Origin of the sequence: Amycolatopsis iheyensis (assembly GCF_024703995.1) — a bacterium.
GTDB lineage: Bacteria > Actinomycetota > Actinomycetes > Mycobacteriales > Pseudonocardiaceae > Amycolatopsis > Amycolatopsis iheyensis.
Genome location: NZ_JAMXQV010000041.1, coordinates 1 through 56,142, shown reverse-complemented (window position 1 = coordinate 56,142; position 56,142 = coordinate 1). Strand labels below are relative to the sequence as shown.

Genomic DNA, 56,142 nt, shown 5'->3' with positions numbered 1-56,142 from the left:
GAGCTCGCCGGTGGTGCTGGGGCTGGCGTCGTCGGTGGTGCAGCGGCTCGGCTGGGCCGGCAAGCCGGTGAGCTGGGGCGAGATCGCCGCGCAGGCCGGGAAGAAGGCGTTCAGCTACGGCATGACGGACCCGTCGGCGTCGAACTCGGGGTTCTCGGCGCTGGTCGGCGTCGCCTCGGCGCTTGCGGGCGCGGGCAACGCGATCGACGCCCGGCAGATCGCCGCCGTCACGCCGCAGCTGACGCAGTTCTTCAGCGCGCAAGCGCTTTCGTCGGGTTCCTCGGGCTGGCTGTCCGACGCGTACACGCGGCGTGCCACCGGCCAGGATCCCGGGCAGAAGGTCGACGGGCTGATCAACTACGAGTCCGTGCTGCTGTCGGCGAACGCGTCCGGGAAGCTGCCGGAACCGCTGACGCTGGTCTACCCGAGCGACGGCGTCGTCACGGCCGACTACCCGCTTTCCCTGCTGGCTTCCGCCGGCGACGACGCGCGGTCGGCGCACCAGCGGCTTTCGGACTACCTGCGCACGCCGGACGTCCAGAAGAAGATCATGGACACCACCCAGCGGCGCCCGGTCGTCCCTGGGGTCGCGCTGGGGCCGCAGTTCACGGCGCGCGACCTCGTCGAGCTGCCGTTCCCGGCCACCCAGCAGGCGGTCGACGCCCTGCTCCAAGCCTACTTCGACAAGATCCGCCGCCCGTCGCGGACGCTGTACGTGCTCGACACGTCCGGGTCGATGGCGGGCGACCGGATCGACTCGCTGAAGACCGCGCTGGCCGGGCTGACCGGCGCGGACGACTCGCTGACCGGCCGGTTCCGGCGGTTCCGCAGCCGCGAGGAGGTCACGATGCTGCCGTTCAGCACGTCGCCGGGGCGGCCGCAGACCTTCACCGTGCCGGAGCAGAACCCCGCGGCGGTGCTGGGACAGCTCAAGGCGTTCGCCGAGGGGCTGACCGCGCGCGGCGGCACGGCGATCTACGACAGCCTTTCCGAGGCCTACCGCGTGCTGGAACCCCTGGCCGCGCGCGATCCGGACCGGTTCACCTCGATCGTGCTGATGACCGACGGCGAGAACGCGAACGGCTCGTCGCTGGCCGGCTTCCAGGCGTCGTTCGGCTCGGTGCCGCCCGCGATGAAGCAGGTGCCGGTGTTCACCGTGCTGTTCGGGGAGGGCAGCAGCGACGAGCTGACCCAGGTGGCCACCATGACCGGCGGGAAGGTGTTCGACGCGCGGAAGGTCCAGCTGTCCGACGTGTTCCAGGAGATCCGCGGGTACCAATGATGCTGCATTATCTGGGGTCCACCAAGAACCTCGCCGGCTGCGTCGGCGGCCTGATCGGCGTCGTGCTGTACCTGACCGGGGTGGTCGGGTGGTTCTGGCCGTTCGTCGTCGTGGCGTTGTACCTGGTGGGCGCGCTGCTCGCGCCGTCGGAGAAGGTCCGGCTGGTGCCGGACACCTCGGCCGAGCTGCGCACCTCGCTGGAGACGCTGGTGCGGAGGGTCTATTCGCAGGCCTCGCGGATGCCGGCGTCCACTGTGGACACCGTGGGGCGCGTCGCTCAGGTGTTGCGGGACCTGCTGGCGCAGCCCGCGCGTCTTGCTGCCGACGCCGATCTTCAGCACGCCGTTGTGCGCCTGGTGCGCACGGATCTGCCGCTGTCGCTGGAAACCTACCTGAACCTGCCGTGGTGGTTCGCCTCGCGGCGGGCCGGGGCGGGGGAGGAACTGGTGGCGCAGCTGGGTTTGCTGGAGGCGGAGGCGCACCGGGTGGCCGAGCGGTTCTACGCCACTGAAGTCGACCGGCAGGCCGATCACACGCGGTATCTGCGGGACCGGGAAGCGTGAGTCTTCGGTCTTACCCTTGTGAGTGATGCTACTCGAACGCGCGTTCGAGTAGCTTGAATCTCATGGACGTGTACCGAGTTTCGGCAAAGTCAGGGTCACCGCGGCGGTGGTCAACCAGCTCAGCAGATCGGCGAGGGGGATGCGGGAGAGTCGTTCCGGCCATTCCTCGGCCACCGTGTGCAGCACCAGTTCGTCGTGCCGTGGCTCGACCTTGGTCAGCTTTACCCCCGGCGGGAGCTCCGGCAGGGGGAGCACGATGGGCTGGAAGCGTTTCGGCGGGCGGAGTGTCCGCTGTCCGATGTGGAGGGTGCGCGGCACGAGCACCACGGCGTCGTCTTCGACCTGAGCCTCGAGGGTCAGGTGGCCCCAGTGCGGCTTCTTGGCCCAGTGGATCTGCAGCAGCCCGCTTTCCGCGGGCGCGGCGACGATCCCGGGGCGGACTTTCGCCACCCGCTCCCGCAGCACGTCCGCCGACACGGCGATCCGCAGTTCGACGCGGGCGGGCTTGGCGGACGGCGTGGGCAGCGAGCGGAGGCGGACGTCTTCGGCGAGCACGGTGACGCGGCGCAGCGGAATGCGGTCGCCTTCGGGCTCGGGCCAGTCGACGTCCTCGGCGACGATCCGGACGTCGCCGATCCGGCCGGTGGCCAGCCGGAGGCTGTCGGCGGGGTAGTCGAGCTCGGTGAGGGTGAGGCCGACGTCACGACCGTCGACCTTGGCGGTCAGCCGGCGGCCGACGAGCTGTTCGGTGACGGTGCGCACGAGGGCGCCGGGCGTGACCGGGACGTTCGGCAACAGGGAACGCCCGGCCGCGGCCAGCCCGGCCAGCTCGGGCCAGGGCGACCAGCCGTCGAACCACCTGCCGTCACTCATCCCTCCAGTGTCGCCGAAGGCGGCGGCCGGTGCCGAGGCCGGGGTGGTGACGCCGCTGGCGCGTACCAGCGGCGGCACCACAGCTCTCGGTGACAGTCTTTCAGTGACGCTACTGCTCACCGGCCGGCGAAGCGGGCGATGATGCCGGTGACGACCAACCAGAAGACCGCGGCCAGACCGAAGTCGAGAATCACGGCCAGGCTGGGGTTGCTCACCGGGAACAGACCCGGGAAGAACAAAGCGAGAGGAACGGCCAGTGACTTGATGAAGACGAAGAAGGCGTTGCCGGCGTTGGCACCGGCCAGCACCATGATCATGTAGAGAACTTCGATCCCCGCGAAGATCGCGCCGATCGCCGTGATGACCCGCACGGCCGTGTTCCGTCTGGTGGTGGTTCGCCAAGGAGACATGCCCGCGAAATTCCCGGATCGGGTGACAGATCAAACGCGCCAACCCCAAGATTGCGCCGTTCGGCGGCTCCCGTTACTCTCCGCCGCCCCGCTGATGCCCCTCAGATCACGCTCAATACCCGCCCAATCACACGTGATGCCCCTCCAGACACACGCGAGTCCCGCCCAATCACGCGAGTCACGTCCTCGATCACGCGAGTCCCGCCATCAGCCACGCGAGTCCGTCCCCGGTTACGCGAGTTCCGCCTTCAATCACGCGAGTCCCGTCCTGAATCACGCGAGTCCGGCTCCCGATCACGCGAGTTCGGTCCCGCGCCCACCTCGGTCAGCGCGGTCCGGCGTCACCCAGCAACCGCGCGATGGCCCAGTCCTGCACCGCCAGCCCCACGGACTTGAACACCGTCCGCCCACCGACCACAGGAGGTGTCCGCAGCGCAGCACCAAGCTCGACCAGCGACGTCCGTTCGAGCAATCCACTCTCCACAGCGTGGATCACCTCGCCGGCCTCCTCGAGCACAGCCTCGACCTGATCCACGACCACACACTCGGCCGTGGCGAGCAGCTCGGCCGGAAGCTCCCGCATGGAAGGCAGGTAAGACCCGATCGCGTTGACGTGAACCCGCTCCGGCAGGTCGTCCACATCGAACAGAGGAGTCGAAGACGAGGTAGCACAACAGACGATCTCCGCATCCGAAACCGCGTCGGCGGCGGACGTCGCGACCCGGGTCGCGATGCCCGGGAACTCGGCGCCCACCCGCTCCGCGAACGCGAGCGCGCGCGACGAGTCGCGGCCGAACACCGCCAGGGCGGTCACCGGGCGCACCGCGGCCACCGCGCGCACCTGGTCGGCAGCCTGCGCTCCGGTGCCGAGCAGGGCGAGCCGGCTCGCGGACGGTGGTGCCAGGAGGTCCGTCGCGACGCCGGAAGCGGCGCCCGTGCGCAGCGTGGTCACCTCGATCGCGTCCGCGACCACCTGGCCCGCCTCGGTGTTCCACATCAGCGTCCCGACGATCATCGGCGTCCGGCCGGCGACGAGGCTGAGCGTCTTCACGACCGTCGTCGACGTCGGTGTGTGGCAGGCGCTCATCACCAGCGTCGTGCCGCCGCCGAAGGACAACCGTTGCGGCACCTGGAAACGACCCGCGGCGAGCTCGGCGAACGCCTCCCGCACCGCGTCCACCGCGGCAGTCATCGGCACGGCGGCCCGGACGGCGTGCGCGTCAAGCATGTGTGGCCCCTTCGGCGTCGGCAACTGCCGCTAGCCTGACGGGGTGCCCGATGCCACGCAAGATCCACCCGTCGAAGAACAGCGGTTCCGCGGTGACGACTGGTACGGCGAAGAGCTCACCGGACGGCACTACGTGCGTTGCGAGTTCCTCGAGGTCGACTTCTCGGAGGCGGTCACGCGGAACTCGGTCTTCACCGACTGCGTGTTCGGCAACGTGCGCTTCAACGCGTCGCGGCACGAGGACTCGGCCTTCACCGGCTGCTCCTTCAAACGGTGCAACTTCTTCGACGCCGAGTTCACCGGGTGCAAGCTCGTCGGCGCCACGTTCACCGAGTGCGAGCTTCGCCCGCTCCGGGTCACCGGCGGCGACTGGTCGTTCGCCGGGCTGGCGGGCGCCGACCTGCGGTCGGTGGGGTTCCACCAGGTGCGGATGCGCGAGGCCGACCTCACCGGGGCGAACTGCGCCGACGCCGTGTTCGCCGACGTCGACCTGTCGGCGGCGATGCTGCACGCCGTCAAGCTGCCGCGCGCGGACCTGCGGGGCAGTGACCTCTCGGCGCTCGACGTGGCGAACGCCGACCTGGCCGGCGCGATCGTGTCACCCGAACAGGCTGCGGTGCTCGTCACGTCGCTCGGACTGCGCGTGCGGGCGTAGGCTCGGCGCGAGGTGGGAAGGAGAGCCGCATGGGTGTCGTGACCCCGGGTTTCCGCGGCCGGGCTCGCAGCGGGAACCCGCGCCTGCCACCCGGGCAGTACCTGGCCGAAGACTTCCCGGTGCTGTCGGCGGGACCGACGCCGCGCGTGCGCACCGAGACGTGGGAGTTCACGGTCACCGCCGAGACCGGCGAGAAGCACACCTGGAACTGGGCCGAGCTGATGGCCCTGCCGAGCGAGAAGCCCACTGTGGACATCCACTGCGTCACCCAGTGGTCCAAACTGGACACTCGCTGGCGCGGCGTCTCGCTGGACACCCTGATCGGCGGCCTCACCACCGAGGCCGACTACGTCATGGTGCACTCCTACGGCGGCTACACCACGAACCTGCCGCTGGCCGACCTGCTCGACGGCCAGGCCTGGATCGCCCACGAGTACGGCGGCAAGCCCCTGACCCCCGAACACGGCGGTCCCGCGCGGCTGCTCGTGCCGCACCTCTACTTCTGGAAGTCCGCGAAGTGGGTGCGGGGGCTGGAACTGAAGACCCGGGACGAGCCGGGGTTCTGGGAGAACGTCGGCTACCACGACTACGGGGATCCATGGCGCGAACAGCGTTATCAGGGCGACTAGCCTGGCGGGTCGCCCGCCTGGCCGAGATCCGCGAAGAGACCCCGACGGCCCGCACGCTGGTCTTCGACATCCCGGGTTGGCCGGGGCACCTGGCGGGCCAGCACGTCGACGTCCGCCTCACGGCCGCGGACGGTTACCGGGCCCAACGCAGCTACTCACTGGCGGCCCCGGCCGACGGCGACCGGGTGGAGCTGACGATCCAGCGCGTCCCGGACGGTGAGGTGTCGGAGCACCTGACGGGCCCGTACGCGATCGGCGACCCGGTGGAGATCCGCGGCCCGGTGGGCGGCTGGTTCGTCTGGCGCCCGACGGCCCCGGAGCCGGTGCTGCTGGTCGCGGGCGGCTCGGGCATCGTGCCGTTGATGGCGATGATCCGCGCCCGCCGCGCGGCGGGCGTCCGCACGCCGTTCAAGCTGATCTACTCGCTGCGCACGCCGGCCGAGCAGTACTACGCGGACGAGCTGCGGACGCCGGTGGCGGGCCTGGACATCACGTACGTCCACACGCGCGAGCTCCCGGAGGGCCGCCCGGGAATCCCCCGCCGAATAGACGTGGCAACGCTGAACACCGCGGCCTGGCCGCCGGAGTTCGGCCCGGCGTGCTTCGTGTGCGGCCCGACGGGCTTCGTCGAGACGGTGGCGGACATCCTGGTGGCCTTGGGCCACGATCCGCACCGGATCCGAACGGAGCGGTTCGGCCCCAGCCGAGACTGAGTCCCGGCGCTACCCGCGGTGAGCCTCGAGCTGCACATCCGCGACTCGCCGCAGCTCCCGCGCCCGCGCCTCCACCTCGTCCAACGACTCCGCCGCGGCCAGCGCCGCGTCGACGGCGCCGTTCATCCACCACGCCGGCCCGGCGCGCAGCACTTCCTCGCCCAAGTCGAACGCCGCCCGAGCGACCTCGACCGGCAGCAGGGGGACGACCGAGAAGCACTCCCGCGCGACCTGGCACCAAAGCCCCGGCATGCTGTTCTCCCGGCCCGCGGGCAACCCGGCCGCCGCCGCGCGCAGGGACTCCCAGGCCGCCACCGGATCCCCGGCCTCGCGCTGCAGCGACGCCAGCTCCCACAGCGCGTAACTGCGGCCGTCCGGCTCCGCGAGAGCCGCCGCTTCCCGCTGCACCGCGATCGCCTCGGTCAGGAACCCCTGCTCCGCCAGGAAAAACCGCACCGTGTTGAGCGTGTCCGCCGTCCGGGGCTCGTCGTCCGCCCAGGCCAGCAGGAAACGGCGGGACGCCGCCGGGTCGCGCAGGGCGCTCGCGTGGTGGGACCACGTCTTCAGGCTCTCCGCCGCCGGATCGTCCGGGAACCGGCGGCGCTAGTCGGCCAGCCACGCGTCCACGTCCGCGTCCGTCCAGCGGACGCGGGCCAGGTGCGCGGACAGCCGATCGTCCGACGCCGTCGCTTCGCGCACCGCCGCGATCCCCGGCGTCAGCAGCAGCTGGTCGCGGTAGCCGAGCGCCGCGTCGAAGCTCAGCTCCTTCGCCTCCCAATGCAGCCAGACGTCCTCGACGCGCCGGTGCTCCGCCACCAGCAACCCGGCCAGGAAGAACACCGTCGGGAAGTAGTTGGCGACCAGCTCGCGGTACCAGTCGATCTGCTGCCGCAGCACGAAGCGCAGCAACGGCAGGTCACCCGGGCGGCGGTCGTACTGCAGGGCCAGCAGCAAGCCGTAACGTGCCGAGGCGTTGCGGTCTCCGGCCGGTCCGGCGTCGAACGCGAACTCCGGCCACGTCGACGAGTCGCGCCGCGCGCGGTATAGCGCACGGCGAGGCCCTTCGAGCAAGCTGTCCACGCCACCAGTGTCCCAGGCGGGACCGACGACTACTGCGCTTCCGGGCGGGACAACAGCTCCCGCAGCGTCGCCAGCAGCTCACGGCGGTCCGCCGCGCCCAGCTTCCCGCGGATCCGGGCCATGTGGTGCTCCACCGTCTTGCCCGAGATGAACAGCTTGCTGCCCGCCTGCTTGTACGTCAGCCCCTCGACGACCAGGCGCGCCACCTCGAGTTCACGCTCACTCAGCGCCGCCAGGCCGGTGCCGGCCGCCGCCGGCTCCGTCGTTCCCGGGTCGCGGCGGGCGGCCGTGCCCTGGAACTGGCGGGCCGCCTCCAACAGCTGGACCATCGCCTTGCGGTCGGACGTCCGGATCGCCGCCTGGCCGGCCAGCCGCGCCGCGTCCCAGCGCAGGCCCAGATCGTGCAGCTCGGCCGCCGCCGCGGCGATCGGGTCCGGGTCGAACCGGCCGCCCAGCACCGCCAGCCAGCCCTGGGCCGCCGTGGCCAGGGCGCTCGGGTGACGGCCGCAGTGGGCGTGGGTCGTCAACGTCGCCAGGTGGGCCTTCGCCGCGTCCGCGTCCTCCAGCGTGATTGCCGCGTGGAGCTCGTGCCAGACCAACGAGACCGTCCACAACGGAGGCTCGCCGAGCCGGGCCAGCAGGTTGTGCGCGCGTTCCAGCTGACCGGACAGCTTCGCGTACGCGCCGGTGCGGGCCGCGGCGATCGCCAGCTCACCCAGCGGCAGCAGCGTGAACAGGTCGGTCTGCTGCCGCATCGACGCCTGGTACGCCCGGTTCCACGACCGCTGCAGCCCGACGAGGTCGCTGGCCCGCCGCGCGAGCCCGAGCTCCAGCGTCGCGAAGAACAGCTCGTCGCGAGCCTCCAACGTCCGCCCGGCGACGGCGTCGCGGTGCTCGGTGGCCGTGGCGAGGTCGCCCGCGGTCATCGCGACCCAGCCCAGCAACAGCCGGTGCCGGGCCTCGAGGAGGTCCCCGCCGGTCCGGCCGGCCAGGGCCCGGGTCAGCACGGACTCCGCCAGCGCCAGCTCCCCGGTGTGCAACGCGGTGAGTGCGGCGAGCGCGGCCGGGCTGTCGGGCAGCAGGGTGCCGCCGAGTGCGGGCTCGAGCATCGCGGCGGCGCCGAGCAGCGTGGACAACGTCTCGGTCGCGCACCCGGCGACCGAATCGGCGATCCCGCTGGCCATCCGGGTCGCCGCCCCGGCGAACAACGTCGGCGCGAGGCCGGGCGAGGGGGAGTCGAGGAGACGGCGGGCGCCCTCGCGGTCGCCGGTGCCGACGAGCGCGATCGCCGCGAAGGCGTCGGCGCCCGCCCAGTCCGCGCCGCCGATTCGCGGGGCGGCGGGCCGGTCGTCGCCAACGGCCCGGCGGGTGCCGAACCAGCCGCCGGACTCGCCGAGGCTCGCGCCGTCAGCGCCGCCGACGGAGGAAGCCGCGCCGGTCCCGGCGTGAGAACCGGCCCGGCCGACGCCGGTCCCGTCGGCGGCGAAAGCAGCCGCGCTCCCTTGAGGCTCCGCACTACGCGACGCCCAGTGGTACAGCTCCGCACTCCGCGCCAGCTCGCCGCGATGCGCCAGCACCGTGGCCGCGATCGCCGCGCCGGCGGCGCGGGTTCCCGGGTCGGCCGCGCCGAGCATGCCGTCGCCCAGCCGCAACGCCGTGTCCAGGTCCCCGGACAACGCCGCCGCGCGAGCCCAGCCCGCGGTGACCGCGGCGGACCGGTCGCCCGCCTCGGCCGCCGCCTCGAACAACTTGGTCGCCAGCCGGGCGTCGGTCGGCAGCGCTTCGCCCGCCGCCGCCGCGAACGCCGCCGCCGCGGACGCGCCGGAGCTGCCCGTACCCAGCAGGGACCGGGCCAGCTCCAGCACCGGGAGGCCGTTGGCCAGCTGCAGCTCCACCAGCCGCTGCACCGTCGTCAGGCGACGCGCCGGCGGGCCGAAGTCGCGGATCGCGGCCGCCGCCAGGGGGAGCAGGGTGTCGTCCGGGCCGAGCAGGCCCGTCGCGCGGGCCGCGTCCACGACCGGCGGGAGCTGCTCGGGGCCGCGGTCCAGCAGCGCGCACAGCAGGTCGAGGTTGCGCCCCGCACCGGCTTCGGCGGCGATCAGGTAGCGCAGGACGTCGTCGTCGAGCTCGTCGAGCTCCGGGCGGAACTCCTCCAGCCGGCCGAGCAACGCGCGCTCGGCCAGCCTCGGCACCCCGCCGCTGCGGGCGTGCAGCTCCGCCGCGGCCGCCGGGTCGGCCGGTGAGCCGGTCACGGCCGACATCAGCCGCGTGACGTCTTCGACGCCCAGGGGGCCGAGCTGCAGCACCGTCCAACCGGACGCGACCGCGGCCGGCCGGTGCGCCACGACGATCGGGCCGTCGGCGCCGGTGAGCAGCTCTTCGAGCTGGTCGGGGCCGAGGCGGTCGGCGTCGTCGACGAGCAGTGCCTCGACGCCGGCGTCCCGGAAGCAGCGGTCGAGCGCGGCGAGCAGCACGCTCTTGCCGTACCCGCCGGGGGCGACGACGGCGAGCCGCAGCGGCGCGGCCGGCTCGGCCGTGACCTGGTCGAGCAGCTGCCGCACCGCGGGGTGCACGGGGACGGCGTGAAGCGGGGGAACCTGCGTCAGCAGTGTGTTCAACAGTGACCTTCACCGGTGGGGGAGCCGGAGTGGGCGCAGTGGCTCGGGGCGGGGGACGGGGCGGGGCCGGCGGTGGCTTCGCGGGCGGTGACGGTGATCGCCACGGCCGAGATCGCCGCGGCGAGCACCAGGATCGCGGCGGCGAGGGGGCGCCGCCGCCGGAACAGGTTCAGCGGGTTCGGGCGTTCGGGTAGCTCGAACGGCGTGATCTCGACCGGCGGCCGGGGTGGCCGCTCGCCGAGCTCACCGAGCGTGTCCACCCGGGGGAGCAGGGTCGTCTCGATGGCGGGGGGTTCCATCGGGGTGGCGCGGTGGTCCGCGCGCAACGCGGCGAGCGCGGCCGCGCCCAGTGCGGTGGTGGCCGGCGGAACCGGTCCCGCGAACACCGGGCACGGCGGCCGGGCCGGCAGCGCGTGCGGTGGGACGTCCCCGCAGAACACCACGCCGGCGAGTCCCTTGGGGGACGTCGACGCCGCGCCGGCGAGCGCGAACAGCGTGCCGAGCGCCGCGGCCGGCGCGACACCTTCGGCGCTGGTGGCCGGCTGCCACCCGCTCGCGCCGGTCGCGGTGGCCAGCGTGACGTGCACGCCGTCGGCGCCGAACTCGCACACGCCGGCCGCCGTCGCGCCCGGGCCGGGGACCGGCAGGTGCGCGCCGAGGGCGGCGATCGAGCCGGGGACCAGCGTGACCGCGGTGAACCCGGCGTTGGCCAGCGCCCGCCGCAGCACGTCACGGCGGTAGGCGCCCCAGTCGCCGGGGTGGGTCAGCACCAGGTGGCGCGGGTCACCGCCGAACAGGTTCGCGGCGTGCTCGGCAATGCCTTCGACGAGCACGGTCGTGAGCACCTCGGGCGGGAACGCCTCGCCTTCGACGAGCATCGGCACGTCGTCGCCGATGCGCCGGTGGAAGCCGGTGAGCAGCCGGGACGGCACCCGGGCGCCCGCCTGCGCGGCCGCGTCGCCGGTGAGCAGGTACCCCTCGTCGTCCAGGAACAACGCGGACGCGGCGGCGGGGGAGCGCTCGCCGAGCCAGAGGGGTTCGGGGTCTTCCCAGCCGGGGCCCAGCCGCCGGCAGGTCGCGGCGTGCGTACGCCCTTGTGCCACATCGATCCCGAGGACGTAGGACAACGGCGCTTCCTCCTCACCTCGCGGGGCCGATCAGGGGATCGAAATCCCCCTAGGGCTCGGGGCATCCTCACCCAAACGGGTTAGTCAAGCAAGTGGTTGGAGGGATTTAACCCAACTGAGTGCGTCTCGGATGAGCCCCTAACTCCCTAACGATGACATATCGATCCCCTATCGGCTGATCGGCCCGCGACTCGGAGTGATCCCCGATGTGCGCTGGGGGGCCGTCTCCCTACCTTGATCACGGAGCACCGGTCCTTGCGGCCGATGCTGTCCCCCGATCACCGGACCAGGAGAAAACCCCATGGACTCCGTGCAGACGTTGCACGACTTCGCCCTGAACCTGCTCAACGACCCGACCGCGCTCGCGGCCTTCGGGACGGACCCGCAGGGCGCCCTCGCCGCCGCCGGGCTCGGTGACGTCAGCGCCGCCGACGTGCACGAGGTCATCCCGCTGGTGCTCGACTTCGTGCCGGTCGACAGCCTCCCGGCCGTCGACTCGCTGCCGCAGCTCGGTGGCCTGTCCTCGTTCGGCACCGACGCCCCGCAGGCGGGCATCCAGGGCGCGATCGACCAGCTCACCGCCCTCACCGCGGGCCTCGGCCTGCCGGCCACCCCGGAGCTGCCGGGTGTCGGCGACCTCGGCGTCGGCGAGCTGCCCGCCGTGGGCCAGCTGCCCGCCGTCGGCGCGCTCCCCGGTGTGAACGACGTCACCAACGCCGCCAACGCGACCGCGCTGGCCGGCAACGTGACCGGCGCCATCCTCGGTGGCGACCTGGCGAGCGGCCTCGACTCGGCCGCCCTCACCAACCTGACCGCGGCCCCGGCCTACCTGACCGACCCGGCTTCGGGCGTCAGCGCCGGCGCGGTCGACCAGGCCACGCACGTCGCCGCCTTCGGCACCGCCGAGACCCAGCAGGTCCTCGCCATCTCCAACGCCGAGGTCCACGACGTCACCAGCAACGTGACCGACGTGACCGACGGCCTCGGCGTGAGCGACGCGGTGAACAACCTCACCGGCCACATCGGCGACTTCTCGGGTGTCCTCCAGGGCGCCGGCGAGTCCGCCCACTCCGCGGGTGGCCACGGCCACAACCCGCTGCACGAGGTCACCAACGTCGTGACCAACGCCACCGGCCTCGACGTCGACCACAACGCCGTGGGCCAGGTCACCGGTGCTGTCGGCGACATCGCCAGCGGCAACGGCTCGGCCGTGCACGACGTCGTCTCCGACGTGTCGGACGTCAGCCACAACGCGCTGGGCAACCTGCACATCGGTGACATCGCGTCGAACGACATCCACCTCGGGCACTGATCCCCGAACCGGTCACCGGTGCCCGTCCCGCGGTCTGGGTGCAGCCGCGGGACGGGCACCCGGTGTGCGCACGGGGAGTAAACCGTGGACACTCGTCCGCTGTGACCGCACCGGCTTGGCTCGAAGTGCTCAACGAGACGCTGGACGCGTGCCGCACGCACGGCCGCGCCGATCTCGCCGAGCGCCTCCGCAGACGTCGTGACGCGCCGACCGGGCAGACCCGGCTCGGCGTCCTCGGCTTCCCCAAACAGGGCAAGGGATACCTGCTCAACGCGGTGCTGAACGCGCCTGTGTGCGCGGTCGGCGACGCCGCGACGCCCGCTGTCCCCACCGAAATCGGCTACGCCGCCGAACCCGCCGCCACCCTGGTCGGCCGCTCCCGGGAACGGATCCCCGTCCCGGTCGACCGCCTCACCGGGGAGCTCGGCGCCCGGCCCGCCGCCACGCTCAGCCGCGTCGAGGTCGGCGTGCCGCGAGAGCTGCTTTCGGCCGGTCTCGTGCTGATCGACACCCCGGCCGTGGGGGACCCGCAGTCCCCGCGCACCGCCGCCGCGCTCGACCTGCTCGCCGAAGCCGACGCGGTGATCCTCGTCTCCGACGCGACCGCGCCGCTGAGCGCCGCCGAGCTCGCGCTGGCCCGGCACGTGCGCACCTGGTGCCCGCACGTCGTGCTGGCGCTCACCAAGATCGACGCCTCCCCGGGGTGGCGCGCGGTCGCCGAACGCAACCGCGGGATGCTCGCCGAGGCGGGGATCGACGCGCCCGTTCTGCCGGTTTCGGCCGTGGTGCGCCAAGCCGCCGCGAAGGCGGGTGACGCGGATCTCAACGCCCGCTCGGGTTTTCCCGAACTGCTCACCTGGATCGCCGAGCAGGCCGCGCGACCCGTGGACCAGTCGCGGGCGCTGCTCGCCGCGGTGGGTGTCCGGGCCGCGGCGACCGAGCTCGTGGAGTCGCTGCGCGACCGCGTCGACACCGCCGCCCAAGACGCCGGGCTCGGCCAGGCGGCGCTGCTGCAGCGCGCGCAACGGCGGGCGGACGACCTGCGGCGGCAGAACACCCGGTGGCAGAACCTGCTTTCCGACGAGATCACCGACCTGATGGGTGACGTCGAATACGACCTGCGCGAGCGGACGCGCAAGATCGTCAACACGATCGACCAGACCTTCGACGAAGGTGACCCGGCGAAGGTCTGGGACGAGTTCGCGCCGTGGCTCGACGGCGCGCTCGCCGAAGCCGTCGAGATCAACTACGCGTGGCTGACCGAACGGGCGCAGTGGACCGCGCAGGCGGTCGCGGCCTGCTTCGGCGCCCAGTACGACCGCGCGCTGCCCGAACTGCCGCTCGACGGCTCGGGGGTGGACAGCCTCGACGACGTCCGGCGGCCGAAGATCGAGAAGTTCAAGATCGGCCAGCAGGCGTTCACGGGCCTGCGGGGCTCGTACGGCGGTGTGCTGATGTTCGGCCTGGTCACCAGCCTGCCCTGGCTGGGCCTGCCGTTGATCAACCCGGTCTCGATCAGCGCCGGCGCGGCGTTCGCCGTCAAGACGATCCGCGACGAGGGCGGGATGCGGCTGCAGCGCCGCCAAGCCGTCGCCAAGCAGGCGGCGCAGCGGCACGTCGACGACGTCTTCCTGCGGTTCAGCAAGGAAACCCGCGACGCGATCCGCGTCGTCCAGCGGCGGCTGCGCGACCACTTCACCGGGCTGGCCGAGGACCTGACCGACGAGCTGACGCGCGAGCGGGAGACGATCCTGGCCGGCTCGGCCGAGCGCGAGCGGCGGACCGGGCACATCCGCAAGGAGATCGACCGGCTGGCCGGCCTGCACCAGCGGGCCGGCGAGCTCGGCACGATCGCCGGGCGGAAGCGGCGGGAGCTTTCGGCGTGACGCAGGACGTCCGCGACCTGCTGCACGCCGCGGCCGGGCTCTACCGCGACGACCCGCGTGCTTCGGCGCTCCTGAACGACTGCCTGAACCGGCTCGAGCAGCCGCTGCGCGTCGCGTTCGCCGGCGCGCCGTCGTCGGGCAAGACGACGCTCGCCGCCGCGCTCGGCGAATGGCCGACGCGCGCGCTGCGGGACCTCGTGCTGCTGGACGACCCCGGCCCGGCCGACGACTTCCCGGACGCGACGGTGCGGCTGGTACGCCACCTCGAGCCGGACGAGCTCGCCGCGGCGCACCCGCCGGGCGGCTCGCCGTTCGCGCGGCAGAGCGCGGTCAACTCGGTGCTGGTGCTGTCCCGGGCCGACGAGGTCGGCGCGGGCCGGATCGACGCGTTGCTCACCGCGAAGCAGCTGGCGCGCCGCGCCTGGCGTGAAGACCCGCTGTGCACGGGGTTCCTGGGCGTCATCGCGGTCGCCGGCCAGCTGGCCTACGGCGGCCGCTCGCTGCGTGAAGACGAGTTCGACCTCCTGGCGGCGTTCGCCGCGGTGCCGCGCGAAGAGCTGGAACGGCACGTGCTTTCGGTGGATTCGTTCACCGATCCGGCGTTCCCTGGCCCGATCACCGTGGAGACGCGCCGGTCGCTGGTGGTGCGGTTCGGGATGTTCGGCGTCCGGCTGGCGCTGACGCTGATCCGCACCGGCTGCGACGAGCCGCTCAAGCTGTCGACCGAGCTGGTCCGCCGCAGTGGTCTCGGCGAGCTGCGCGACACCCTGGCCGGTTGTTTCGTCGCGCGGGCCGAGGCGCTGAAGGCCCGCACGGCGATCATCCGGCTGGAAGCGCTGCTGGCCGCGCACCCCCGCCCGGGCGGCGACCGCCTGGTGTCCCGGGTGGAACGCTTCGCCGCGGCCGCCCACGACTTCCGCGAACTGCGCCTGATCGCCGACATCACCGGCGGCCGCACGGCGTTGTCCGGTGAGCCGGCGGAAGAGGCGATCCGCTTGCTGGGCGCGCAGGGCACGGCCCCGGCGGACCGGCTCGGCCTCGAGCCGGACGCGGACCCGGGCGACATCTACGACGCGGGCCTGGACGCGCTGCGGCGGTGGCGGCACGAGGCGGAGCGCCCGGACCGGCCGCACGCCGAGCGGACGGCCGCGCACGTCGTGGTGCGCTCGACCGAGGGCCTGCTGTCGTTGTTCGCCTAGGCGGGTCCTGTAGGCGGCGCTACGGACCGTGGAAAACAGCGCATGAGCGACTGCGGTTGTGGACCAAGGACGGCACCTGGAACAAGATCCTCGACCGGGTGATCGTTAAAGACGACGTGTTCGCATCCCTCGACCCGGGAGGCGATGCGGGACCGGCGGATCAGCTTCGTCGGCCCGGAGCGGGACGATCAGATCGCCCGCCGCGTCGCCAAGGGTTCTCGCGGCGATCATGCTCTGGCTCCGATGACTTACCGGACACCGCCTAAAGCACCGCGGTGGCTTCGACCTCGACGAGGTGCTCGGGAACGTCGAGCGCGGCGACGCCGATCAGGGTGGCCGGCGGTTTCGCGGTGGTGCCCAGCTTCTCCGTGGCACGCGCGATCCCGGCGAGGAGCTCGGGCATCTTGTCCGGCGTCCAGCCGACGACGTAGCAGGTCAGTTTCGCTACGTCGTCGAACGAACCGCCGGCCGCGGCCACGGCGGCGGCGACGTTGAGGTAGCACTGCTCGACCTGTGCGGCGAGGCCGCTTCCGGCCGCCCAGTCGACCTGTCCCGCGACGAAGACGAGCTTCGTCCCCGAGGCGATCGAGACCTGGTGGTAGACCTCGATTTCCGTGAGCTTCGCGGGATTCAGCAGGGTGACAGCCACTTTTCCTCCGTGGTCTCTTGTGGTTACCCAGGAACCGTAGGAGAGTGTCGGACGGTGCGGAAGAAGGCACTTTCCGGTGACGGGGGAACCAGATGGTGACCAAGCAGGACGCGGACCTTTCCCGCGCGGATTCGCTGGCGCGCGAGATCTTCTCCGACGTCGCCAACAAGTGGGCGTTCCTGATCATCGAGACCCTCGGCGACCGCACGCTGCGCTTCAGCGAACTGCGCGACGCGGTCGAGGGCATCAGCCACAAGATGCTCACCCAGAACCTGCGCATGCTGGAGCGCAACGGGCTGGTCGAGCGCGAGGTGCACCCGACCGTGCCGCCGCGGGTCGAGTACACCCTCACCGAGCCGGGGCAGGGGCTGCGCGCGACCGTCGACGCCATGTGCGGGTGGACGCAGCGGTTCCTCGGCGACATCGAGGCGGCCCGGCGCCGGTTCGAAGCTTGACGCTCGGCGGGCCGCGGCGCACCATAGGCCGGTCTATGGTCCAGCGCCGGCCCGAGGAGCACCCGATGCCCGAAGACGTCCGCCCCCGTGTCCGGCTGTTCGGCGACCTCCTGGCGCACTGGGCGCGCGAACGCCCCGGTGACACCGCGCTGATCTTCGGCGACCGGAAGTGGACCTGGGCGGAGTTCGACGAGCGCGTCCGGCGGCTGTCCGGCGCCCTCGCGGCGGCCGGTGTGGGGCGCGGCGACCGCGTCGCGTTCGTCGACAAGAATCACCCCGCCTGCCTGGAGACGACGTTCGCGGCGGCCGGGATCGGCGCGGCCAACGCCGTGGTGAACTGGCGGCTTTCCGGCGACGAACTGGCGTACGTCCTCAACGATTCGGGGGCGAAGGTCGTGTTCGTCGGCGCCGAACTGCGCGCCGCGCTCGACGCGATCCGCGACCGGCTGCCTGCCCTCGAGCGCGTGGTGGTCCTCGACGAGTACGAGTCCTTCCTCGCCGGCGGGGAGTCGCACACCGCGTCCGGGCTCGACGAGGACGACGGCGTCCTGATCATGTACACCAGCGGCACCACGGGCTTCCCCAAGGGCGCGGTGCTGACCCACCGCAGCGTCATCGCGCACGGCCTCGCCGCGGGCACCGCCTTCCCGATCGGCCCGGGTGACGTCAACCTCGTCGCGATGCCGCTGTTCCACGTCGGCGGCAGCTGCTACGCCGTTTCCGGTTTCCTCTACGGCGAACCGTCCTACCTGACCCGCGAGGCGGACGCGGCGTCGCTGTTCGCGGCGGTGCGGGCCGGGATCACGCACGCCTTCCTGGTGCCCGCCGTGGTCGCCGGGATCGCGCAGGCCGGCGAGGCCGCGCTCACGGCGTTCTCGCGGCTGAAGTACCTCTGCTACGGCGCTTCGCCGATGCCGCTCCCGTTGCTGCGCACGGTGCTGGCCGCCTGGCCGGACGTCCGGTTCGCCCAGGTCTACGGCATGACCGAGCTGTCCGGCGCGGTCACGGCCCTGGACCCGGCGGCGCACCGGGACACCACACGCCCGGAACGGCTGGCCTCGGCGGGGACCGCACTGTCCGGTGTGGACATCCGGATCGTCGACCCGGTGACGGCCGAAGACGCGGCGGCCGGCGAGGTGTGGGTGCGCACCGAGCAGCGGATGGCGGGCTACCTCGGCAAGCCCGAGGCGACCGCGGAGACCATTGTGGACGGCTGGGTGCGCACCGGCGATGTCGGGCGCCTCGACGACGGCGGGTTCCTGTTCCTCGAGGACCGCGTCAAGGACATGATCATCACCGGCGGCGAGAACGTGTACTCGCCGGAGGTCGAGCGGGTGGTCGCCGAGTTCCCGGGCGTCGTCGAGGTGGCCGTGATCGGCGTGCCGGACGAGCGCTGGGGCGAGCAGGTCAAGGCCGTCGTCGCCGGCGAGCAGCTCGACGCCGACAAGCTGATGGAGTTCTGCCGCGAGCGCCTGGCCCACTACAAGTGCCCGCGCAGCGTCGACGTCGTGGATGCCTTGCCGCGCAACGCGACGGGAAAGATCCTCAAGCGGTCACTGCGTGCACCCTACTGGCGGGACCGGGACCGGAACGTCTGATGCCTTCGGTGACGCGGCAGGCGTACTTCGACGCCGCGCTGAAGACGTTGGCGGAGCACGGGTTCACCGAGCTGAACGTCGGCCGGCTGTGCCGGTGCCTCGGCGTCACGAGCGGGTCGTTCTACCACCACTTCGGCGGCTGGCCGGGTTTCGTGGACCAGCTGCTGGACCACTGGGAGAACCGGCAGGTGCTGATCCTGCGCGAGCGCGACTTCGGCTCCGTCGGCCCGGCGGCGGACTTCGCCGCGTTGATGGACCTCACGCTCGAGCTGCCGCACGAGGCCGAAGCGGCGATCCGCGCGTGGGCGGCGAACGACGAAACCGTGCGGGCGGCCCAGAAACGCGTCGACTCGGCCCGGCTGCGCACGGTGGGGGCGGCGGTCAAGGGCATCGTCGGCGACGGCGACCTCGCGCGCACGCTGACGTCGCTGGGCATGGCGGTGCTGGTGGGGCACCAGCAGCTGGCCTCGGTGGGGGAGCACAGCGACCTGGCGACGCTGCTGGCGGAGTACGCGCGAGTGGTGCACTCGCGGGCCGGCTAGGCGTTGCCGAGGATCTTGGTCACCGTGATCTCCAGTACCACGCGCCGGGGGTTCGGCTTGGGTTGGCGGTAGCGCGCGGCGTACCGGTTTTCCGCGTCCCGCACGGACTCCGGGTCGTCGCGCAGCACCGCTCGTCCCTCCAATGTGGACCACTTCGGGCCTTCGAGCTGGCAGACCGCGACCGGCACGCCGTCGGCGCCCGCGGCCCGGATCATCCTGGCCTTGACCGACGAGTCGAAGGTGATCACCCGGGCGAGGCCGGTCTCGAAGTCCACGGTCACGCCGACCGCGACGACGTGCGGGGTGCCGTCCGGCCGGACCGTGGTGAGGGTGGCCAGCCGGCGCTCGGTCCAGAACGCGCGGAAGTCGGGGCCGCGGTCGTCGATCTTCATGGGGTCCACGCTAGTCCGTCCGGGCGCGGAACCGGCGGTGAGACCACTCACGGTAATTGTAAGGAAAGTTTCCTAACAGTCTTGACCCGGTCTTGAACCTTCTGTCAGGCTCTGATCGCCCTCGCCGCAGCCAACGATGTCCTTACGGAGGAGCGATGAAGAGGATCGTCCAAGCGGTGGTGGCTTCGGCCGCGCTCGCCGCCGGGCTGCTGAGCGTGCCGGCGACCGCGAACGCGGCGGGCACGCCGTACGTGCCGGGGACCCTCAGACCGTCCGTCTCGCAGGCCGCGCAGGACCAGGCGCTGCAGAAGTACTACGACTTCTGGAAGAAGAACTTCCTCACCACCAAGTGCGGCAGCGGCACCTACGCCGTGCTGTCGAAGGACGCCGACCACGCCTTCGTCGCCGAGGGCGAGGGCTACGGCCTGACGATCTCGGCGATGATGGCCGACAAGGACCCGCAGGCGCGCTCGATCGTCGACGGGATCCTCAAGTTCGTGAAGGCGCACCCGTCGGTCAACAACAAGGACCTGCACGCGGCCGAGCAGAACTCGAGCTGCAAGAGCGTCAACGGCAGTGACTCGGCCACCGACGGCGACCTCGAAATCGCCTACGGCCTGCTGATCGCCGACGTGAAGTGGGGCAGCTCCGGCTCGGTGAACTACAAGGCCGAGGCCGTCCGGATCATCAACGCCATCAAGAAGTCCGAGGTCAACAACAGCACGAAGTTCACGCTGCTGGGCGACTGGGGCAATGACGCGGAGTACAAGAACAGCTCGCGCTCGTCGGACTGGATGCCGGGGCACCTGCGGGCCTTCGCGAAGGCGACCGGCGACAGTTTCTGGGACCAGGTCCGGACCCGGTCGGAGACCGCGGTGAGCCAGCTGCAGTCGTCGTACGCGCCGAACACGGGCCTGCTGCCGGACTTCGTCGTCAACACGAACTCGACGCCGAAGCCGGCGCCGGCGGAGTTCCTGGAGGGTCCGAACGACGGCAAGTACAGCTGGAACGCCTGCCGCGACCCGTGGCGCCTCGGCGCGGACGCGATCACCGCGTCGGGGAGCGCGGCCACGGCGCAGGTGCGCAAGATGAACACGTGGATCAAGTCGGCGACGGGCAGCGACCCGGCCAAGATCCAGAGCGGCTACTCGCTGTCGGGCTCGAAGGTGGAGAGCGGCCAGCACCCGTGCTTCACGGCCCCGTTCGCGGTGGCGGCGATGACGGACGCGGGCAGCCAGGCCTGGCTGGACAAGCTGTGGACGGCGGTCTCGACGTGGTCCCCGGACGCGACGGACTACTACGGGACCGGCATCACGGTCCAGGTGCTGCTGATCCTGTCCGGCAACTACGTGGCCGCGTAGGCGCGGGTCGTCCCGCACCCGGAAATCCGGGTGCGGGACGGCTGCCGCGCGGGTGAGACTGGGGCCATGACCGGTCACCCGCGCAGTGTCGAGGAGCTGACCCGCGCCCTCGACGCGGGGAAGCGGTTCAAGTACGTGTACTTCTGGGGCTACCGCCCACCCCGCGGCGGCGGGGTCGGCGCAGGGTGCTTCAGCCAGTGGTGGCCGGCGCCGTTCGAAGCCGACGGCGTGCGCTTCGCGACCGCTGAGCACTACATGATGTGGCGCAAGGCCCGCCTCTTCGGCGACGACGAGGCGGCCGCCCGGGTGCTGACGGCGGTGCACCCGAAGCAGGCCAAGGACTTCGGCCGCCAGGTCCGCGGGTTCGACGAAGAGACCTGGGTGGCCCACCGCTACAGCATCGTGGTGGCGGCCGGCGCGGCGAAGTTCGCCCAGCACCCCGAGCTGGCGCGGTTCCTGGCGGGGACCGGCGAGCGGGTGCTGGTCGAGGCGAGCCCGGTCGACCGGGTGTGGGGAATCGGCCTGGCCGCGGACGACCCGCGAGCGGAGAAGCCACGTGCGTGGCGAGGGCTCAACCTGCTGGGCTTCGCACTCGCCGACGTCCGAAGTCAGCTCGGCTCGCGCACCGGCAGCCCCGCCGCCCGGTAGATCTCGTCGATCACCGACATCGTCTCCACCGCGTCTTCCGCCGACGTCGGCACCGGGGCACCCGCCAGGACCGCGGCCGCGAACGCCTCCAGCTGGTAGGCGTAGGTCGGGCGGCGGGGGAACTTCTCCGTGCGCCGAGTGTCGCCGATCCGGACGGTGAACCGGTGGTAAGCCTGCGGTGCCAGCGGGTTGAGCACGCTGAGCGTCCCCTTCGAGCCGACCACCTTCGCGCTGATCTTCAGCAGCGACGTCGACCACATCGAGCACGTCACCCGGCCCGTGTGGCCCGAGGGGTACGCGAGCTCCGCCGTCATCGCCCGGTCGACCCGCGGTGACCGCAGCTTCGCCGTCGCCGAGACGACTGAAGGCGTCTCGCCGCCGAACAGCCGGGCCATGTGGACCGCGTAGCAGCCCGCGTCCATCGTCGCGCCGCCCGCCAGGTCGTAGTCGTAGCGGATGTCCGAGAACTTCGGCAGCGGGAAGCAGAACGACACCTCCACCCGCTCGAGGACGCCCAGCTCGCCGGAGGCCACGATCTCCGCCACCCGCAGCGCCAGCGGGTGGTAGCGGTAGTGGAACGCCTCCATCACCACGCGGTCCGACGAAGCCGCCAGCGCCGCGATCTCCCGCGCCTCCGCCGCGTTGGCCGTGAACGGCTTCTCGCACAGCACGTGCTTGCCCGCCTCGAGCGCGGCCCGCGTCCACCGCCCGTGCAGGCCGTTCGGCAGCGGGATGTAGACGGCGTCGACGTCCGGATCCGCCAGCAACGCCTCGTACGAACCGTGCGAAACCGGGATCCCGTGCTTGGCCGCAAACGTTTGCGCCCGCTCGGAGGACCGCGCCGCGACGGCGTGGACCGTGACCGCCGGAAGTGAAGAAGCGGGCTTGACCAGGGCAGCGGGGGCGATGCGAGCCGCCCCCAGGACGCCGATCCGCAGGCTCATGCGCGAAAGCTACTCCAACCCAGATTTCAACAGCCAGTTGACCTCTTCAACAACGAGTTGTACCGTTCCGGCCAGCCGAACAGTGGAGGTCCGTTATGTCCCGTTGTCGTGCTGCACAGGCAGTGCTGCTCGCGAGCGTCGCCGTCCTGGTGGCGGCCTGCGGTGGTGGTCCGGACGGCGCCGGCGGGACGTCGCAGGCCGCCGGCGCGCCCGCGTCCGGCATCCCGGACACCGCCGCGATCGTCCAGGGCGTGCAGAAGGACGCCCAGCTCAACGCCGCGCTGCCGGCCAACGTCAAGCAGGCCGGCCTGCACCTGGCGTCGAACCTGCAGTCCGCGCCCAACAACTTCTACGCCGCCGACGGCAAGACCCCGATCGGCTACGAGGTCGACCTCGCCAAGGCGATCGCGGCCAAGCTCGGCGTCCCCGTCGCCCACCAGGACATGGCGTTCGGCTCGCTGATCACCAGCCTCCAGTCCGGCCGCATCGACCTCACGATGGCCGGCATGAACGACACCAAGACCCGCCAGGCCCAGATCGACTTCGTCGACTACTTCACCTCGGGCATCACGATCATGATCCGCAAGGGCAACCCGGACGGCATCACCGGCCCGGAGACCCTCTGCGGCAAGAACGTCGCCGTCGTGCAGGGCACCAGCCACCAGAAGTTCGCCGAGGCCCAGAGCGCGAAGTGCACGCAGGCCGGCAAGCCCGCGCTGAACGTCACCGCGACCGACAGCGACAACCAGAACCAGAACCAGCTGCGCACCGGCCGCGTCGCCGCCATCCTCAACGACCTGCCCAGCGCCGTCTACATCTCGCGGACCGCGGGTGAGGGCAAGTTCTTCGAGGTCGTCCCCGGTGAGCCGATCGAGGGCGGGCCGTACGGCATCGGCGTCAACAAGCAGAACACCGCGCTGCGCGACTCCGTGCAGAAGGCGCTGCAGGCCCTGATCGCCGACGGCACCTACGGCAAGATCCTGCAGGCCTGGGGTGTCGAGCAGGGCGCGATCAAGGAGGCCGCGGTCAATGGCGGCTCCTGAACCGCTCCCGATCGTCCGCCTGAGGCACTGGGGCCGCTGGGTCGCCGCCGCGATCATCCTGGCCCTGCTCGTGCTGCTGGGCATCGCGCTCGGCAACGCGCAGATCGAGTGGAGCCAGGTCCCGGACTTCGTCTTCTTCAAGGTGATGGCGACCGGCCTGCTCAACACCGTCGTGCTGGCCGTGTTGTCCCAGGCGGTCGCGATCGTGCTCGGCATCGTCATCGCCCTGCTGCGCCGCAGCGCCAACCCGGTCGCGCGGTGGTTCGCCGCCGGCTACATCTGGCTCTTCCGCGGCCTTCCGGTGCTGCTGCAGATCCTGCTCTGGTACAACCTGGCGCTCGTCTTCCCGGTGATCGACATCCCGTTCCTGGTCCACGAGCAGACGAACGTGCTGATCAGCGCGTTCACCGCCGCGTTCCTCGGCCTGGCGCTCAACGAAAGCGCGTACATGGCCGAGATCGTCCGAGCGGGACTCAACAGCGTCGACAACGGACAGACCGAGGCGGCCAAGTCGATCGGCATGACGCCGGCCGCGACGCTGCGCCGGGTCGTGCTGCCGCAGGCGATGCGCGTGATCATCCCGCCGACCGGCAACGACTTCATCAACATGCTCAAGGGCACGTCGATGGCGTCGGTGATCGGCGTGACCGAGCTGATCCACGCGGCCAACAACATCTCGTCGAACAACCTGCTGGTGATGGAGACGCTGCTGGCCGCGGCCGTCTGGTACATGGTCGTGGTGACCGTCGCCGGGGTCGGCCAGCACTACCTGGAACGCTCGTTCGGGCAGGCCGACCGCGGGCCCCTTTCCCGCGCCGGTAAGGCGTTGCGCGGGGTGCCGCTGGTGAGGAGTGCCCGTGTCTGAGCCACTGCTGCGTGCCGTCGGCGTCAAGAAGTCCTACGGCCACACCGAAGTCCTCGGTGGCATCGACCTGGAAGTCCACAAGGGACAGGTCGTCTGCCTGCTCGGCCCGTCCGGCGCCGGGAAGAGCACGTTCCTGCGCTGCATCAACCACCTCGAGACGATCGACGCCGGCCAGATCTGGGTCGACGGCGAGCCGATCGGGTTCCGGCAACGCGGCGGAAAGCTGTACGAACTGCGTGAACGCGACGTCGCCCGTCAGCGGCGTGACATCGGCATGGTGTTCCAGCGGTTCAACCTGTTCGCACACCGGACGGCGCTGGAGAACGTCGTCGAGGGTCCGATCCGGGTGCTCGGCGTGAAACCGGACGAGGCGCGCAAGCAGGGCCTCGAGCTGCTGGACCGCGTCGGGCTCGCACACCGCGCCGACGCCTACCCGGCGCAGCTGTCCGGCGGGCAGCAGCAGCGCGTGGCGATCGCGAGGTCGCTCGCGATGAAGCCCAAGCTGATGCTGTTCGACGAGCCGACGTCCGCGCTCGACCCGGAGCTGGTCGGCGAGGTGCTGGAAGTGATGAGTACGTTGGCGGGGGAGGGGATGACGATGGTCGTCGTGACGCACGAGATGAGCTTCGCCGCGGAGGCCGCCGACGAGGTGGTGTTCCTGGCCGACGGCGCCGTCGTCGAGACCGGGCCGCCCGACCAGGTGCTGAGTGCGCCGAAGCACGAGCGGACCCGGCAGTTCCTGGCGAGGATCCTCGCGTGACGCGGATTTCGCCCCGGTACCTGCTCCAGTTCGACGAGCCCGCCGGCTACCTCGACTTCGCCCGCTTCGGCCCGCCGTCCCACGCGGTCCTCGACACGACGGCCGCGCTGCTCGACCAGGCCACCACCGCCGGTCCGTCCACTGTGGATGAGCTGATGCGGCAGGAGATCCGGGCCAAGGCCGCCGCCGCGCGGCTGTCCGGTTCGGACACCGACCACACGGTCCTGCTGCCCCACACGAGCCTCGGGTTGTTCCAGGCCGCGTTCCACAGCTCCGGCGAGGTGCTCGTCTCGGCGGCGGAGTTCCCGGCCAACACCTACCCGTGGGCCCGCGCCGAACAGGCTGGGCGCCTGCGCGTTCGGCGCCTGAGCAGCGGTCACGTGACGCCGGAGCGCGTCGCGGAAGCGTTGACGCCGGAGATCACCACGGTCAGCGTCAGCGCGGTCGACTTCCGCACCGGCTTCCGCGCCGACCTGGCGGCCCTGCGCGACGTCGTGGGCGACCGGCTGCTGGTCGTCGACGGCATCCAGGGCTTCGGCGTGGTCGACGAGCCGTGGCCGGTCGCCGACGTCCTGGTCGTCGGCGGGCAGAAGTGGCTGCGCGCGGGCTGGGGGACCGGCTTCGCGGTGCTGTCCGATCGCGCCCTGGAGCGGATGGACCCCGTGCTGTCCGGCTGGACCGGCGCGCGTGACCCGGGCCTGTTCGACGACGAGATCCACCCGCCGGACACGACCGCCCAGGCCTGGTCGATCTCGAACCTCAGCCCGATCACGTCCGGCGCGTTCGCCGAGGCCCTCGAACTGGTCGAGGACGCCGGGGTCGGCGCCATCGCGGCACGGATCGCCGAGCGGATCGGGTCCTTCGAGGAGGTGCTGGCGTCGTGCGGCGCCGAGGTCGTCTCGGCTCGTGAACAGCGGGCCGGAATCCTCGCCTTCACCCTGCCCGGCCACCCCGCCGAGCAGGTCGGCGCGGCGCTGGCCGCGGCCGGGATCGCCGCGACCGTGCGGCCGGAGCACGTCCGGCTGTCACCGCACGCGTCGACCCCCGCGGCCGCGGCGGACCTGCTCCGGGAAGCGTTGGAGACGCTGACGAAGCCGCGTGAACCACTGGTCGTCCCGGCGGCGGGCGCGACGACGCACGAGGTGCTCACCGCGCTGGTGCCGGCGATCCCGGGTCTCGCGGCGATGCTCGGGCCGGGCAACGAAGTCCTGCTGCACGACCTGAGCCGGCTGCCGGACTCGATCGTCGCCATCGCGGGCGACCTCACCGGCCGCAACGTCGGCGGGCCGATGACCGACCTGCTGCTCGGCCTCGTCCGCCGCGGCACCACGCAGGACCTGACCAACTACCGCACGCACGGCCCGGACGGGCGCGCGATCCGGTCGTCGACGCTGTTCCTGCGCGACGCCGACGGGATCGCGGTCGGCTGCCTGTGCGTCAACAGCGTCGACGTGTCGGCGCCCGCGAGCGGGAACGGCGAGCCGGAGACTTTCCCACCGGACGTCGACAGCCTGCAACGGTTCCTCGTCGACCGGGCGGTGACCAAGGCCGGGATCCCGGTGGACCTGATGAAGAAGCGGCACAAGGCGGCCGTCGTGCGGGAACTCGACGAGGCCGGTTATTTCCTCATCAAGGACGCCGTCGACCACCTGGCCGGGCGCCTCGACGTCACGCGCTACACGATCTACAACTACCTCAACGAAATCCGCGCCTGAAGCTGCCCGATCGGACCTTGTTTCGTGGTCCGGCCGAGCGGACGATGACGCGCATGACCGAACCGGACACGCACCGCGCGCTGGTGCGGCTCGAGGCGGACGAGGAGTCGGACGCCGAAGAGCTCGACCGCCTCGCCCGCCGGTTGCGCGCCGAGCTGATCGAGCTCGACGTCGACCTGCGGGCGGTGCCGGGCGAGGCGCCGGCGGGTGCGAAGGCGGCGGACCCGGTGACGGTCGGCTCGCTCCTGGTGGCGTTCAGCGCGGCGGGCGGGGTGTTCCCGGGACTGGTGGAGACGCTGCGGGAATGGCTCGGCCGGCAGGCGGGCCGCCACCGCATCAAGGTCACCGTGGACGGCGACACGCTGGAGCTGGAGCGGGCGACGTCGGCCGAACGGCAGGAGCTGATCGACGCGTTCGTCCGCCGTCATGGCTAACCGGCACGCGTTGCTGATCGCGACCGAGACGTACGCCGACCCGGCGCTGCGGCGGCTCACCGCGCCGGGCGGCGACGCGCGGGAGCTGGCCTCGGTCCTGCGTGACCCGTCGATCGCGGGGTTCGAGGTGACGACGTTGATCGACGAGCCGCACCACGTGGTGGGCGAGGCGATCGGCGAGTTCTACCGCGGCCGCCGTCGCGACGAGCTGACGCTGCTGTACTTCACCGGCCACGGCGTCAAGGACGACGACGGCAGCCTGTACCTGGCGATGGCCAACACGCGCCGGGACAGCCTGATGTTCACGGCGCTGGCGGCGGAGCTGGTCGACCGCGCGATGGCCGGGTGCCCGTCGCGGCAGAAGGTGCTGGTGCTGGACTGTTGCTACAGCGGCGCGTTCCCGGCCGGCCGGCTGGCGAAGTCGGGTGCGGACGTGCACACGCTGGAACGGTTCCAGGGCCGCGGCCGCGCGGTGCTGACGGCGTCCGACGCGACGCAGTATTCGTTCGAAGGCGACGCGGTGACGGGCTCGGCGGCGCGGTCGGTGTTCACCCGGCACCTGGTGGCGGGGTTGCGCGACGGCAGCGCGGACCTCGACGGCGACGGGGACGTGACGGTGGACGAGCTGTACAGCTACGTCCACGAGCGGGTGGTGGCGGAGCTGCCCCGGCAGCGGCCGAAGCACCAGTCCGATGTGGAGGGTCGCATCGTGCTGGCGCGCAATCCGCGCTGGACGTTGCCGGAGTACCTGAAGCACGGTTTGGCGAGCCCGATCGCGGTGGACCGGCTGTCGGCGCTGGAGGGGTTGAAGCGGCTGAACCGGGCGGGCAACGATGTTGTGCGGGCGGCGACCGACCGGGAGATCCGGGGCCTGCTCGAGGACGACAGCCGCCTGGTGTCGGGCACGGCGGCGGCGTGGGTGGCGGAGATCGATGGGGTGGCGGAGGAGCCGGTCGTGGCTGAGCCGGTTGCTGCCGAGCCGGTCGCGGCTGAGCCGAAGCCGGAGCCGGTCGCCGCGGTCGTCCAGCCGGATCCCGCTCCCGTCGAACCCGAACCAGAGCCCGAACCCGCGCCGACACCGGCTGCGGAACCCGACGAAACGGCCACCACCGCGAAGAAGAAGCTCACCCGGCGGGCGAAGATCATCCTCGCGGCGGTGGCCGCGGTCATCGTGGCCGGGACCGTCCTGCTGATCGTGCTGCTCTCCACCAGCAGTGGCGGCTCCAGGGAGAGTGGCGGTTCCTCGTTCGGCTATTCCAGATAGGACTCCACGGCATCCGCGGCCGCGGGAACCCCGCCGTGTCCCCGGATCTCCGCCTTCAGCTCCGCCAGCCGCGCGGCCACCGAAGCCGACGAGGAGACCTCGTCCACCGCCTCCCGCAACGACGTGGCCGTCACCTCCGAAGCGGCCAGCTGCCGCCCGACCCCAAGGGACTCCAGCTGGGCCGCGTTCCCGAACTGGTCCGCCGCCTGGGGAACCGCCACGGTCGGGACACCGAACCACAGCGACTCCGTCGCGCCGCCCATCCCCGCGTGCGTGATGAACGCCGACGCCGACTCCAGCACCGCCAGCTGCGGCACCGAAGCGAACACCTCCACCGAATCCGGCAGTGGCCCGAGGTCGTCCGGCGAGACGTGCTTCCCCAGCGACATCACCACGTGCCAGTCCGCCGCGAACGCCTCGACGCACGCGCGGTACACCGGCAGCTGGTCGTTGTACGCCGTCCCGAAGGACACCAGCAGCACCGGACGGCCGGACGACGGCGGCGTCCAGCCGCCCGCGGCGAGCCGCGCCGGATCCAGGCACGGGCCGACGAACTCCACGTGCGGGCCGACGCGCTCGGCGTGGGGCTGCATGGCCCGCGGAATCAGCGACAGCACCCGCGACGGGTGGCCGATCCACTCCCACGGGTCGGCTTGAATGCCGTTCGACGCCAGCCACGCGCGGTACGTCTTCGCGTAGTCCACTCCGGACGGTGACGCCTTGATCGGGTCCATCACGGACGCCATGTCCTCGTCGTAGCCCTCCCACGCCACCAGCGTCGGCGACAACTGGACCGCCGGGACGTCGTAGCGCGCGCCGAGCAGCGGCGCGCCCAGCCCGCCGATGTCGTACAACAGCAGGTCGGGCCGGTCGTCGTCGAACCGGGACGTCAGCCGGGGGTGGATCGCGATCGCCTCGTCGAGGAAGACACGCATGGCCTCGGCCGGCTCGTCCGGCCAGACCGCGGCCTCGCCGAGCGGGAAGATCGTCGGGTGCTCGACGACCGTGGCGCCGGTCGGCGTCACCAGCGACGCCAACGGCGAACCGACGACATAGGACACCCGGTGCCCGCGGCGCACCAGCTCGGCGATCACCCCGAGCGACGGGTAGACGTGGCTCGGCGCGGTGCAGCCGACCATGACGATGTGCTTGCGCGGCAAAACGACTCCTTCAAGGGGAAAGCGAACTTCAGAAGCGGCGGATCCGGATGAAGGAGCACATGCCGGGCACCGTACGGGAGCCGCTTCGGGGACCGCCACCCGATTTCCGCCTTTAGTAGGGCACCGGCCCGCTTGCGGTTCCGGCCGGCCGGAACCGGGACTAGGGTTCATCCGCTTCGCCGGAGCAGAAACCGGAGCAAAGAGGGAGAAAACAGTGAGACGTGCCGTAATCGCCGCGGTGGCCGCCGCCGCGGTGGCGTCCGCGCTCGTGGCCGCCCCGGCCGCGACCGCCGCGCCCGCGAGCCAGGCGTCGATCACCTGGGGTCCGTGCACCGACCCGACGCTGGTCACCGCCGGCGCCGAATGCGGGTACCTGGGGGTCCCGCTCGACTACTCGAAGCCCCGCGGCGAGCAGGTCCAGCTCGCCGTCAGCCGCGTCAAGCACAAGGTCGCCGACGCGCAGTACCAGGGCGTCATGCTGACCAACCCGGGCGGCCCCGGCGGCTCCGGGCTGCTGCTCGCCACCCGCGGGCCCCGCGTCCCCAACCACGCCGGGGACGCCTACGACTGGATCGGCTTCGACCCGCGCGGCGTCGGCGCCAGCAAGCCCGCGCTGAGCTGCGACCCGAACTACATGGACTACAACCGGCCGGTGTACGCGCCGATCACGCCGCAGCTGGAGAAGACCTGGCTCGCCCGGTCCAAGGGCTACGCCGAAGCGTGCGCGAAGAACAACTCGCGCGCCCTGCTGGAGAACATGAAGACGACCGACACGGTCAAGGACATGGACTCCATCCGCAAGGCGCTCGGCGCGAAGCAGCTGAACTTCTACGGCTACTCCTACGGCACCTACCTGGGCCAGGTCTACGGCTCGCTGTACCCGCAGAACGTCCGCCGGATGGTGCTCGACTCGACCGTCGACCCGCGGGGCGTCTGGTACGGCGACAACCTCAACCAGGACGTCGCGTTCGACAAGAACATCCTCATCTGGTTCGGCTGGGTCGCCCAGCACGACGACGTCTACCACCTCGGCAAGACCCAGGCCGCCGTGCAGCGCGTGGTCAACGAGCAGCTGCTGAAGACGTCGTTCAACCCCGCCGGCGGCGTGATCGGCCCGGACGAGATCCTCGACGTCATCCAGCAGGCGTCCTACTACCAGCTGCGGTGGACGCTGCTGGGCGACGCGCTGTCCCGGTTCGTCAACCAGGGTGACTGGCAGAACTGGAAGTCGCTGTTCGAGAGCTTCGGCGGCCGCGGCGACGACAACGGCTACGCGGTGTACCTCGCCGTCCAGTGCTCGGACGTCCAGTGGCCGACCAGCTGGAACCAGTGGAAGGCCGACAACTGGAAGACCTTCACCAAGGCGCCGTACTTCACCTGGCAGAACGCCTGGTTCAACGCGCCGTGCCTGTACTGGCCGGCGAAGGCGGGCAAGCCGACCAAGATCGACGGCCGGGGTGTGTCCAGCGTGCTGATGATCGATGAGACGCTCGACGCGGCAACGCCGTTCCCGGGCAGCCTCGAGGTTCGCAGCCGCTTCCCGGGTGCTTCGCTGATCGCGGAGCCGGGCGGCACGAGCCACGCGATCACCCCGCGCGGCAACGCGTGCGTCGACAACAAGATCGCCGACTACTTGGCGACGGGTGCGCTCCCGGCCCGCAAGCCGGGGCGCACGGCCGACGTCGAGTGCGCGCCGCTGCCGTTGCCGGTGCCCCCGGCGCCGACCGCGGCCAAGGCCGACGTCGCGGCCACGCAGGGCCTGGTCGCCGGGCGGTTCACCGGCTGACCTGCGGAAACTCAGCTGAACGGGGTGTCGGGCGCGAAGCCCGGCACCCCGTTTTTCGTGTGCTCACCCGCTCGAGACTTTTCGGCGCCGGGGACTTTGAACCTGCGCGAGGTTTGTGTTACAAAGTTCGCAGCGACTTTGCGACGCAAAGTCCACGAACGAGAGGAGGGCGCCATGACTGGGGGACCGGCGTTCGCACTGCGCGGGCTGAGGAAGCGGTTCGGCCGGGTCACGGCGGTCGACGGCGTGTCCGTCGAGGTCGCCCGCGGCGAGGTCGTCGCGCTGCTCGGGCCGAACGGCGCGGGCAAGTCGACCACCGTCGACATGCTGCTCGGCCTGACCAAGCCGGACGAAGGCGAGGTCACCGTCGGGGGCGGGACGCCGCGCGAGGCCGTCGACCAGGGGATCGTCGGCGCGATGATGCAGAACGGCGCGCTGCTCGGGGACGTCACGGTCGGCGAGATCGTCGATCTGGTCGTCTCGACGCACGTCAAGCCGCTGCCGGCCGCCGAGGTGATCGCCCGCGCCGGGCTCGAGAACCTCGTGAAACGCCGCTGCGGCAAGCTTTCCGGCGGCGAGCGGCAGCGCGTCCGGTTCGCGCTCGCCCTGGCCGGCGATCCTCAGCTGCTCGTCCTCGACGAGCCGACCGCCGCGATGGACGTCGACGGGCGGCGCGCCTTCTGGAGCGCCATCCGCGAGTTCGCCGACACCGGCCGGACCGTCCTCTTCGCGACGCACTACCTCGCCGAGGCCGAGGACTACGCCGACCGCGTGGTGCTGATGCGCCACGGCGCCGTCGTCGCCGACGGCCCGGTCGCCGAGGTCCGTGCCGCGGTGTCCGGGCGCGTGCTCAAGGCCGCGGTCCCGGGGGCCGCCGAGGCCGACCTGGCCGCGCTGCCGGGCGTGACGTCCGTGCAGCTGCGGGCCGGCCGCGCCGAGCTGGCCTGCGCCGACTCCGACGCCGCGATCCGCGCGTTGCTGACGGCCTACCCGCTCGCGTCCGACATCGAAATCACCGCGCTGGGCCTCGAAGAAGCCTTCCTGGCGCTGACCGCCGAGGAGGTGGCCGCGTGAACACGACCTACCTGAGCCTGGAGATCAAGCGGATCGTCCGCAGTCCCCAGTTCACGATCTTCACCATCGGCATGCCGACGGCGATGTACCTGCTGTTCGGGTCCATTTTCGGCGACGCCATCCTGGACAACGGCCTGCACTCGAGCACCCAGACGATGATCACGATGGCGGCGTACGGCGCCAGTGGCGGCGCCCTGTTCACCGGCACCCGGGTGGCCCAGGAACGCACCGACGGCTGGCAGCGCCAGATCCGCCTCACCCCGATGCGCGGACCCGGCTACCTGGCGGTGAAGGTCGCCTCCGCGATGGCCGTCGCCCTGCCGGTGCTGCTGGTCATCTTCCTCGTCGGCTTCCTGCGCGGCGAGCAGCTCGGCCTGGCCGACTGGGGCCGGCTGCTGGTCTTCCTGTGGGCGGCCACGCTGCCGTTCGCCGTGCTCGGCCTGGCGATCGGGCTGTTCGGCAAGGGCGACACGGTCGGCGCGGTGACCGGCGCGCTGATGATGCCGCTCGGCATGCTCGGCGGGCTGTGGATCCCGCTCGAGTTCCTGCCCGGCTGGATGACGACCCTGGCCCACTTCGTGCCCACCTACTGGCTGCGGCGGGTCGGCATCGACCCGCTGACCCACGCTTCCGGGACCTGGGTGGCGGTGCTCGTGCTGGCCGGCTGGCTGGTCGTGCCCGCACTGGTCGTGGTGCGCCGGTTCCGGCTGGACACGGCGCGGCTGTGAATGGTTGTTAACCTCCGTGCAGTACTGAGGGGTCTGCGCGGACGAAGGGCGGGACGGGTGGACGACGAGCCGATGTCGGCGGAGGAGTCGCTGAACCTGATCGCCCAGCAGAACCGGCGCAACCGCCGGGAGCTGGGCGGGGGCCCCGCGCGCATGCTCGCGGCGTGGGCCCTCGCCTGGATCGTCGGCTGGGGCTTCACCTACATCGCCGTGCAGCCGGGGGTCGCGATCCCCGGCTGGGTCGGCGGTGTGCTGACCGCGGTGCTGTTCGTCGGCGCGATCGTGTACACCGGGTACGTCAGCGCGCGGGCCGGCCGCGGCATCCGGGGCCCGTCCCGCACGGTCGGCGCGATGTACGGCTACAGCTGGGCGCTGGCCTCGCTCGGGCTGTCGGTGATCGACATCCGGATCACGCAGTTCGGCACGCTGACCTCCGACCAGGTGTCGCTGCTGTGGTCGGGCACCTGGCTGCTGCTGACCGGCGTGCTCTACCTCGCGGGCGGCATGCTCTGGCAGGACAGGCTGATGTACGGCCTCGGCGCGTGGATGATCGTCTCCGCCGGGCTCAGCGTGCTGGTCGGCTTCCCGGCCAACTTCCTGGTACTGGCGATCTGCGGTGGCGGTGGGTTCCTGCTCGCCGCGATCGTGTACTTCGTCCGCGAGAAGCGCCGATGAGCGAACTGCCGCAGCTCGACCCGGTCATCCACGCCCAGGCGCGGCTGCGCGTCACGGTCGCGCTCGCCGGCCTGCACGCCCGCGACCAGATCACCTTCCCGCGGCTGCAGCAGCTCCTCGACATGACCGCCGGCAACCTCTCGACGCACCTGCGCAAGCTCGAGGACGCCGAGTACGTCGAGATCACCAAGGCCTACGAACACCGCACGCCGGTCACCCTGGTCCGGCTGACCGCGGCCGGGCGCGCGGCGTTCGAGAGCTACACCAAGGCGCTGCACCAGCTGCTGGACGCCACCGGCGGCGACTGACGTGGCCCGCTGGGTGATCCACCTCGACCTGGACGCCTTCTACGCGTCGGCCGAGCAGCTCACCCGCCCGACGCTGGCCGGGCGCCCGGTGCTCGTCGGCGGGCTCGGGCCTCGCGGCGTCGTCGCGGGCGCGAGCTACGAGTCCCGCGTGTTCGGCATCCGCTCGGCGATGCCGATGGCCCAGGCGCGGCGGCTGCTGCCGGCGAACGGCGTGATCGTGCCGCCGCGCTTTCGCGTGTACGAGCGGCTCAGCCAGGAGGTCTTCGCCGTCGTCACGTCGGTGGCGCCGGTGCTGGAGAAGATCTCCCTCGACGAAGCGTTCGCCGAGCCGCCTTCGCTGACCGGGGCGTCCTTCGACGAGGTGACCGCTTTTGGTGCCTCGCTGCGGGCCCGGATCCGGGCGGAAACCGGGTTGGTGGCCTCGATCGGCGCGGGCAACGGCAAGCAGATCGCCAAGATCGCCTCGGACGAGGCCAAGCCGGACGGGCTGCTGGTGGTGCCGCAGGGCACCGAACGCGAGTTCCTGGCGCCGCTGCCGGTGCGCGCGCTGTGGGGGATTGGGCCGGTGGCCGAGGGGAAGCTGCGGTTCATCGGCGTCCAGACGCTCGGGCAGCTGGCGGCACTGTCCGAACCGGACGCGGTGGCGACGTTGGGCGGCGTGGTCGGCCGCGACCTGCGCCGGCTGGCGACGGGCTTCGACGACCGCCCGGTGGCCGACCGCGGCGAGACCAAGCAGGTCAGCGCGGAGACGACGTTCGACACGGACATCATCGACCTGGCTTCCCTGAAGGCCGAGGTGCGCCGGATCGCTGTGGGCGCGCACAAGCGGCTGGTGAAGGCCGAGCGTGTGGCCCGCACGGTGGTGATCAAGCTGCGGCACACGGACATGCACACGGTGACCCGCTCGGAGACGATCTCGGCGCCGACCGACGACCTGGCCGAGCTGTCGGCGACGGCGGAGCGCCTCCTGCTGGACCCGGCGGAGTTCGGCGGCATCCGGCTGGCGGGGGTGGCGTTCAGCGGGCTTTCGGTGCCCCACCAGGACGCGCTGTTCAGCCTCGCGGCTCCCGCGACACCCTCGGCGTCGACAGTGGTCACCGCCGCGGCCCCGGTGCCCGCTGCCCCCTCGGAATGGCGCCAGGGCGACGACGTGGTGCACCCGGAGTTCGGCACGGGCTGGGTGCAAGGCGCGGGCCACGGCCGGGTGACGGTCCGCTTCGAGCACCGGACCTCGGGTCCGGGCGTCGCGCGCACCTTCCCCCAGTCGGACCCGGCCCTGACCCGCGGAGACCCGGGCGACTGCCTGCGCTGAAGCGCCCCAATGTGGCGTTGGGTGCGTTGAGCGCACCCAATGTGGCGTTCGGTGCGTCAGATGCGCCCAACGCCACATTGGGGCGCTTGGGGCCTACTCGGCCGAGCAGCCCTGCAGCTTTGCCACTTCCTGGCCCGCCAGCAGGAACGCGCCCACCCCGAACGCCGAGGTGTCGGCCGGGTGCGCCGTCGCCGGGCGGTCGCCCACCGGCTGGACGTAGCCGACCTTGCCGTCCGTCTGCAACGCCTTCGTCGACAACGCCGTCCACGCCTTGTCCACGACCGGGCGGTAGCGCGCGGCGTCGAGGATGCCCGCGTTGATCCCCCAGCCGATGCCGAACGTGAACAGCGCCGTGCCGCTCGACTCCGGGCCGCCGTGGTCCCACGGGTTCAGCAGGTCCGAGTTCCAGAAGCCGTCACGCCGCTGCAGCAGGGACAGCGAGAACGCCATCTTCTTGTACACCCGCAGGTACTCCGGCCGGCGCGGGTCGTTCGCCGGCAGGACCTGCAGCACCTTCGTCAGCGCGGAGAGGGCCCAGCCGTTGCCGCGCGACCAGAACACGCCCGAGCCGGTGAACCGCGCGTCGCGGTACCACAGACCGGTGAAGTCGTTGAACAGCTTGTGTTCCGACGACCGGAACAGCTTGTCCATCGCGTCCAGATAGGACGGATCCTGGTCGATCACGCTCATCCGCGCGAACGACGGCATCGCCATGTTCAGCGCGTCGACGTAGTTCCAGTAGTCGCGGTGCCCGGCCCGAACCGACGCGACCTCGTCCTTGACGCGCGTGCGGATCGAGTCGAGCGAGATCTCCGGGTGGAAGTAGGTGTACAGGTCCAGGTACGCCTCGCCGGCGGCCTGGTTGTCCGGGAAGAACGGCCGTTTCGGGTCGAGCGGCAGCTGGTAGCCGTTGGCCTGCGCCCAGGGCAGCGTCTTGTGGTTCGACTGCCCGGTGGTCCGGACCAGCGCGAGGTTGCCGACGTGGAACGTCGCGTTCTGCCAGTCCGGCGCGTCGAGGTTCGTCCCGTTGGCCACCCAGTAGTTGCCCGCGGCGACCATTTCGTCCGAAACGGCGCAGGAAACGGCGGCGGAAGCGACGGGAGCGGTCAGCAGGCTGCCCGCCACCGCGGCGGCCGCGAGCACGCCGAAGCCACGAATACCCGGGAAACGCATGGAAGCGTCCTCCTCAGCACGTCATGGCGGCGGGTGGGTCGCAGCGAGTGAAGCGCGTCCCGGTAACCGTGTCAAGGTACCGATCACCGGTACGCCGCAACGGTTTCCAGCATCCGGCGTGACGCGGACTCGGCGCCGTCGGCGTTCTTCGCCAGCACCAGCGTCAGCACCCGGGAGTGCGCGACCAGCTCCAGCGGCTCGCCGTGCGCCCGCAGCGCGGCCACGACGGGCACCTGCAGCTGCGCGATGAGCGCGTTGCCGGACGCGCGGATCAAGGCCGCGTGGAACCGCGAGTCGGCGTCGTGGAAGGCCGCCGTGTCCTGGCGTTCGACCGCGTCCGCCATCAGCTCGTAGGCCGCGGCCATCGCCGAGAGCTCGTCGGGCCGCCGGTGCTGCGCGGCCAGCCGCGCCGCCTGCGGCTCGATGGTCAGCCGCAGCTCCAGCAGCTCGTGCAGGTGGTGGCGGCCGTCGGGCCCGTTGACGCGCCAGCCGATGACGTCCGGGTCGATCGCGTCCCACGCCTCGGGCGGCAGCGTCCACGTGCCGACCCGCGGCCGCGCGGTCACCATGCCCTTGGATTCCAGCACCCGCAAAGCTTCGCGGACCACCGTCCGGGACGCGGAGAAGCGGCGGCCGAGCTCCTCGGGGACGAGCGGCTGCCCGTCCCCGAGGACGCCTTCGACGATGAGCCTTCCGAGCTCGTCCACGATGCGCGCGTGGAGATTCACTCGGGCAGGCCGACGCGACGCTCCCCGCTGCGCAGCTGCTGCAGCACGACCGCGATCACGAGCAGGGCGCCGTGGGCGACGTTCTGCCAGAACGGGTTGATGCCGAGGCCGGACATGCCGTTGTCGAGCACACCCAGGATGATCACCGCGAGCACGGTCGAAATGATCGATCCCCGGCCACCCTTGAGCATCGTGCCGCCGAGCGCGGCGCCGGTGACGGCCTGCAGCTCCAGGCCTTCCGACCCGGACACCGGCTGGCCGGACCCGGTGCGCGCGGTGATCAGGATGCCCGCGACCGCCGCGACCACGCCGGCGAGGGCGTACACGCCGATGATGTACCGGTTGATGTTGATGCCGGCCAGCCGTGCCGCGGTGTCGTTGCCGCCGATGGCGTAGACGTTGCGGCCGATGTCGGTGTACTTGAGCAGGAAGTGCAGCAGCGCCGCGACGATCAGGAACACCCAGACCAGCGACGGCAGGCCCGCGATCGCGCCCTTGGCCAGGAAGATGAACAGGTCGTCGCCGCCGGTGTAGCCCTGCGACTTGCCGTCCGAGATCACCTGCGCGACACCCTTGTAGGTGGCGAGCATGGCCAGCGTCGCGACCACCGGGTTGACCCGGCCGAAGATGATGATCATGCCGTTGATCAGGCCGCAGACGATGCCGACGCCGATCGCGGCGAGGATGCCGACCTCGGCGTTGCCGGTCGAGGTGAACACCATCGCGGAGATGACCGACGCGAGCCCGGCCATCGAGCCGACCGAGATGTCCAGCGCGCCCAGGATGATCACCAGCGTCTGCACCAGGGCCAGCAGCCCCATGATGGTGATCGCGCTGCCGATCAGCAGCAGGTTGTTGGTGCGCAGGAAGTTGTCGTTCAGGATGCTCAGCAGCACGATCAACGCGATCAGCGTGATGATCAGGCTCGAGTTCTGCACGCCGATGCCGGTGAGCACGCGGCGCGCGGCGCTTGGCTGGGGCGGTGCCGCGGGGGCGACAGTTTCCTTGGTGGGGGTGCTCATGCGCCGATCTCCTGGGCTTCTTCCACGGCTGGTTCGGTTTCGGGGATGGCGAGGGTCAGCACGGCTTCCTCGGTCGCCTCTTCGCGGCCGATCTCGCCGGCCAAGCGCCCGGCGCGCATCACGAGGATGCGGTCGGCGAGCGTCAGCACCTCGGGCAGGTCGGAGGAGATGACCAGCAGCGCGATGCCTTCCGCGGCGAGGCCGTCGATGATCCGGTAGATCTCGGCCTTCGCGCCGACGTCGACGCCTCGGGTCGGCTCGTCGAGGATCAGCAGCTTCGGCCGCCGCGCGAGCCACCGCGCGAGCACGGCCTTCTGCTGGTTGCCACCGGAGAGCTTCCGGACTTCCTGCTCCATCGACGGCGTACGCACGCGAAGCTCGCTGATGTACTCCTCGACGAGCGCGCGTTCCTTCGCCCGCTTCACGACGCGGAAGCGGCGAAGGCGGTCCAGGACCGAGATGGAGATGTTGTCGCGTACGGACCGCTGCATCAGCAACGCGTCCGTCTTGCGCTCTTCGGGCGCGAAGCCGATGCCCGCTTTCACGGCGTCACCCGGGTTGTGCGCGCGCAGCCGCTTGCCGCCGAGTTCGACGGTCCCGGACCGGATCGGCAGGTCGCCGACGATCGCCCGGGCCAGCTCGGAGCGGCCGGCGCCGACCAGGCCGGCCAGGCAGACGACCTCGCCCGCGCGGACCTGCAGCGAAATGCCGGTGACGTCGTCGGTCGTGACGTCGTCGAGCTTCAGCACGACTTCGCCGGTGTCCTGCGTGACGCGGCGCTCGAGGGCCGAAAGGTCGCGGCCGATCATCATCCGGACCAGGCCGGGCTCGTCGGTCTCCGCGACCTGCTGGACGCCGACGAGCTTGCCGTCGCGCAGCACGGCGACGCGGTCGGCGAGCTGGAAGATCTCCTTCATCCGGTGCGAGACGTAGACGACCGCGACACCGCTGTCGCGCAGCCGCCCGATCAGCCGGAACAGCGCCTCGACCTCGTGCTCGGACAGCGACGACGTCGGTTCGTCGAACGCGATCACCTTCGGCGGCGTGGCCGCGGTGAGAACGCGCAGGATCTCGACGAGCTGGCGCTGCGCGGGGGAGAGGGCGACGCCGAGCGTCGCCGGGTTGAGGACGCCTTCGAAGCCGTACTCGACGAGCGCGTCGTGCGTGGCCTTCAGCAGCGTGCGGCGGTTGAAGACCCGCGCCTTGGCCGGGAGCTCGCCGACGAAGACGTTCTCCGCCACCGAAACGTGCGGGATGATCTCGGGTTCCTGGTAGATCACGCGGACCCCGGCGGCCATCGCCGCGCGCGGGGTGTCGAACGTGACCTCGGTGCCGTCCAGGAGGAGCCGGCCGTCGTCGGGGCCCTGGTCACCGGAGAGGACGCGCAGGAGCGTCGACTTCCCGGCGCCGTTCTCGCCCATCAGCGCGAGGACTTCGCCGGAGCGGATCTCCAGCGAGACGTCGTCGAGGGCGGTGACGCCGGAGAAGCGCTTGCCGATGCCCTCGACGGCGAGCGCGGCAGGAGAGCTGGACATGGTCGCCTTCCGTACGGCGGTCGTGAGTGTTTAGGGCGGTTAGAGCTGAGCATCTTTTGGTTACCTACATGTGACCTCGGTGAACAGTGTCGCGGTCGCGCTCACGTGGTCTTGCCGCCGCGTGGGCGCATCGGTATCCCTGCCGCCCGGAGCAACCGGTACACATAGCCATAGGAGACGTCGTTCAGTTCGGCGACTTCGCGGACTGGCAGACCGCTCTCGTACTGGTCAATAACGGTCTGCTGGTCGAGCTGACGCTTGAACCCACGTCCGCTCTCCGGCATGTCGGCACCGAGCTTGCGCAATAGCGCCCCAGTCCAGCTCAGCGAAAGACCGAACTCGCGGGACAGTTCGACAACCGGCGTTCCGGCGTTTCGCGCGGCCAGTAACCGAGCATTGCGCTGCGACAGGTTCCGACCGGGGCGGTTCACGGCTAGCGTCTTCCGCCTTGGACCCGTCTCCAGCATCGGAATAGGAGGTGCCGTGTCGTCGGCGATATCGTCAGAACTCTCCGGTGTCGACCAGTCGGCAACCAAGACGAACTGCAGCGTGTAACCGAGCACGGTGGCGTAGGCGGCCAAATCTGTCACCTGGGAATGCGAGTAGGCCGTGCTGCCGGATTCCAAGCGCAGTTCCAACCGCGACACCGTAGCGTGCGAAATTCCAATCGCCCGACTTACAGCTCGCTGCGACAGCCCGCACGCCACTCGTACTGCACGCAGTTCCGCAACGACTGCCGCAACGGAGCCTGTCGGCGGATCACAGTGGGGTTGCATAGGTTGCTTCACGTGCATTCTTTCTGCCCTTTACGGCCTGGTTGACCGGGTGGTCACAGGGCTTCCTTCGTCAAGATTCGTCCTTGCTCGCCGGTAGCTCAACCCCTTGTTTTTATTTTGTGAGCTCCTTCAATTGTTGTCCAGACGCGATCGATGACTCCGGAGTGGCGACCTTAACGACTGCATGAGAAGCTGAAAGCGCACGGTTAGTTGGAGTCATTTTCGGCCGCTTTGTCGTTGTCTTCTATTGTCATTTCGAGAAGCTTATTCATAAACCGCGCCTGGTTCATGTCTCCACAACTGGCGGCCTCCAAGGCGGCCGCAGCGGCTTGAAGTTCCTCTTTCGTTGACTGACGCTTTGCCATTACCTATTGTGCTCCCAACTGAAATTGACTTTGTTGCTACTTGAGCCTGTGAAGTCCACTCAGGATGCGTCTTACAAGCTCTTCATCTGGCGGCAAGGTCGACGGTCGCAGATATGGTGTCGGACGCTGCACATAGGCTCGCGGCCGCTTCGGCAAAGGTAGTTGCCCGAAGAAGCGTCCATCTAGATTAGAATCACCAGGAACCGGGTCGCGTGAAACTTTCGACGTAACACTCGTTTCAGCAATTGCCAGACTTCGCGTCGACCGCTCGTGGTGCCTTGCCGCTGAACGCTCAAGGTAGCGGCTAAGAAACTTCCTTTGACTCCTACTGCTGCGGTATTCCCCGTGGATCCAGACTGCTGCCGCTACTAACGGAACTGCCAAAATGACCAGAGAGCCAATTCCCCAGATGAGCATTACCCTGGAGGCTCCCTTAGGGCATGTCGACTACTCGGTTTGGACTTGGACATCATGTCGGCATGTAGGTTTAAGACGTCGGCCAGTGCGCTAAGTAATCCCGCACAACTTCTCACCTCTTCGGGCGAAGCAAGGCCAGAATTGAAGCTTTCCGCAAAGGTCTTGAGATTGACGCTGGTGGCATCGATGTGCCGGGAAATGTTCGACCGTTCCTGACTCACTCGCCCCTCCTTTCTTCTAGTTGTCGACGCGCACGACTATCAGATTTCGGCCTTAACCTCCCCGTCTGTCGCCATTTTCCGACTTGGAAGAACTTTCTTCATCGGACTCCCACCCTCCTCTATTTGTCTCAAAGTCGCGTAGAGCCATTAATGCCAGTTCTCCACGTTCTATGTCGAATGCGTCCGCCAAGCGGGCTACGATATCCAGTAGTCGGACCGGTCGACGCTCAGCCTCGATCTCAATCAATGTCGTCTTTGAAACTTTCGACAGGGCTGCAAGCTCCATTAGGGTCATTTCGCGCTCGGCGCGCAGTGCGCGAATTCGTGCGCCCAATGGAACATCCGGAGGACGCGTCACGCTCACCGATTCACCCGCCCCCGCACTCGCGGCGGAGTCGGACGGATTCACCCCCTCTCGTCCATATAGCGACTTCCATTCTGGCTTTGCCATCAAGGTGTCAACTTCGGCGCGCTCACGATTGAGCCAGTACAGTGCCTCGTGGTGGTGACCTCGATCGATATCCGCAACGGCCTTGTACATCCGGACATTCGCCCGCCTGAATTCGACCCATACCGACACTGGAGCGTTCCGACTTGGCATCCGCAACCACGAGTTATCGTGAGCCTCGCGCAGCGTACGAGGAAAAGAGGCGTTCTTCCGCTTTCCGCACTCGATGCCGCTCACGGAATCTCCAACCAGTGAAAGTTGGGTGATATGCGTGCGTCCATCATGCCAGTTTCCTTTCCCTGCCACTTTCATAGTCAGTTTTCCACTCGGGCTTTCCGGTGTGTCGCTCAATGCAGCGAAGCTGAATACCGAAATGCCACAACGCTTCATCCTTGCGGCCAGGGTCGGTAATAGACATCGACTTGAACATTCGTGCATTGTGTCGATGAAACTCAACCCATTCATCCTTCGATGATTTCCCATTGGGCATCCGGCGGAAGATATCCGCCTGGGCCTCCCGCAGTCGAGTCGGATATCCATCCGCAGACATGTGCATATCCCCCTTTGCTTTCAGGTGTAACAGTCAGTAGGAGTCGTAAGGCCGCCACTCGATGCACGTCGGCCGCTTCCTGGTGTCCAACCACTCGATCAACGCCGCCCGCGCATCCGAAATCCGGATGGCAGCCGTTCGTGGAAACACTGCCCCCGTAGTCCCATTAAAGATGAGGTTCACATCGGGAACCGGACGCTTTGGATTGAAAGAGTTGGCGATTGTCATTTCCGAATCGCGATTGTCCATGTAATTCAAGGCCGCATATTCCGCCGACGGCCGCACGCTAATTCGCATTTGATGATCTGGATATGGTCCGGATTTGCTTCGATGGAATTCGACGTCGCCAACCATGAGCGTGGTTTCCCAGTCGACGTGATCGATGCCTAAAATCTCGTCGACCAGTCGAGTTGACTTCAATATTCCGCTGGTAACGCGGGCGACGCCGGTGGTAAGCGATGCCGTTAGGAGCATGTGTTCACGTCGCTGTTCGGTCGAGGGGCGTTCAGGCTTCCGGGCACGCGCCCAGAGCAAGCTCGGTCTTGCTGGTTCAACCGTCACGCTGTGCAACCGGCTGGTCTATATCACCCTCGGCATGCGACATGCCGAGGTCGGCATAACGCCAGGTCAGGACACGTTCTCTTGATGATCGACTTCACTCACTGGTGGGAGTCGGGCGCGCTAGGTACGCTGGTCAGAGGGAGGACAGCGTTACCAGCGACAGGGGATCCGATGAGCTCTTCCGGCGGTTCGCAACGCGCGGCCGGCACCTCCGGCGATCGTCGCTGTCAGGGATGCGGAACGCCGCTCGCCGCCGACAACACGGCGCGCCTGTGTAGCAAGTGTCATCGGGAACAGCGCGACCAGCTTCGAACTCCCCCAGCTCAATTGCGGAATGAGTTCTTCGAGACGGACGAGTTCCGGGCGGCTTTCGAAAGTCAGCACATCGGCAAGGTGTTGAAGGCCTACCGTAATCATCCGCGCCATCTGCAACTCTTCGGCAAGGCGCTGAATCAGGAGCTGTTAGGGCGATGGCTAGGGCTCACCCAAGCTCAGGTGAGCAAGCTGGAGAACGGTAAGCCTGAGCAGAATCTTGAAACCCTCCGAAACTACGCCAAGATTCTTCATCTACCACAGCATCTACTCTGGTTCGACTTTCCAGGGCAAAGTCGCTTGAGGTTCCAGCACCTCACGACTGGCCAGCGATTGAACTCTGGTGACGCGCGGAAATCTGGTCTAGTTACGCCTGAGGTGCGAGACGAGCTTCTTGTCGTGAATACGGGCATGGACACGCTCGAACTGCTTCGTCGGGTCCGCGCTTCGGCAATCGACTCTTCCACGATCGATGCCCTGAACATCACTGTTGAACAACTGTGTTGCGACTATCCGCATGCTGATGCCCGCCAACTCATGGCGACCGGCAAGGAGTGGCTCGGCAAGATGACCGAACTACTCGAAAACCGGCTGACGTTGGGGCAGCATCGCGAAGTGCTCGCGAAGGCCGGAACGCTGGCGCTTTTGGTGGGATGCCTTGAGTACGACGTGGGTGACGCGCGGGCGGCTGAGGCGACGCGACGCATGGCGATGGAGCTGGGCAAGGAAGCTGGCGATCCTGGGATCGTCGGATGGGCACATGAAATGCTGGCGTGGTTCCACCTGACTGCGGGAAACTACCGCGCGGTCATTCCTGCTGCCGAGTCCGGCACTCTGGCCGCACCGTCTCATTCTGTCGCCGTTCAGCTCTACGGCCAGCAGGCGAAAGCTTACGCGCGCATGGGAATGGTCGAGGAAGTTCATAAGTCACTCGACGCGGGCAGTGAACTTTTGGGACATTTGCCGTACCCGGATCGGCCGGACAATCACTTTGTGGTCGACCCGGACAAGTGGGATTTCTATGCAATGGACACTTACCGACTGGTCGGCGAGGATCAACTAGCTCAGCGCAACGCGGAGGAAGTCATGCGCCGCAGCGTCAGTCCGGAAGGTGTCCCGACGGCCCCGATGCGTATTGCAGAGGCTCAGCTCACGCTAGCCGTCATCGCTGCCAGGCGGGGCGACGTCGACGAGGCAGCAGCGCTGGGCATCCAGGCGCTTCAGAACGGCCGCCGGAGTCGCCCGACCCTGCTCATGGTGTCCTCGGAGCTGGAGCAGGAGCTTGACACCTACGGCGCAGGCGCAGGCGCGGACTTCCGCGAGCTGTTCGCGGACGTCAAACGCGCCCAGTAGCTGAGTATTCCGGCGGAGAATATTCCGCCACCTCAACATTCTTTTACAGAATATCGCGTCGTTCTCATGTCGCCTCGACCTGCGGATATTCCGTCCGTAAATTTATTATTCACGCCTTGACATAGTGGCTTTTTCGCGTTGACGGCTTACTGATTGGCAACGGCCTGCAAAACCGCAGGTCGAAGCCAAGAGTAAGGGTCAACCCAATGAAAAGCACAACCCGCAACGCCCGATCTTCGGCGGTTCTGTCCATCCGTCAGGCCGCGTGGAACCTCGGGGTTTCCGAGTCTTGCGTCTGCTCGGCTATCCGAGGCGGAGTGATCCGCGCCCTGCGCCGCCGCTCCCGCCTGGTCATTCCGGCGACTGAAGTGCTTCGCGTGCTGAACGGCGGTGCGCGATGACTGACCATGCCTACACGGAGATGGCCGCTCGGCTCGACCGGTACGCCGAGGTGCCGGACGACGTCCTAAGCGAAGTGGTAGCCCGGGACGGTCTGTGTTTCTGGGCGTTCGACCGGGCCGACATCCCGGAACTGTCCGGACAGGACTCGCCGGACCGGGAGTTGGCCGCGCACCTGTGTGCCGGATGCCCGGTGATCGACCAGTGCCGGGAACTCGAGTTGCGCACCGCCGGGCCGGACACGGTCGGGGTGTGGGGCGCGCTGCCTGACACCGATCGGCGTGCCCTGTACCCGGTCTGGCTGCACCGCCGTGAAGGTGGTGAGGCGCGATGACGGTCAACCTCACGCCCACGCAGATCCTGGCCGGGGTCGGGGTGCTGCTGGCGCTGTTCATGGTCTGGCGGTGGAGCGCTCGCAAGGCTCGCCGGGCCGCCGACGCGGCGCGGGCAAGTTCACGGGTGGTGTCGCTCGCCGGGCGGGTGCTGTTCACGGGAGCAGCGTTCACGGGCGCTCAGTGGCTGGTGATCACGCACGTGCACAACCCCACGTTGGTGCTCGTGGTCCTCGGAGTGCCGGACCTGATCGCGGCCCACGTCCTGACGCGGCTTCTGACGGTCACGTCCATGGACACCACCAACACCCGTCGCCGGGGCGGTGGTCGCCGATGACGACAACCAACCACGACGAGAACCCGGCGGCCGTAGCGGGCCGGGCAGCACGACTCGCGAAGGACGCCGCCGAAGCGGCCGACGTCCGGCGCTGGCAGACCCACCCCGACGTGGTGGCGCTGCGGGTGGAGCGAGTCCGGGCGCAGGTGGACCGGCTGTGCTGGTCGGGGATCGTGCTCGGGCTGGCGTTCACCACGGCCAACGTGCAGTGGTTCGCTGCCGCCGGAGCCGCGTTCGGGTCGCTGCCGTGGCTGACGGCGTGGCTGCTGGACCCGACCGTGTGTCTGGTCCTGCTGGCCATCCTGCGGGCCGAACAGGTCACCGCCCGGTATCAGGTCCACACGGGAGCGTGGGTACGGGCGGCGAAGTGGCTCACGCTGGCCGCTACGTATGTGATGAACACCTGGTCATCGTGGGTTTCCGGGTCGCCGGCCGGAGTGGTCTTGCACTCGGTTCCGCCGCTGGTGGTGTTCGTCGCCGCCGAAGCGGTCACCGATCTGCGGGACAAGCTCACCGACGCGGTGTCGGTGGCGTTCATGAACGCCACCGACCGGGCGGACGCTGCGGAACCGACCCCGGCTCGGCAACCGGCCGCTCCGGTCCACGAACCGAACACGGCCGTTCCCGAACCGACCGGACCGGCCGAAGAGCCGAGCGGGCCGGTTGGCGAACCGGCGGCACCGGAACCGGCGTCACGACCGGTTCGGCGGAAGCTGTTCGCCGACTACCTCACCGACGCCCGTACCGCGTGGACGCCCGGTGTGGAGATCACCCCGGCGTGGGTGCGAGAGGCGACCGGGTGTTCCCGGGGCCTGTCCTCCCGGCTCGCGGCCGCCCTGTCGGCGGAGACCGGCAAGGGGGTGCGGGTCAATGAGTGAGCCGAACCGGGAGAACCACGAACACAACGCGCTGGCCCCCGCCGCCGGGCGAGACGTCGAACACGTCGGCCCGGTGCTCGACGGCGAGTTGATCGACGACACCTTGCCCCAACCCCGGGGCCGGACGATGCCCGATCGGGTGTCGGCGTGGCGGCGGGTCGCCGACGCGGCCGGACGGGTCTGGCGGTCCGGGCCGATGGTCCGGGCACGGTCACTGGTCGCCTACCGGGCGCGGAAGGCCCCGGTGGACGTGCTGCGGCTGGTGTGGTTCGTGGCGCGCGGGAACTGGCGGTGGCTGGTCAAGTTCTGGAACTGGGCAACCTACGCCGATCTCCGCGCCGACGCCCGTCGGGCACGGCTGGCCGGGGACGCCGAAGCACGCCGGGCCGCGCAGGAGCTGATCCGCTCCGATGCGACGGCGCGTTGGGCGAAGCTCGGCATTGCCGTGCGCCGGGTGGTGATCACGGTCCGGGTTGCCGCTCCGGTGGTCGGGGTGCTGTGGCTGGTTGATTCGGTGATGGACCGGGCCGACATGTGGCCGTGGCTGGCCGACGTCTACACGGGAGTGGAAACCATGTGGTCGGCGCTCAGGGTCGTGGTGCCGCTGCTGCTAGTCGTAGTTCCGGTGGTGTGGGCGGTGGCGGCGGCGTTCGAGGGACGTGACCGCTCCCCGGGTGCCGGGTGGCTGGTCCGCCCGGACCGCGACGACGCCGATTCGTGGATCGACGAACGGATGATCTCGAAGGCGTTGGCGCACCTAGGAATCGCGCCTTTGGACCGGTTCTACCGCGACGGCGGAGAGCTGGTCTACACCGTGGCCGCCCGTAAGGATGGTGACGGGACGTTCGCTCAGGTCCGGTTGCCGTTGGGGGTGACCGCGGACATGGTCGCGGCGCGTCGGTCCAAATTGGCCGCGAACCTGGGTCGGGCGTCGCTGGAAACGTGGCCTACCAAGGGAGACGAAGACGGAGTGTTGGATCTGTGGGTCGCCGACAAGGGCGTCCTGCGGGGCGGGGCCGGCGGATGGCCTCTGGTGGCCGATGGACAGGTCGACGTGTTCGAGGGTGTCCCGTTCGGACTGTCTCAACGCGGAACCGTGATCAACGCGCCGTTGCTCGGGGTGAACTGGCTGATCGGCGGCCGTCCCGGGCAAGGGAAGTCGGCGGCGTTGCGGACGCTGCTGCTGGGCGCGGCACTCGATCCCACGGCGGAGTTGTGGGCGTTCGTGATGGGTGAGTCCCCGGACTTCGAACCGTTCCGGCCCCGGCTGTCGCGCTACCGGATGGGGATGGATGACAGCGTCGCCGAAGCGGCGACACAGGCGCTGGCCGATCTGCTGACCGAAATGGAGCGACGCGGGAAGATCCTCGGAGAGCAGCCGGGCCGCCCGCCGAAGGTCTCGCGCAAGCTCGCCGACAAGGCGGGGCTCGGCTTGCACCCGCTGGTGTGTGGGATCGACGAGTGTCACGAGTTGTTCCAGCATCCCAAGTACGGCAAGAAGGCCGCCGAACTGGCCGTGCGGTTGATCAAGCGAGGACGCAAGTACGGGATTGTGCTGCTGCTGGCCACCCAGTCGCCCACAAAGGACAGCATCCCCCGAGAGGTCACCCGCAACGTCTCCTGTGGAGTGGCGTTCAGCGTGGCCGATCAGGTGGCCAATGACGGGCTACTCGGGTCCGGTAAGTACGCGGCCGGTATCCGCGCGACCGAACTGCGGATCAACACCGACCGGGGAACCTGTGTCGCGGTCGGCGTCACTGATGAGACGTTCGAGCTGGTGCGCACTTTCTACGTGCCGTTCGAGGACGGGGCCGACGACGTCACCCCGGTTATCGGGCGGGCGGTTGCGCTGATTGAGGAGACGGGCCGGGCGGTCGAGTCCAGCGCACGCCCGCAGCTCGACGCGGCCCCGGTTGTCGCGGATCACCTGGCCGACGTCGCTGCGGTGCTGGACGGAGAGAAGCGGGTCCGGACTCAGGTGGTCTTGAACCGGCTGGCCCGGCACGATCCCGGCGAGTACGGGGAGTGGACGTTCCGGGACCTCACGGCCGCGCTCGCGCCGCACGGGGTGGGGCCGGTCAAGTCGGATGGGAACAAGGTCATCCGCGCCGACGACGTGGCCGCCGCACTCGCCCGCCGGGACCGCGACGACGCGGGTTCCGGGGACGGGGACGGCAGGGATGCGGGCAGGGACCCGGCAGGGACTCAGGGACTTCTCCCTGACGGGTCCCTACCCGAAAGTCCCCGCTCTGACCAGCGCGAACACGGGTCAGGGACCCCAGGGACCCGCCGCCGGCCTGACCCCGGATCGGGCCGAAAACCGGCCGATTCTGGGAACGCGTCCGGGTCCCTCCCTGACGACGGCGGCGGGGGGCGCGATGGCTAACCAGCACGCCAGACACCCCGCAACCACCCACCCCGCCACCCGGCGACACAGCAAGCGAGGAACCGATGAACCAGCCCGCACCGATCAGGACGGTATCCACGGCGGCAGGAACGAGCGCACATCCGAGACGACCGATCCGGAACCGGTCGCGCGGGAGACCTATCCACAGCAACAGGCACGGTTGGACGCCGAAGCGGTCGACCGGTGGGCCGTGACGGTCGCGGACTGGCCACCGATGACCGACGAGCAGATCCGCGCCCTTGCGGTGATCCTCAACCGCATCGATGCCCGACTAGCGCAGCAACGGCCACAGCGGCGACAGAACGGCTGACTTGCGAATGTCGCGTTACCGCCACCATGTCGATCAAATGATCGACATGGTGGCGTTACCGCAGTTAGGAGCGCACCCTAGGGACATGGGCGGAGGAAAATTCTTAGACGGTGTGGCCGCCGCCGGGGAGAGGAAAGCAGCCCGCGACCGGGACCGGACGCGGCGACGCGCGGCGATCGAACGCGCGGTGCGTATGCCTGCGCTGATCGGTGCGGGGATTCTCGCGCTGGTGGCGTGGTGGCTGTCCGGCTGGGAAATGTGGCCCTGGTTGTTCGGCGGTGTCGGTGTTCTCGTGGCCGTGCTGGTGGTGGCTCGGCGCGTGCCGCCGGTGTGGCGGGTGACGGTGCCGCTGCTGGTGGTCGGGGTGTGGTTGCTGACCTATGTGGACCCGTGGTGGTGGGTGCTGCTGGCTGGGGTCGCGGTGACCGGTGCCGCAGTGGCCGCGCTGGTGATGTTGCGGTTGCAGATGCGGCGCTGGCAAACGCTGGCGGCTCTGACGCTCGGGGTGGTCATGGTCGCGGCGGGGTGGGTGATGCTGGCGGTGGACTCCGCCCGCCACGCCCGCCAAACCCAACAAGAATTGGATCAGGCGCACGATGAAGCCGTGGCCCGGATCTTGCCTCGGACTCCGGCGAGCATGGTTGACTTTCTGGCGGAACGGATCGCCCGCCCGACACCGGACGCTGTCGCCGACGCGTGTTTCGTCTTCGCGCCCGCCGCCGGGCGGCAACTCGCCGACGCCCGGCATGTACTCGACTGCCCAGCCGCGATCCGCGCGATGGCCGCAGAAGTCACGGCAGCGGGCGACTACGTGAACAACCTCTACCTCTCCGGGCAGGCGTCCCGGTCCAACCCGGACGGCACGTTGTCGGTGGATGCGTGCCACCTGGATTTCAGCGGAATGACCGACGACACCCCGCACGCGAACCCCGGGCCACAGATCGGGCGGCTGACGCTCGCGCAGCAACGCGGGCAAGGGAACCTGATCGTCGGCTACCGCTCATGCTGAGCAGACCCGAGTATCCGTCGTTCTTCGGCGTGCCGCTCAGGGCACGGACGGGCGCGCCGTCGCACCGGACTGGAAGGGCTCGACGCGGACACGCTTCGGGTTGAACGTGCGGAATCCGGTTCGGGCGGACGGGTCTACGTAGAGAGTGTCCCGGCCAAGGGCGTCGGCCAGCATTGCGCGCCGTTCGCCGACGTCGGCGGCGTCCCACTTCTCCGCCGCCTCTTCGCGGCTCATCGCCTCTGTGGGGCCTTCCGGGTTCCCGCCGGTCAATTCCTCCCGCTCAGCCTCCAGCCGCGCCAGATCGGCGATCAGGGGCTCGTTTGCCCGGTCGAACGCCTTGTCCGTCATCTTCCGCGCGCCCCACTTCGCCGCGATCGCTTCCTGCCGCGCCTCACACTCGGCAATTTCCCGGTCGACCTGCGCGAGCCGATCGGAGATTCGTGCCCGGACGGCCTTGATCGCCGCCGCGTGCGTCTTGTCCGACATCCGGGCGATCACCATTCCTCGGATCTCCCGGTCCACCGACCGCACGTCGGCAGCGACTTTCCCGCACCCGCCGCGTGCCTTCGTGCACGCGTATTGCCGCCGCCGGGTCCCGTCCGGGTGCTCCCCGACGTGTGGACGTCCGGACAGCTTCTTGCCGCACCCCGGGCACGTCGCGATACCCGACCCGACATAGGACAACCCCGGCCGCCGCCCCCGCGTCCGCCCGGCATACAAAGCCCGCAACCGCTCAAACTCACCCGGATCGACGATCGGATCGCCCGACATGTGCCCGACGATCTCGCCGTCGTGCTCGATCAACCCCGCGTTGCGCGGCCGCAGCAGCACCGCCTTGACCTTCGCCGGAACCCAGGTTCCGCCGGTGACCGTGAGCAGCCCCGCCGCGTTCCACTCGTCGCACAACTGAATCTGTGACACCCCGGCCAGTACTGCTGCCGTTGCTGCGCGCAGGGCGGCCCGCTCCCGTTCGACCAGTTCTGCCGGAACCTGTTCCCGGGTGTCGTTGCCGTCCTCGTCGAGCGCCTCCTCCCGGGAGATCGTCCGGTCCAGACCGGGGAACCCGAAAGTGCGGCCCTGATTATGCGGGATGCCCTTGCGGCGCAGCGTGTCGAACCGGCGCGAGATCCGCTGCGAAGCCTCGTCGGAGTTGCGCTGGTTATGCGCGACCTCCTGCCGCAACTGGTACCGATCGTTGTAGTCCGAGAGGTCATACCGACCGTGCGATGAGGCGACAGTGAACGAGTCGAACCCCTCGATCAGCTTGAACATGTCCTCAAGATCGGGCGACTGCCGCCACCCCCGGTCGGTGTTCCACAGCACCACGCCGTCACACGCGCGTGCGGCGACGCGTTTCATGATCCGTTCCCAGCCGGGGCGGTGGACCTTCGGGTTCCAGGCGGAGAGTTTCGGGTCGGAGATCTCCTCGCCCAGCACACCGCCCAACCGCGTGATCACTTCGCGGTTGTCGGCGTGCTGGGTCTCGCACTTCTCCAGCTTCCCCCGCTGGTTGCGAGACAGCCGCGCATAGGAGTCCAAGATCGGCTGTCGACCGCCCTGACCTGCGCTAACTTGGTGTGAGTGAGCCATACCACCACAGTAGGTCGTCATAAGATGGTTGGCTAGAACCGCCCTAAACACTCACGAGGGGTCTGGTCAGGTGCAGTTGACGCCGGCCTGCTTGTAGTTGTCCTTGTTGACGATCGTGGTCTTCGCGATCGTCTCCGCGGGCAGCTCCTTGCCGTTCTTCACCTTGTCGACCAGCACCTGGATCGCCGAGCGGCCGACCTCGGCGCCGGAGATGTAGAGCGCGGACTTGTTGCCGGTGTCCTTGCCGGCCGCCCAGTCCTTGCAGTCGAGGTACGCGCCGAGCCCGACGCCGATGATGTTGCCCGCCTGCACGCCCGAGTTGGCCAGCGCCGTCACGACGCCGGTCTCGTTCTCGTCGTTGCAGCCCCAGACCACCCAGTGCTTGACGCCCGGGTTGGAGCCGATCACCGCGCCGGAGCGGTTCTGCGCGTCGACGGGGGAGTTGTCGGTGCCGACGTCGATCACCTGGACGCTCGCGTCGCCGGCCTTACCGAACGCGGTCTTCGCGGCGTTGACGCGGTCGGTGCAGACCGACAGGTCCTGCTTGTAGGCGCTGATGATCTTCGTGTCGGCGGCGGTCCAGCCGGCGGCCTTGAAGAGCTTGCCGGCCTCGGTGCCGACCGACTCGCCCATCTGGCTGCCGTTGAAGCCGACGAACGGGGCCTTCGCGCCGGTGCCGTCCTTGATGACGTCGTCGGAGGCGATGAGCGGGATGCCCGCGCTCTTGGCCTTGTCGATCACCTGCGGGCCGATGGCCTGGTCCGGGACGACGATGGCGACGCCGTTCGCGCCCTGCGCGACCGCGGCGTCCAGCTCGGTGATCGCCTTGTTGGCGTCCTGGCCCAGGTTGACGACCTTGAGCTCGACGCCGAGCTCCTTGGCCTTCTCCTGCGCGCCCTGCGCCTGCTCGACGAAGTACTGCTGGTCACCCTGTTTCTGCAGGTAGTAGAGGGTGATCTTGCCGTTGGCCGGCGCCTGCTGCTGCGGTGCCGCGGTGTCTTTGCCCGAGGAGCACGAGGCCAACAGCACACCGGAAATCAAACAACAACCAACAGCGCTCCAGGCACGCAGCCTGTGCGAGTGTGGGGACATCGTTGCTCCCATGGGGGCCGGGGTTCGAGTGGCGCGCGAGGGCGCCCCTGAGTGACTGGTATTACAAAACACCCGTTCGTGGAGCGTCAAGCCGCAGTTAGCGGAGTGATACCTACTCTCGGTAGTTGCATCGTGGCACGAGTGGGCGGCATTTATCGTATTTTTTCCGCGCTGTCCTGCGCGTTGTCCGGTTTTGTCCTGTGCGAATGTTCTGATCGGTGTTGTCGACTGTGGTGGAAGTTGCTGAGGGCCGGGATGGGAGTCTCTGCCGGATTTGCCCGGCTGGCAGGATGGCCCGGACCACGCCCGGAGGGGGATCGATGACGAAGCACCGCGTCGCCGCACTCGCGGGGGTTGCCCTCTTGGCGGCCGCCTGCAGCAGCCCGGACCGGCAGGGGCCGGCGCCGACGCCGTTCCCGGAAACGACGTCCTCGTCGGCCGCCGCGCCCGACGGGTCGTTCAGCGTCGTCGCGACCGGCGACGTCCTGATCCACCCGGCGCTGACCGACCAGGCCGAGGCCGACGGCGGCGGCGGCAAGATCGACTACCGGCCGCTGCTGGCCGGGATCAAGCCGCTGATCTCCGGCGCCGACCTCGGCATCTGCCACCTCGAGACGCCGCTGGCGCCCGAGGGCGGCCCGTACAGCGGGTATCCGTCGTTCAGCGCCCCGCCGGAGATCGCCGACGCCCTCAAGGACACCGGTTACGACACCTGCTCGACGTCGTCCAACCACACGATCGACCAGGGCGCCGACGGCGTGAAGCGGACGCTGGACAAGCTCGACGACGTCGGCATCGAGCACACCGGCTCGGCGCGCTCGGCCGCGGAAGCCGCGAAACCGCTGATCCTCGACGTCCACGGCGTGAAGGTCGCGCAGGTGTCCTACGCCTTCGGGTTCAACGGCATCAAGGTGCCGGCCGGGAAGCCGTGGCTGGCCAACCAGATCGACGTCGACGACGTCCTGGCGGCCGCCCGCAAGGCGCGCGAGGCCGGCGCGCAGGTCGTGATCGCGAGCCTGCACTGGGGCGTGGAGTACCAGCACGACCCGACGGCCGAGCAGAAGGCGCAGGCCAAGAAGATCCTGGCGTCCGACGACGTCGACCTGATCGTCGGCCACCACGCGCACGTGGTCCAGCCGTTCGAGAAGATCGGCGACAAGTGGGTCGCCTACGGGCTCGGCAACAGCGTCGCCCGCCACTCCGAACCCCGCGGCGACACCGAGGAGGGCGCGGCGGCCCGCTTCCGCTTCGTCCGCGACGGCGACCGCTGGAAGGTCGACAAGGCCGAGTACGTCCCGACGTACATCAAGCTCGACGCCCCGATCCGCCTGCTAGACTTGTCGACAACCCCGCCGTCGGCGCAGGTCACGAAGGCCCTGTCCGACACGGACAAGAACATCCTGAGCCTCGACGCGGACAAGTCGGGCCTCACTCGCCCCGGCAAGTAGGGGCATCACCCGTGATCAGGGAGGCATCACGCGTGATTGAGCGGGCATCGCGATGATGCCCCGCCAGACACGCGTGATGCCCCTTCAATCACACGTGATGCCCCTCTGATCACGTGTGATGCCCCTGATCAGTGGGTGCGGGTGGTGATCAGGCGGGCCAGGGCGGCCAGTTCGGCCGCCGGGCGGGGGACCGGGTTCACCGCCGCCAGCTCTCGCAGGCCCTTCGCGACCAGTGCCGACGCCTGGGCCTGGCTCCACTGGCGGCCGCCGGCCTCGTCGACGAGCGTGGCCGCGCGGGCCAGCTCGACGTCGTCGAGGGGGTCGCGGCCCGAGTAGAGCGACGCCAGCTCCGCGCCCGCCGCCGTGCCGGACGACAACGCCGTCACCACCGGGAGCGACTTCTTGCGGTTCTGGAGGTCCGAGAACACCGGCTTGCCCGTCTCCGCGGGGTCACCCCAGATCCCGAGCAGGTCGTCGACGTGCTGGAACGCCAGCCCGACCGCCCGGCCGAACTCGCCGAAGCGCTCCACCGCGTCGGCCCGGCCGCTCTGCAACGCGCCGAGCTCGCAGGACGCGGCGATCAGCGCCGCCGTCTTGCCGGTGGCCATCCGAACGCACTCCCCGGGCGTGACGTCGTCGCGCTGCTCGAAGTCCAGGTCGGCGGCCTGGCCTTCCAGCAGGTCGAGCACGCCCTGGGACAGCAGCTTCGCGCCCTCCGGCGTCAGCTGCTCGAACGCCAGGCTCAGCAACGCGTCCCCGGCGAGGACCGCCGCGCCGGTGCCGAAGACCGTCCACGCCGTCGGCCGGTGCCGGCGGGTGGTGTCGCCGTCCATGACGTCGTCGTGCAGCAACGAGAAGTTGTGCACCAGCTCGACCGCGACGGCCGCGGGCACGGCGGCCACCGGGTCCGCGCCCGTGGCCTCCGCGCACAGCAGGACGATCGCCGGCCGCAACGCCTTCCCGCCGTCCGCGGCGACCGGCTCGCCCTGGGCGTCTTCCCAGCCGAAGTGGTAGCCGGCGATCCGCCGCATCGCGTCCGGCAGCCCTTCGGCGGCGACGCGCAGTGCCGGGTCGACGAGGCTTTTGCTCCAGGCGAGGACGTCGGCGACGGGCCGCGCCGCGGTGCGGGAGTCCATGGTGGTCATGAGCGGCCGACCTCCACGTGGTCGAGGACGCCGAGCGCGTCGGGCACGAGGACGGCGGCGGAGTGGTAGCCGCTGACCAGGTAGGACGTCACGGCCTGGTCGCTGATCCCCATGAACCGGACGTTCAACCCGGGCTGGTATTGGTCGGGGAGTTCTTTGGGCCGCAGTCCGATTACGCCGGCGTCGTCTTCGCCGACGCGCATGGCGAGGATGGAGGTGGTTCCGGTGTCGGTGACGGGGATTTTGTCGCAGGGCAGGATCGGGACGCCGCGCCAGGCCATCACCGGCTTCCCGTCCAGGACGGTGGTGTCGGGGTAGATCCGGCTGGCCGTGCATTCGCGTCCGAACGCGGCGATCGCGCGGGGGTGGGCGAGGAAGAACTTGGTTTTGCGGCGTCGGCTGAGCAGATCGTCGAGGTCCAGCGGGCTCGGCGGGCCATTCCGGGT

Annotated in this window: 54 protein-coding genes and 4 pseudogenes (1 of these 58 only partly in view); 33 read left to right on the top strand and 25 right to left on the bottom strand. The window is 69.8% G+C overall.

The window, feature by feature from the left end:
- Together M8542_RS46095 and M8542_RS46090 are read left to right on the top strand one after the other, a co-directional pair.
- Window positions 1-1,282: the 3' portion of a substrate-binding domain-containing protein gene (locus M8542_RS46095; RefSeq protein WP_257926758.1), read on the top strand. The gene continues 329 nt to the left of window position 1, outside the view; 1,282 of the gene's 1,611 nt are visible here — the last part of the coding sequence; its start codon lies beyond the left edge, outside the window; the stop codon is at window positions 1,280-1,282.
- A complete protein-coding gene (locus M8542_RS46090; RefSeq protein ID WP_257926757.1) occupies window positions 1,279-1,845 on the top strand; it encodes a hypothetical protein in 567 nt (188 codons plus the stop codon). Before M8542_RS46095 ends, M8542_RS46090 begins: the two co-directional genes overlap by 4 nt.
- A gap of 60 nt (window positions 1,846-1,905) precedes the next feature.
- Here M8542_RS46090 and M8542_RS46085 read toward each other — a convergent pair whose 3' ends face one another.
- From M8542_RS46085 to M8542_RS46075, 3 genes are all read right to left on the bottom strand, one after another.
- Entirely contained in the window at window positions 1,906-2,718 is an 813-nt protein-coding gene (locus M8542_RS46085; protein ID WP_257926756.1) for an LmeA family phospholipid-binding protein, read from the bottom strand.
- A gap of 116 nt (window positions 2,719-2,834) precedes the next feature.
- Window positions 2,835-3,089, bottom strand: coding sequence for a hypothetical protein (locus M8542_RS46080; protein WP_086865576.1), 255 nt, complete (start codon window positions 3,087-3,089; stop codon window positions 2,835-2,837).
- 364 nt (window positions 3,090-3,453) lie between these two features.
- Entirely contained in the window at window positions 3,454-4,356 is a 903-nt protein-coding gene (locus tag M8542_RS46075) for an ornithine cyclodeaminase family protein (protein ID WP_257926755.1), read from the bottom strand.
- Window positions 4,357-4,399: 43 nt separating this feature from the next.
- Between M8542_RS46075 and M8542_RS46070 the strand changes: the two genes are divergently transcribed.
- Genes M8542_RS46070 through M8542_RS46060 form a run of 3 tightly spaced genes read left to right on the top strand, consistent with a single transcriptional unit; the run spans window position 4,400 to window position 6,353 of the window.
- Window positions 4,400-5,011 (top strand): pentapeptide repeat-containing protein, encoded by a 612-nt coding sequence (locus M8542_RS46070; protein ID WP_257926754.1) that lies wholly within the window; start codon window positions 4,400-4,402, stop codon window positions 5,009-5,011.
- 29 nt (window positions 5,012-5,040) lie between these two features.
- A complete protein-coding gene (locus M8542_RS46065) occupies window positions 5,041-5,640 on the top strand; it encodes a sulfite oxidase-like oxidoreductase (RefSeq protein WP_257926753.1) in 600 nt (199 codons plus the stop codon).
- Window positions 5,610-6,353: a ferredoxin reductase gene (locus M8542_RS46060; protein ID WP_257926752.1), complete on the top strand. Its 744-nt coding sequence runs from the start codon at window positions 5,610-5,612 to the stop codon at window positions 6,351-6,353. Before M8542_RS46065 ends, M8542_RS46060 begins: the two co-directional genes overlap by 31 nt.
- Window positions 6,354-6,362: 9 nt before the next feature.
- On the opposite strand, the gene M8542_RS46055 is transcribed toward M8542_RS46060, so the two are convergent.
- From M8542_RS46055 to M8542_RS46040, 4 genes are all read right to left on the bottom strand, one after another.
- Entirely contained in the window at window positions 6,363-6,809 is a 447-nt protein-coding gene (locus M8542_RS46055; RefSeq protein WP_257926751.1) for a hypothetical protein, read from the bottom strand.
- Window positions 6,810-6,956: 147 nt separating this feature from the next.
- Window positions 6,957-7,433, bottom strand: a complete 477-nt coding sequence (locus M8542_RS46050; RefSeq protein WP_257926750.1) for a hypothetical protein — start codon at window positions 7,431-7,433, stop codon at window positions 6,957-6,959.
- 29 nt (window positions 7,434-7,462) lie between these two features.
- Window positions 7,463-10,051, bottom strand: coding sequence for a helix-turn-helix transcriptional regulator (locus M8542_RS46045; RefSeq protein WP_257926749.1), 2,589 nt, complete (start codon window positions 10,049-10,051; stop codon window positions 7,463-7,465).
- Window positions 10,048-11,178, bottom strand: a complete 1,131-nt coding sequence (locus M8542_RS46040; protein WP_257926748.1) for an Hsp70 family protein — start codon at window positions 11,176-11,178, stop codon at window positions 10,048-10,050. The genes M8542_RS46045 and M8542_RS46040 overlap by 4 nt, the downstream gene beginning before the upstream one ends.
- A 301-nt stretch (window positions 11,179-11,479) precedes the next feature.
- Here M8542_RS46040 and M8542_RS46035 point away from each other — a divergent pair, with 301 nt between their 5' ends.
- The 3 genes from M8542_RS46035 to M8542_RS46025 all read left to right on the top strand — a co-directional run bounded on the left by M8542_RS46035 (window position 11,480) and on the right by M8542_RS46025 (window position 15,575).
- A complete protein-coding gene (locus tag M8542_RS46035) occupies window positions 11,480-12,490 on the top strand; it encodes an IniB N-terminal domain-containing protein (RefSeq protein WP_257926747.1) in 1,011 nt (336 codons plus the stop codon).
- Window positions 12,491-12,591: 101 nt separating this feature from the next.
- Entirely contained in the window at window positions 12,592-14,376 is a 1,785-nt protein-coding gene (locus M8542_RS46030; protein ID WP_257926746.1) for a P-loop NTPase family protein, read from the top strand.
- Entirely contained in the window at window positions 14,373-15,575 is a 1,203-nt protein-coding gene (locus M8542_RS46025) for a GTPase (protein ID WP_257926745.1), read from the top strand. Before M8542_RS46030 ends, M8542_RS46025 begins: the two co-directional genes overlap by 4 nt.
- A 262-nt stretch (window positions 15,576-15,837) precedes the next feature.
- Here the strand turns inward: M8542_RS46025 and M8542_RS46015 are convergent, their stop codons facing one another.
- Complete coding sequence (locus M8542_RS46015; protein WP_257926744.1) at window positions 15,838-16,224, bottom strand: RidA family protein; 387 nt, start codon at window positions 16,222-16,224, stop codon at window positions 15,838-15,840.
- A 92-nt stretch (window positions 16,225-16,316) separates the two neighbouring features.
- Here M8542_RS46015 and M8542_RS46010 point away from each other — a divergent pair, with 92 nt between their 5' ends.
- The 3 genes from M8542_RS46010 to M8542_RS46000 all read left to right on the top strand — a co-directional run bounded on the left by M8542_RS46010 (window position 16,317) and on the right by M8542_RS46000 (window position 18,819).
- Window positions 16,317-16,679 carry a winged helix-turn-helix transcriptional regulator gene (locus M8542_RS46010; RefSeq protein WP_257926743.1) on the top strand — a complete coding sequence of 121 codons (363 nt, stop codon included), beginning with the start codon at window positions 16,317-16,319 and terminating at the stop codon, window positions 16,677-16,679.
- A gap of 65 nt (window positions 16,680-16,744) precedes the next feature.
- Window positions 16,745-18,277: an acyl-CoA synthetase gene (locus tag M8542_RS46005; RefSeq protein ID WP_257926742.1), complete on the top strand. Its 1,533-nt coding sequence runs from the start codon at window positions 16,745-16,747 to the stop codon at window positions 18,275-18,277.
- Window positions 18,277-18,819 (top strand): TetR/AcrR family transcriptional regulator, encoded by a 543-nt coding sequence (locus M8542_RS46000; RefSeq protein WP_257926741.1) that lies wholly within the window; start codon window positions 18,277-18,279, stop codon window positions 18,817-18,819. Before M8542_RS46005 ends, M8542_RS46000 begins: the two co-directional genes overlap by 1 nt.
- Here M8542_RS46000 and M8542_RS45995 read toward each other — a convergent pair.
- Window positions 18,816-19,211 (bottom strand): TIGR03618 family F420-dependent PPOX class oxidoreductase, encoded by a 396-nt coding sequence (locus M8542_RS45995; RefSeq protein ID WP_257926740.1) that lies wholly within the window; start codon window positions 19,209-19,211, stop codon window positions 18,816-18,818. The genes M8542_RS46000 and M8542_RS45995 overlap by 4 nt on opposite strands.
- A gap of 155 nt (window positions 19,212-19,366) precedes the next feature.
- Between M8542_RS45995 and M8542_RS45990 the strand changes: the two genes are divergently transcribed.
- Together M8542_RS45990 and ybiA are read left to right on the top strand one after the other, a co-directional pair.
- Window positions 19,367-20,572 carry a family 8 glycosyl hydrolase gene (locus M8542_RS45990; protein ID WP_257926739.1) on the top strand — a complete coding sequence of 402 codons (1,206 nt, stop codon included), beginning with the start codon at window positions 19,367-19,369 and terminating at the stop codon, window positions 20,570-20,572.
- A gap of 66 nt (window positions 20,573-20,638) precedes the next feature.
- Window positions 20,639-21,220 carry a riboflavin biosynthesis intermediates N-glycosidase gene (gene ybiA, locus M8542_RS45985; protein WP_257926738.1) on the top strand — a complete coding sequence of 194 codons (582 nt, stop codon included), beginning with the start codon at window positions 20,639-20,641 and terminating at the stop codon, window positions 21,218-21,220.
- Here ybiA and M8542_RS45980 read toward each other — a convergent pair.
- Window positions 21,181-22,164: a Gfo/Idh/MocA family protein gene (locus M8542_RS45980; RefSeq protein WP_257926737.1), complete on the bottom strand. Its 984-nt coding sequence runs from the start codon at window positions 22,162-22,164 to the stop codon at window positions 21,181-21,183. The two genes, ybiA and M8542_RS45980, sit on opposite strands and share 40 nt — an antisense overlap.
- A gap of 95 nt (window positions 22,165-22,259) precedes the next feature.
- Between M8542_RS45980 and M8542_RS45975 the strand changes: the two genes are divergently transcribed.
- Genes M8542_RS45975 through M8542_RS45950 form a run of 6 tightly spaced genes read left to right on the top strand, consistent with a single transcriptional unit; the run spans window position 22,260 to window position 28,245 of the window.
- Window positions 22,260-23,207, top strand: a complete 948-nt coding sequence (locus M8542_RS45975) for an ABC transporter substrate-binding protein (protein ID WP_257926736.1) — start codon at window positions 22,260-22,262, stop codon at window positions 23,205-23,207.
- Window positions 23,194-24,072, top strand: coding sequence for an amino acid ABC transporter permease (locus M8542_RS45970; RefSeq protein WP_257926735.1), 879 nt, complete (start codon window positions 23,194-23,196; stop codon window positions 24,070-24,072). The genes M8542_RS45975 and M8542_RS45970 overlap by 14 nt, the downstream gene beginning before the upstream one ends.
- Window positions 24,065-24,832: an amino acid ABC transporter ATP-binding protein gene (locus tag M8542_RS45965; protein WP_308210342.1), complete on the top strand. Its 768-nt coding sequence runs from the start codon at window positions 24,065-24,067 to the stop codon at window positions 24,830-24,832. The genes M8542_RS45970 and M8542_RS45965 overlap by 8 nt, the downstream gene beginning before the upstream one ends.
- Window positions 24,829-26,547 carry an aminotransferase class V-fold PLP-dependent enzyme gene (locus M8542_RS45960; RefSeq protein WP_257926734.1) on the top strand — a complete coding sequence of 573 codons (1,719 nt, stop codon included), beginning with the start codon at window positions 24,829-24,831 and terminating at the stop codon, window positions 26,545-26,547. Before M8542_RS45965 ends, M8542_RS45960 begins: the two co-directional genes overlap by 4 nt.
- 53 nt (window positions 26,548-26,600) lie before the next feature.
- Window positions 26,601-26,981, top strand: coding sequence for an effector-associated constant component EACC1 (locus M8542_RS45955; protein WP_257926733.1), 381 nt, complete (start codon window positions 26,601-26,603; stop codon window positions 26,979-26,981).
- Complete coding sequence (locus tag M8542_RS45950; RefSeq protein ID WP_257926732.1) at window positions 26,974-28,245, top strand: caspase family protein; 1,272 nt, start codon at window positions 26,974-26,976, stop codon at window positions 28,243-28,245. Before M8542_RS45955 ends, M8542_RS45950 begins: the two co-directional genes overlap by 8 nt.
- On the opposite strand, the gene M8542_RS45945 is transcribed toward M8542_RS45950, so the two are convergent.
- On the bottom strand, window positions 28,233-29,405 hold the full coding sequence (locus M8542_RS45945; protein WP_257926731.1) for a macrolide family glycosyltransferase: 1,173 nt from the start codon (window positions 29,403-29,405) through the stop codon (window positions 28,233-28,235). The genes M8542_RS45950 and M8542_RS45945 overlap by 13 nt on opposite strands.
- A 214-nt stretch (window positions 29,406-29,619) precedes the next feature.
- Here M8542_RS45945 and M8542_RS45940 point away from each other — a divergent pair, with 214 nt between their 5' ends.
- From M8542_RS45940 to M8542_RS45915, 6 genes are all read left to right on the top strand, one after another.
- Window positions 29,620-31,191 carry an alpha/beta hydrolase gene (locus M8542_RS45940; protein ID WP_257926730.1) on the top strand — a complete coding sequence of 524 codons (1,572 nt, stop codon included), beginning with the start codon at window positions 29,620-29,622 and terminating at the stop codon, window positions 31,189-31,191.
- A 174-nt stretch (window positions 31,192-31,365) separates the two neighbouring features.
- Window positions 31,366-32,265 (top strand): ABC transporter ATP-binding protein, encoded by a 900-nt coding sequence (locus M8542_RS45935; RefSeq protein WP_257926729.1) that lies wholly within the window; start codon window positions 31,366-31,368, stop codon window positions 32,263-32,265.
- Window positions 32,262-32,993 (top strand): ABC transporter permease, encoded by a 732-nt coding sequence (locus tag M8542_RS45930; protein WP_257926728.1) that lies wholly within the window; start codon window positions 32,262-32,264, stop codon window positions 32,991-32,993. Before M8542_RS45935 ends, M8542_RS45930 begins: the two co-directional genes overlap by 4 nt.
- A gap of 57 nt (window positions 32,994-33,050) precedes the next feature.
- A complete protein-coding gene (locus tag M8542_RS45925) occupies window positions 33,051-33,668 on the top strand; it encodes a hypothetical protein (RefSeq protein ID WP_257926727.1) in 618 nt (205 codons plus the stop codon).
- Window positions 33,665-33,976, top strand: coding sequence for a transcriptional regulator (locus M8542_RS45920; protein WP_257926726.1), 312 nt, complete (start codon window positions 33,665-33,667; stop codon window positions 33,974-33,976). Before M8542_RS45925 ends, M8542_RS45920 begins: the two co-directional genes overlap by 4 nt.
- Before the next feature lies 1 nt (window position 33,977).
- Entirely contained in the window at window positions 33,978-35,288 is a 1,311-nt protein-coding gene (locus M8542_RS45915) for a DNA polymerase IV (RefSeq protein WP_257926725.1), read from the top strand.
- A 93-nt stretch (window positions 35,289-35,381) separates the two neighbouring features.
- Here the strand turns inward: M8542_RS45915 and M8542_RS45910 are convergent, their stop codons facing one another.
- From M8542_RS45910 to M8542_RS45880, 10 genes and pseudogenes are all read right to left on the bottom strand, one after another.
- Window positions 35,382-36,461, bottom strand: coding sequence for a glycoside hydrolase family 88 protein (locus M8542_RS45910; protein ID WP_257926724.1), 1,080 nt, complete (start codon window positions 36,459-36,461; stop codon window positions 35,382-35,384).
- Between the two features lie 83 nt (window positions 36,462-36,544).
- A complete protein-coding gene (locus M8542_RS45905) occupies window positions 36,545-37,189 on the bottom strand; it encodes a FadR/GntR family transcriptional regulator (protein WP_308210341.1) in 645 nt (214 codons plus the stop codon).
- The gene (locus tag M8542_RS45900) at window positions 37,186-38,211 is read right to left on the bottom strand and encodes an ABC transporter permease (protein ID WP_257926722.1); all 1,026 of its coding nucleotides are present in this window, start codon (window positions 38,209-38,211) and stop codon (window positions 37,186-37,188) included. The genes M8542_RS45905 and M8542_RS45900 overlap by 4 nt, the downstream gene beginning before the upstream one ends.
- Window positions 38,208-38,912, bottom strand: a pseudogene (locus tag M8542_RS50780) (ATP-binding cassette domain-containing protein); the annotation flags it as partial. The gene M8542_RS45900 and the pseudogene M8542_RS50780, both read right to left, overlap by 4 nt.
- Window positions 38,913-39,230: 318 nt before the next feature.
- Window positions 39,231-39,701 (bottom strand): annotated as a pseudogene (locus M8542_RS50775) (ATP-binding cassette domain-containing protein); the annotation flags it as partial.
- A 146-nt stretch (window positions 39,702-39,847) separates the two neighbouring features.
- Complete coding sequence (locus tag M8542_RS45890) at window positions 39,848-40,384, bottom strand: helix-turn-helix domain-containing protein (protein ID WP_372508785.1); 537 nt, start codon at window positions 40,382-40,384, stop codon at window positions 39,848-39,850.
- Between the two features lie 6 nt (window positions 40,385-40,390).
- A pseudogene (locus tag M8542_RS50720) lies at window positions 40,391-40,522 on the bottom strand (helix-turn-helix domain-containing protein); the annotation flags it as partial.
- Window positions 40,523-41,577: 1,055 nt separating this feature from the next.
- On the bottom strand, window positions 41,578-42,285 hold the full coding sequence (locus tag M8542_RS45885) for an AMED_5909 family protein (RefSeq protein WP_372508780.1): 708 nt from the start codon (window positions 42,283-42,285) through the stop codon (window positions 41,578-41,580).
- Window positions 42,254-42,463, bottom strand: coding sequence for an AMED_5909 family protein (locus M8542_RS50715; protein WP_372508784.1), 210 nt, complete (start codon window positions 42,461-42,463; stop codon window positions 42,254-42,256). The genes M8542_RS45885 and M8542_RS50715 overlap by 32 nt, the downstream gene beginning before the upstream one ends.
- A 93-nt stretch (window positions 42,464-42,556) precedes the next feature.
- Window positions 42,557-43,084, bottom strand: coding sequence for an Imm1 family immunity protein (locus M8542_RS45880; RefSeq protein ID WP_257926770.1), 528 nt, complete (start codon window positions 43,082-43,084; stop codon window positions 42,557-42,559).
- 171 nt (window positions 43,085-43,255) lie between these two features.
- Between M8542_RS45880 and M8542_RS45875 the strand changes: the two genes are divergently transcribed.
- The 7 genes from M8542_RS45875 to M8542_RS45845 all read left to right on the top strand — a co-directional run bounded on the left by M8542_RS45875 (window position 43,256) and on the right by M8542_RS45845 (window position 50,421).
- On the top strand, window positions 43,256-44,749 hold the full coding sequence (locus tag M8542_RS45875) for an NsdA family TPR-like regulatory protein (protein WP_257926719.1): 1,494 nt from the start codon (window positions 43,256-43,258) through the stop codon (window positions 44,747-44,749).
- A 397-nt stretch (window positions 44,750-45,146) separates the two neighbouring features.
- Window positions 45,147-45,482 carry a WhiB family transcriptional regulator gene (locus M8542_RS45870; RefSeq protein WP_257926718.1) on the top strand — a complete coding sequence of 112 codons (336 nt, stop codon included), beginning with the start codon at window positions 45,147-45,149 and terminating at the stop codon, window positions 45,480-45,482.
- Window positions 45,479-45,817 (top strand): hypothetical protein, encoded by a 339-nt coding sequence (locus M8542_RS45865; protein WP_257926717.1) that lies wholly within the window; start codon window positions 45,479-45,481, stop codon window positions 45,815-45,817. Before M8542_RS45870 ends, M8542_RS45865 begins: the two co-directional genes overlap by 4 nt.
- A complete protein-coding gene (locus M8542_RS45860; RefSeq protein ID WP_257926716.1) occupies window positions 45,814-46,695 on the top strand; it encodes a hypothetical protein in 882 nt (293 codons plus the stop codon). The genes M8542_RS45865 and M8542_RS45860 overlap by 4 nt, the downstream gene beginning before the upstream one ends.
- Window positions 46,688-49,081, top strand: a complete 2,394-nt coding sequence (locus tag M8542_RS45855; RefSeq protein ID WP_257926715.1) for an FtsK/SpoIIIE domain-containing protein — start codon at window positions 46,688-46,690, stop codon at window positions 49,079-49,081. Before M8542_RS45860 ends, M8542_RS45855 begins: the two co-directional genes overlap by 8 nt.
- On the top strand, window positions 49,074-49,412 hold the full coding sequence (locus M8542_RS45850; protein WP_257926714.1) for a hypothetical protein: 339 nt from the start codon (window positions 49,074-49,076) through the stop codon (window positions 49,410-49,412). The genes M8542_RS45855 and M8542_RS45850 overlap by 8 nt, the downstream gene beginning before the upstream one ends.
- Window positions 49,413-49,449: 37 nt before the next feature.
- The gene (locus M8542_RS45845) at window positions 49,450-50,421 is read left to right on the top strand and encodes a hypothetical protein (protein WP_257926713.1); all 972 of its coding nucleotides are present in this window, start codon (window positions 49,450-49,452) and stop codon (window positions 50,419-50,421) included.
- Between the two features lie 36 nt (window positions 50,422-50,457).
- On the opposite strand, the gene M8542_RS45840 is transcribed toward M8542_RS45845, so the two are convergent.
- The gene (locus tag M8542_RS45840) at window positions 50,458-51,960 is read right to left on the bottom strand and encodes a recombinase family protein (protein ID WP_257926712.1); all 1,503 of its coding nucleotides are present in this window, start codon (window positions 51,958-51,960) and stop codon (window positions 50,458-50,460) included.
- 117 nt (window positions 51,961-52,077) lie between these two features.
- A complete protein-coding gene (locus M8542_RS45835) occupies window positions 52,078-53,052 on the bottom strand; it encodes a substrate-binding domain-containing protein (RefSeq protein ID WP_308210340.1) in 975 nt (324 codons plus the stop codon).
- Between the two features lie 371 nt (window positions 53,053-53,423).
- Here M8542_RS45835 and M8542_RS45830 point away from each other — a divergent pair, with 371 nt between their 5' ends.
- Window positions 53,424-54,551, top strand: coding sequence for a CapA family protein (locus M8542_RS45830; RefSeq protein ID WP_257926710.1), 1,128 nt, complete (start codon window positions 53,424-53,426; stop codon window positions 54,549-54,551).
- Between the two features lie 128 nt (window positions 54,552-54,679).
- Here M8542_RS45830 and M8542_RS45825 read toward each other — a convergent pair whose 3' ends face one another.
- Both M8542_RS45825 and M8542_RS45820 read right to left on the bottom strand, forming a co-directional pair.
- Window positions 54,680-55,696 carry a polyprenyl synthetase family protein gene (locus tag M8542_RS45825; RefSeq protein WP_257926709.1) on the bottom strand — a complete coding sequence of 339 codons (1,017 nt, stop codon included), beginning with the start codon at window positions 55,694-55,696 and terminating at the stop codon, window positions 54,680-54,682.
- A pseudogene (locus M8542_RS45820) lies at window positions 55,693-56,142 on the bottom strand (Crp/Fnr family transcriptional regulator); the annotation flags it as partial. The gene M8542_RS45825 and the pseudogene M8542_RS45820, both read right to left, overlap by 4 nt.

Coding starts and splice junctions, on each gene's coding strand:
- M8542_RS50715 (WP_372508784.1), bottom strand. CDS start 42,463: ATGCCCAATGGGAAATCATCGAAGGATGAATGGGTTGAGTTTCATCGA.
- M8542_RS45825 (WP_257926709.1), bottom strand. CDS start 55,696: ATGACCACCATGGACTCCCGCACCGCGGCGCGGCCCGTCGCCGACGTC.
- M8542_RS46035 (WP_257926747.1), top strand. CDS start 11,480: ATGGACTCCGTGCAGACGTTGCACGACTTCGCCCTGAACCTGCTCAAC.
- M8542_RS45875 (WP_257926719.1), top strand. CDS start 43,256: ATGAGCTCTTCCGGCGGTTCGCAACGCGCGGCCGGCACCTCCGGCGAT.
- M8542_RS45920 (WP_257926726.1), top strand. CDS start 33,665: ATGAGCGAACTGCCGCAGCTCGACCCGGTCATCCACGCCCAGGCGCGG.
- M8542_RS46090 (WP_257926757.1), top strand. CDS start 1,279: ATGATGCTGCATTATCTGGGGTCCACCAAGAACCTCGCCGGCTGCGTC.
- M8542_RS45845 (WP_257926713.1), top strand. CDS start 49,450: ATGATCGACATGGTGGCGTTACCGCAGTTAGGAGCGCACCCTAGGGAC.
- M8542_RS45870 (WP_257926718.1), top strand. CDS start 45,147: ATGACTGACCATGCCTACACGGAGATGGCCGCTCGGCTCGACCGGTAC.
- M8542_RS45990 (WP_257926739.1), top strand. CDS start 19,367: ATGAAGAGGATCGTCCAAGCGGTGGTGGCTTCGGCCGCGCTCGCCGCC.
- M8542_RS46000 (WP_257926741.1), top strand. CDS start 18,277: ATGCCTTCGGTGACGCGGCAGGCGTACTTCGACGCCGCGCTGAAGACG.
- M8542_RS45910 (WP_257926724.1), bottom strand. CDS start 36,461: ATGCGTTTCCCGGGTATTCGTGGCTTCGGCGTGCTCGCGGCCGCCGCG.
- M8542_RS45865 (WP_257926717.1), top strand. CDS start 45,479: ATGACGGTCAACCTCACGCCCACGCAGATCCTGGCCGGGGTCGGGGTG.
- M8542_RS45980 (WP_257926737.1), bottom strand. CDS start 22,164: ATGAGCCTGCGGATCGGCGTCCTGGGGGCGGCTCGCATCGCCCCCGCT.
- M8542_RS46005 (WP_257926742.1), top strand. CDS start 16,745: ATGCCCGAAGACGTCCGCCCCCGTGTCCGGCTGTTCGGCGACCTCCTG.
- M8542_RS46065 (WP_257926753.1), top strand. CDS start 5,041: ATGGGTGTCGTGACCCCGGGTTTCCGCGGCCGGGCTCGCAGCGGGAAC.
- M8542_RS45975 (WP_257926736.1), top strand. CDS start 22,260: ATGTCCCGTTGTCGTGCTGCACAGGCAGTGCTGCTCGCGAGCGTCGCC.
- M8542_RS45900 (WP_257926722.1), bottom strand. CDS start 38,211: ATGAGCACCCCCACCAAGGAAACTGTCGCCCCCGCGGCACCGCCCCAG.
- M8542_RS45950 (WP_257926732.1), top strand. CDS start 26,974: ATGGCTAACCGGCACGCGTTGCTGATCGCGACCGAGACGTACGCCGAC.
- M8542_RS45995 (WP_257926740.1), bottom strand. CDS start 19,211: ATGAAGATCGACGACCGCGGCCCCGACTTCCGCGCGTTCTGGACCGAG.
- M8542_RS45955 (WP_257926733.1), top strand. CDS start 26,601: ATGACCGAACCGGACACGCACCGCGCGCTGGTGCGGCTCGAGGCGGAC.
- M8542_RS45850 (WP_257926714.1), top strand. CDS start 49,074: ATGGCTAACCAGCACGCCAGACACCCCGCAACCACCCACCCCGCCACC.
- M8542_RS45855 (WP_257926715.1), top strand. CDS start 46,688: ATGAGTGAGCCGAACCGGGAGAACCACGAACACAACGCGCTGGCCCCC.
- M8542_RS46060 (WP_257926752.1), top strand. CDS start 5,610: ATGGCGCGAACAGCGTTATCAGGGCGACTAGCCTGGCGGGTCGCCCGC.
- M8542_RS45860 (WP_257926716.1), top strand. CDS start 45,814: ATGACGACAACCAACCACGACGAGAACCCGGCGGCCGTAGCGGGCCGG.
- M8542_RS46085 (WP_257926756.1), bottom strand. CDS start 2,718: ATGAGTGACGGCAGGTGGTTCGACGGCTGGTCGCCCTGGCCCGAGCTG.
- M8542_RS45970 (WP_257926735.1), top strand. CDS start 23,194: ATGGCGGCTCCTGAACCGCTCCCGATCGTCCGCCTGAGGCACTGGGGC.
- M8542_RS45935 (WP_257926729.1), top strand. CDS start 31,366: ATGACTGGGGGACCGGCGTTCGCACTGCGCGGGCTGAGGAAGCGGTTC.
- M8542_RS45885 (WP_372508780.1), bottom strand. CDS start 42,285: ATGAAAGTGGCAGGGAAAGGAAACTGGCATGATGGACGCACGCATATC.
- ybiA (WP_257926738.1), top strand. CDS start 20,639: ATGACCGGTCACCCGCGCAGTGTCGAGGAGCTGACCCGCGCCCTCGAC.
- M8542_RS45830 (WP_257926710.1), top strand. CDS start 53,424: ATGACGAAGCACCGCGTCGCCGCACTCGCGGGGGTTGCCCTCTTGGCG.
- M8542_RS46075 (WP_257926755.1), bottom strand. CDS start 4,356: ATGCTTGACGCGCACGCCGTCCGGGCCGCCGTGCCGATGACTGCCGCG.
- M8542_RS46010 (WP_257926743.1), top strand. CDS start 16,317: ATGGTGACCAAGCAGGACGCGGACCTTTCCCGCGCGGATTCGCTGGCG.